Here is a 57,671-nt window from a genome sequence, read left to right as displayed (position 1 = left end):
TGGATCGCGAAGGCGAGCCCTTCACGCTCGACGCCGACGGCCTGCTCGCCGTGTGCATTCAACACGAGATCGATCATCTCGACGGCAAGCTCTTCGTCGACCATATCTCGATGCTCAAGCGTCAACGCATTCGCCGCAAGCTCGAAAAGGAGCAGCGCCAAGCCGCGAGCGAGCCCGAGCAACGTCGAGGTGTGCTGTGACCCTACCGGCTAAGGCCGCCGGCCCTCACGGCGATCGGCCGCGATGAATCCCCTGAGGATCATCTTCGCAGGGACGCCCGACTTCGCCGTTCCGAGCCTTGCCGCACTCCTCGATGCGCCGGACGGGCGCGCGGGAATGCCGCCGCTGCAGGTCGTCGCCGTCTACACCCAGCCGGACCGACCGGCCGGGCGCGGCCGACAGCTCCAGGCGAGCCCGGTGAAGGCGCTCGCCCTGACCCGCGGCCTGCCGGTCATCCAGCCCGAGAGTCTGAAGAAGGACCCGGACGCCGTCGCGCGGCTGGCCGCCTTCCAGGCCGACCTGATGGTGGTCGTGGCCTACGGGCTGCTCCTGCCGGTCGCCGTACTGGAAGCACCCCGCCTGGGCTGCGTGAACGTCCATGCCTCTCTGCTGCCGCGTTGGCGCGGTGCGGCGCCGATCCAGCGCGCCTTGCTCGCCGGCGATACCGAGACCGGTGTCTGTATCATGCGCATGGAGGCCGGGCTGGATACCGGACCCGTCTATCATCGCGTGGCCACACCGATCGGCTCGCGCGACACGGGTGCCGATCTGCACGACCGACTCGCCGTACTGGGCGCAGGTGCGCTGATCGATGCCTTGCCCGGCATCGCCGACGGATCGGTGGTTCCCGAGCCGCAAGCCGAGGATCAGGTCACCTACGCACACAAACTGACAAAGGACGAGGCCATCATCGACTGGCACCAGCCCGCCGAGATCATCGGACGCATGATCCGCGCCTACAACCCCTGGCCCGTCGCTCAGACCTGCCTCGACGCCGAGACCCTGCGGATCTGGGACGCCGAGATCGACACCGACCGTGCGACGCAGGCCGCACCCGGGAGCGTGATCGGTGCCGGCAAATCGGGTATCGATGTCGCCGCCGGCCGAGGGAGCGTGCGCATCGTCCGTCTCCAACCGCCCGGCAAGCGGGCGATGGCGGCCGCGGATTTCCTCAATGCCCGTTCGATGGACGGCGTTCGGCTTGGCTGAGCGCCGGCCGCAGGCCCCCGCCGGCCCGGCAGGCCCGGCAAGGCATCCCGTCGGCGCCGAATCACGTGCGGCCGCGGCACTGGCACTCTTCGGCGTGCGCGGTCGCGGCCAATCGCTCACGCGCGTGCTCGAGAACACCCGCCTCGCCTCGCAGGCACCCGCCGAGCGCGCCCTCACGCAAGAGATGGTCTACGGCTCGCTGCGTACCCTGCCGCGCCTCGAGGCGCTGGTCGCGCGTCTGCTCAATCACCCGGTCAAGCCCGCGGACAAGGATCTCGAATCGTTGATCCTGATCGGCCTGTACCAGCTCATCGCGATGGACACGCCCGACCATGCCGCGGTCGCCGCCACGGTCGAGGCCAGCCGACTCATCGGCAAGCCCGACAAGGCGGCCTTGGTGAACGCACTGCTGCGCCGGTTTCTGCGCGAGCGCGAAACACTCCTGGCCGAGGTCGATCGAGAGCCTGCCGTGCGCTGGCTCTTTCCCGAATGGCTGCTCGATCGCCTGCGCGAGAACTGGCCGGAGGATTGGGAGCAGATCGTGCAGACCAGCAACGCCCGCGCACCCATGACTCTGCGCGTCAACCGCACGCGGACCGACCGGCGTACCTACCTCGGAACGCTCGCCGCCGCCGGCATCACGGCGCGACCCATTCCCGGCTGCGACATGGGCCTGACGCTCGACCAGCCGCGCCCGACCCACGAGCTGCCCGGTTTCGAGGCCGGACTAGTTTCGGTGCAGGACGGCGGCGCCCAGCTGGCGGCCGATCTGCTGGATGCGCACCCCGGACAGCGCGTCCTCGACGCCTGCGCGGCACCCGGCGGAAAGACTGCGGGCATCCTGGAGCGTGCCGAGAACCGGCTTGATCTGCTGGCGATCGACAACGCCCCGACTCGGCTCAAATCGATCCGCGACACACTCGCGCGACTGGGTCTGAGCGCCGAGGTCGCACTCGGCGACGCGGCCGAGCCGAGAGGCAGCTGGACCGCGAAACCCTTCGATCGCATCCTGCTCGACGTCCCCTGCTCAGCCACCGGCGTAATCCGTCGCCATCCCGACATCAAATGGCTGCGCCGCAACGCGGACATCCCGGCGCTGTGCGCCTTGCAGGATCGGATCCTCGACGCGGCCTGGCCGCTGCTCGCCCCGGGCGGGCGGATGCTGTATGCAACCTGCTCCTTGATCGCGGACGAGAACCAGCACCGAATCGCCGCCTTCCTGGGGCGCCATCCGGATGCGCGCGAGTGCCCGATCGCAGTGACCCGGGGCCGCGTGCTCTCGCACGGCATCCAACTGCTGCCGCAGGACGGGGCGAACGACGGCTTTTTCTTCGCGTTGATCGAACGGCCCGTGTCATGACCGGGCGGCCCGCGCACCAAACACGGTGGCTCCTTCCGGCTGCACTGCTGCTCGCACCTCTGTTCTTGTTGGCGAGCGTCGCATTCGGCGCGGCCAAGGACGGACTGCGGGTCGAGCAGGTTGAGACGCGACTCGTCGACGACATGTTCTTCATGAACGCCTTGCTGGACTACCGTTTCAGCACCGAGGCGCTCGAAGCGCTCGAGAACGGCGTGCCGCTGACCATCCTGGTGCAGATTCAGATCCGTCGGGTCGGAGCCTGGCTCTGGGAGGACAGCCAATTGGATCTTCAGCTGCGCTACGCCATTCGCTACAAGCCTCTCTCGGAGCGCTACGAGGTGTATCGACTTCCGGGCACCGAGGGCCGCAGCTTCGTCAGCCGCGATGCCGCGATTCGCGCGCTCGGCGAGATCGTCGATCTGTCGCTGATCGGCGCTTCGAGTCTCGACGACGACACGGACTACGAGGTCCAGATCCGGGCCTCGCTCGATATCGAAGAGCTGCCGCTTCCGCTGCGTCCGATGGCTTACCTGAAACCGTCCTGGAAACTCTCCAGCGGGTGGAGCAAGTGGCCTTTAACGCCTTAGCACGTCTGCGCGGACTCGGCGCCTTGCCGGTTGCGGCTTTGATCCTCGCGCTCTTCGTCGTTCTGGTGCTGATGCGCGATGCGGTCGAGAACTCCGAGACCCTGAGCCGTGCCTTCGTGCCGCTGCTCTCGGTGGTGTTGGCGGGCTTGGGCGCGCTCGCCATTCTCGTCATCGTCAATATCGTGAAGCTGGTCCGCCGCTATCGCCAGCAGGCCGCCGGCTCACGCCTGACCGGGCGTATCCTGGTGCTCTTCGTGCTGGTGTCGCTGCTGCCGGTGGGCGTGGTCTATTACTTCTCCCTCGGATTCCTGCTGCGCGGGATCGACAGTTGGTTCGACGTGGAGATCGGACAAGCCATGCAGGACGCGCTGGTGCTCAACCAGGCATCCCTCGATCTCAACCAACGGGTGCTCGCCCGTTACACCGAGCAGCTCATCGCCGGGATCGAGGATCGCTCCTCGACGGCCATCGCGCTCAGCCTGAACAATCTGCGGCGTCAGGCCGGCGCCATCGAGCTGACGGTCTACGCCACCGGCGGTCAGGTGCTCGGCAACGCCAACGAGGACCCGACCCAGCTGGTACCGAATCAGGCCGAGCGCGAGATCCAGCAAAGCGTGCGCGCCGGCAACAACTATGTCGGCCTGGAAAGCGACCTCGGCGGGGAGCTGATCGTGCGGGTGTTGGTACAGGATCCGCTCGGGCGGGACATGCAGATGCAGGCGATCTTCCCGACCTCGGCGCGCATCACCGAGCTGTCCGAGCGCCTGGAGGGTGCCTACAATCGCTACACCGAGCTGGCATATCTGCGCCAGTCATTGAAGCTGAGCTTCTCCCTGACCCTTTCGTTGGTGCTCCTGTTCGGCGTCATGGCCGCGGTGATCGCCGCCTTTCATATCGCACGGCGTCTCGTCGCGCCGGTCGCGGACATCGCCCGCGGTACCCGCGCGATCGCCGAGGGCGACTACGAGCAACAGCTCCCGTTGCCCAAGCACGACGACGAGCTCGCCTTCCTGGTCGCCTCCTTCAACGCGATGACGCGCCGGATCGCCCGGGCACGGGATGCCGCGAACCGCAGCCAGCAGGCGGTGGAGACCCAGCGCAACTATCTGGAAACGGTCCTGGGGCGTCTGTCGTCCGGGGTCATTGCCTTCGATGCCGATCAGCGGCTGCGGACATCCAACCCGGCGGCGCGTCAGATCCTGTCGCTCGCCTTCGCCGAGGACGAGCAACCGGAGCTCTCGCGTGTGGAGCGCGAGCTGCCCTGGCTCACACCCTGGACCGAGACCGTGCGCGGCCATATCCTCGCCGGGGAGGATTGGCGTGCGGAGGTCGAGCTCGATCGCGGCGAGACCCGTCAGACCCTGATGTGCCGCGGCAGCCCGCTGCCGCTCTCGGACAACGAGCAGCGGGGGCACGTGGTGGTCTTCGACGACATCACCTCCCTGATCACCGCACAGCGCAATGCGGCCTGGGGCGAGGTCGCCCGGCGCCTGGCCCACGAGATCAAGAACCCCTTGACGCCGATCCAGCTTTCGGCGGAGCGCCTGCGCCATAAGCTGCTGGCCAAGGCCGACGAGGCGGACGCAAAGATCATCGATCGCTCGACTCGGACCATCGTCCAGCAGGTCGAGGCGATGAAGGCCATGGTGAACGACTTCTCCGACTATGCCCGCACCCCGCATATACGCGCCGAGCCCCTGGAGCTCGACCGGCTCGCCCAAGAGGTGCTGGACCTGTATCGCAGCGCCGGCACGAGCGCGCTCGAGGTCTCTCTGGGTGCGCCCGGGGTCCAGGTACGCGGCGATCCGTTGCGCTTGCGTCAAGTGGTTCATAATCTGATCAAGAACGCGCAGGAGGCGATGGACGGACGCCCCGACGCACGCATCGCCGTGACGACGCGCGTCGTGCGCGAGAGCGGCACACCGCTCGTCGAGCTGGAGGTGGCCGACAACGGGCCCGGGTTCGAGGAGCGCCTCTTCGAACGTCTCTTCGAGCCCTACGTCACCACCAAATCAAAAGGGACCGGTCTTGGCTTGGCGATCGTCAAGAAGATCGTCGAGGAGCACCGCGGTATCATCAAGGTCGAGAATACGGGTCATGGCGCGCTGATTCGGATCCGCCTGCCGATCCGGCAGGGGACCAGGTACGCGACCCACGACCGAGAACAGGACGAAAAGCTATGAGTGCAACGCACGTCTTGGTCGTCGACGACGAACCCGACATCCGAGGTCTCGTGCAGGAGATCCTGGAGGACGAGGGCTATGCGGTGGCGAGCGCGGATAACGGCGAGTCCGCGCGTCACGCGCTGCGCGAGCGCCGACCGGATCTGATCCTGCTCGACATCTGGATGCCCGATCTGGACGGCATCACGCTCCTGCGCGAATGGTCGGAGGAGGAAGACGGTCTGCCCTGCCCGGTCATCATGATGTCCGGCCACGGCACCGTGGAGACGGCCGTGGAGGCGACGCGGCTCGGCGCCTACGACTTTCTCGAAAAACCGCTCTCGATGGCCAAGCTGCTGCTCACGGTCGAGCGCGCACTCGAGGCCGACAAGCTTCAGAAGGAGAACATCGGTCTCAAACGCCGCGCACCCCAGGTGCACGAGCCGGTCGGGCGCAGCGCGACCCTGCAACGGCTGCGCGAGCAGGTCAAACGCATCGCCCAACACGACACCTGGGTGCTGATTACCGGGGACGCGGGCAGCGGCCGGGAGACGTTCGCGCGTTACCTGCATTCACAGAGCGCGCGCCGCGAGCGCCCCTTCGTCGATCTGAGCGTCTCCACGCTCGCCGGGGGCAACGCCGCGCGCGAGCTCTTCGGGACCGAAGACGGCGAGCACACCCACTACGGGAATCTGGAAAAGGCCGCCGGCGGGACCCTGCTCCTCGACGAGGTTGCCGACATGGAGCTGGATGCCCAGGCCAAGCTGCTCGGCGCGCTGGATACCGGATCCTTCATCCGGGTCGGGGGCACCGAGCCGGTGCGCATCGATGTGCGGATCATCGCCGCGACCCAGCGTAATCTCGAGGAGGAGGTGCGTGCCGGGCGTTTCCGCGAGGATCTCTTCTATCACCTGAACGTCGTCCCGCTGAACATCCCGCCGCTGCGCGACCACGCCGAGGATGTCACCGATCTGCTGAACTTCTATCTCGACTACTTCGCGACCCACGAGAAGCTGCCCTACCGCCGCTTCAGCGTGGGTGCCCAGAACTATCTGCGCAACTACACCTGGCCCGGCAACGTGCGCGAGCTCAAGAACCTGGTGCAACGGGTCCTGATCTTGGGTACCGGCGACGAGATCAGCCAGAAGGAGGTCGAATCCGCACTCGGTGCGCCGCCGCCCTCGCAGGGGCAGGCACTGGAAGGCTTGGTCTCGTTCGATCAGCCGCTGCGTCAGGCGCGCGAGCAGTTCGAAAAGGCCTACCTCGACTATCAGCTCGAAAAGCACGCGGGCAACGTCAGCAAGATGGCGAAGGAGGCCGGAATGGAGCGCACGCATCTTTACCGCAAGCTCCGCTCGCTGGGGATCGAGATCAAGGAGCGGCGTTGAAGTGCGCCTCCCGGGCCCCTGCCCGAGCTGGTCGCTGCAACAACGCTCCCGCATCTCTGCAGACCTTGGCGCCGGCGCACTTCAAGTATTTTATTTTTAGTATCTTAAACCGCGTCATGCCGATCGCAGCGAGGAGCGACGAGGCCGAAAGGCGCCACGCCACAAAACGAAAACTCCGGACGCGGTTTAATCAATGAAGATCATTATTCTCGGTGCCGGCCAAGTCGGCACCTCGGTGGCCGCCAATCTGGTCAGCGAGGCGAACGACATCACGGTCGTCGATCACAACCCGGATCTGCTCAGGGAGCTGCAGGACCGTTTCGATCTGCGCACCATCCTGGGCCACGGCGCGCACCCGGACGTGCTTCGCCGTGCGGGCGCGGAAGACGCCGACATGATTATCGCGGTCACCAACAGCGACGAGACCAATATGGTCGCCTGTCAGGTCGCCTACACGCTCTTCCATACCCCGACCAAGATCGCCCGGGTGCGGGCACAGAGCTTTCTCGATCAACCCAAGCTGTTCGGTACCGATGCCCTGCCGATCGATTTTCCGATCAGTCCGGAGGCATTGGTCACCGAGTACATCCTGCGTCTGGTCGAAAACCCCGGGACCCTGCAGGTGCTCGACTTCGCCGGCGGGCGGATCCGGCTGGTCGCGGTCAAGGCCTATTACGGCGGGCCCTTGGTCGGGCACGAGCTGCGCACCCTGCACGAGCACATGCCCAAGGTCGAGGCCCGGGTCGCGGCCATCTACCGCCAGGATCGCGCCATCGAGCCCCAAGGCGATACCGTCATCGAGGCCGACGACGAGATCTTCTTCGTCGCCGCCCCCAAGCACATCCGCTCGGTGATGAGCGAGCTGCGGCGTCTGGATCGTCCCTACAAGCGCCTCATCATCGCCGGCGGCGGCAATATCGGCACCCGGCTCGCCGGGGCGCTGGAGATCAACTATCGGGTCAAGATCATCGAGCGCGATCTGAAACGCTGCAAGCGCATCGCGGAGAGTCTCGAGAAGACGATCGTGCTGCACGGCGACGCGGCCGATCGCGATCTGCTCTTGGAAGAGAATATCGAGAACACGGACGTCTTCTGCGCCGTCACCGACGACGACGAGGCGAATATCCTCTCGGCAATGCTCGCGAAGCGGTTGGGCGCCCGCAAGGTCATGGCCCTGATCAACCGTCCGTCCTATGTGGAGCTGGTGCAATCCGGGGCCATCGATATCGCCATCTCGCCGCAGCAGGCGACGATCGGAAGCCTGCTCAAGCATATCCGGCGCGGCGACGTCGTCGTCGTGCATTCTCTACGGCGCGGCGCGGCGGAGGCGATCGAGGCCATCGCCCACGGCGACGAGACCTCGAGCAAGGTGATCGGGCGCAGCATCGAGAACATCAGGCTCCCGCGCGGTACCAGTATCGGCGCCATCGTCCGCGGCGACGAGGTCCTGATGGCGCACCACGACACCGTCATCGCCTCGGAAGACCACGTCATCCTCTTCCTTCAGGACAAAGCGCGGATCCCGGAGGTCGAACGGCTCTTCCAGGTCGGGGTCACCTTTCTCTGAGGCGGCGCCGATGATCTGCCGTCCATGTCGAACATCGGCAGGATCTCCGAGTCCGTGCCTCGGTTGCCGATTCGCATTGGCCGACCGAGTCCGGGTCCGGACAATAGCCGGTCATGAACATCCTCATCCGTATCCTCGCCCTCGTTGCGATCGCGATCCTCGTCGCCTTCGCCGCCTTTCATCAATCGGACTCGCCCCCGGACGCAGGTAGCGCGGCACTGCTCGACCTTGCCGAGCAAGGTGATCTCTCCGCCTTGAACGCGCTCCTGAAGCCGTCGACGAAGGTCGACGTGCGCGACAGCTGCGACTGGACACCACTCATGAAAGCCGCGCTCTACGGACACATCGATGTCGTGGAGCGCCTCCTCGAGGCCGGCGCCGACATCGACGCCCAAGACAAGGGCGGCTATACGGCCATGATGCTCGCGGCCTCGAACAATCACGCATCGATCGTCGATCTGCTCTTGCGCAAAGGCGCCATGATCGATCACCAGGAGCAGACCGAAGGCTGGACGGCGTTGATCTGGACCGCCGGTAAAGGCCACGCCGAGACCGTCGAGACCCTGCTGCGCCACGGTGCCGATCGCACCCTCGAGGACTTCGCGGGGCGCTCGGCGGCGGACCATGCACGCGAAGCCGGTGATCAAGCCATCGTCGATCGCCTGTCGGAACAACAAGGTTAGACTTCGGAATCCGGTCGGGTCGGCTGCGGACACATCACCGGCATCGACGCTTGTGTCGGCGTAGAACGGGCCATAAGTGATGGCGATATGCCCGAACGGGCAATCCGAGCCGGAGCCCAGATGAACAGAAAATCACGCATCGAAGACACCTTGAAGAACACCTTCGACCCCATGCATCTCGAGGTCGTCGACGAAAGCCACATGCACTCGGTGCCCGCCGGTGCCGAATCCCACTTCAAGATCCTGTTGGTCAGCGAGACCTTCGCCGACAAGACCTTGGTCGCCCGCCACCGTCTCCTCAATCGCGCCCTGAGCGGCGAGCTCGAAGGCGGACTCCACGCCATCGCCCTGCATACCTGGACCCCGGAGGAATGGTTCGCCAAAGGCGGGACAGTCCCCGAGTCACCTCCCTGCCAAGGTGGATCGAAAACCGGTTGACCAGCGAATCAGGTGTCCGACCTTCGACACTCTCATTACCCGATAAAAAAAGTGCCATATTCACACGCGGGGTGTGAGCTACTGTGCCATGCTTAAGGCAAGTCGGAAGGGCTGAGGTCGGTCGGTTCATGTTTGCAGCATCAGCTAGGATGTTGCTGATTTCCGGCTTCGGGGCGAGCGCCCACAGGCAAAAAAACGATAAGAATCAATGTCGTAAGCGCCCGCATTGGCTCAGGCACCCTATCGCAGCGTCTCACCGCGAAGCGGCCTGTGGAACCAATGAGAGTCAATCGACATGAAGACGTCAAACCTCTTCAACGCGCGAGCGCTGATCCATCCATTGCTCGTCGCTCTTTCGTCCGTGACTGCCGCTGCTGCGGCTGCGGATGTTTCGGACATCGAGCTGCGGCGCCTGTTCGAGCCGAGCAGCAGCGAACGGGCCGCCGAGGCCAACGGCGAGATCTATATCTACGAAGGGCTGCGCGACATCGATATCCAGCGGGCGATGGACGAAGAATTCGGTCGCGTCGAAAACATGATGTTCATTCGTACGATCAAGACCGACGAAACGGGCAAGACAGCGCGTGACCCGGAGACAGGCGTAGCCGTAACCTCGGATGACGGCTGCTGAACCTGAGCGCAGTCCCGCGCTGTCTCATCCGTGAGGCGACGTACGGATGTGCGCCGGGGTGTCTCCGAGGAGCCTGACCGCGCACGACGGGGCGCCGACCCGGAACGGCGCCCCGAGCGGGTACTCAGGTCACCACGCGCCGATTGATCGGATCCGCGAAGTATTCGCGCGTCATCCGAAAGACCACCGGGCTGAGCAAGAGCAAAGCGACTAGATTGGGAATCGCCATCAGGGCGTTGAGTGTATCGGCGACCAGCCAGATGAACTCGAGCTCGAGCGTCGCCCCGATCGGAATGACCGCCACCCAGACCAACCGAAATGGAACGATCGCATGGATGCCGAACAGGTATTCCATGCAGCGCTCGCCGTAGACGCTCCAGCCCAGGATGGTCGTGAAGGCGAAGAGGGCCAGCCCGAAGGTGACGATATAGCCGCCGATCGACGGCAGGCCGGCGCTGAAGGCCGCGGACGACAGGCTCGCGCCGGTCTCCCCGCTCATCCACTCGCCCGTCACCATGATGACCAAGCCCGTGATGGTGCAGATGATGATGGTGTCGATGAAGGTTCCGAGCATGGCGACCGTGCCCTGCTGGATCGGATCGTTGCTCTGGGCCGCCGCATGCGCGATCGGGGCGCTGCCGAGGCCCGCCTCGTTGGAGAAGATGCCCCGCGCCACGCCCATCTGGATGCCCAGCATCAGGGTTGCACCGGCGAATCCGCCGGCGGCGGCCGTCGGCGAGAAGGCGTGCTGCACGATCTGATAGATGGCTTGCGGAATCTGATCGATGTTGAAGGCCAAGACCACCAGGCCGCCGACCACATAGGCGATTGCCATGAAGGGAACCAGCTTCCCGGCGACTTGGGCGATCCAGCGAATACCGCCGATCAGAACCAAGCCGACCATCACGGCCATCGCGATACCGGACCAAAGCTCCGGGATCGCGAACTTGCCGCTTAGTGCGTGGGACACCGAATTGGCCTGGACCATGTTGCCGATCCCGAACCCCGCGAGCGCACCGAAGATCGCGAAGGCGGTACCGAGCCAGAGCCAGCGACGACCCAGTCCGTTCTTGATGTAGTACATGGGGCCGCCGACATAGTTGCCCTTCTCGTCCACCTCGCGGTATTTCACCGCCAGAACGCCCTCGGCATATTTGGTGGCCATTCCGACGAGCGCCGTGCACCACATCCAGAAGAGCGCGCCGGGTCCGCCGATCGCGATCGCCGTGGCGACGCCGGCGATGTTGCCCGTTCCGATGGTTGCCGCGAGCGACGTCATCAAGGCGTTGAAAGGCGTAATGTTGCCCTGTCCCTGGGCGTGCCGGCCGGCCCACAGCATGCGGAAACCGAACCCGAGCTTCAGCAGCGGCATCAAGCGCAAGCCGATCATCAGGAAGAGGCCGGTTCCCAGGATGAGAACCAGCATGGGAGGACCCCAGACGAGCCCGTTGATCGTGCCGACCCAGCTCTCGATCGTCTCCACGTGACGCATCCCCTTTCAAATGAGATCAGAAACCGGACGCAACTATACACGTCAACCCGACCAAACGCCTTTGCCCTGGTCGCCCGATCCCCGTATCCTATCCTCTACGACTGCGGGATCGAGCTCTGCCTCCGTCACGGCGACCGTCCCCCCGGAGACGGCGTTGAAACCGCCGCCGCTTCACGCTGTCGAACCGCCCGGTTCCCGCCCGGACGCATCATCCCGAATCACCACGCATGCCACATCGGCGACCCCGGCCTCATGAAATTCCTTGTCGACTTCTTTCCGATTCTCCTGTTCTTCGCCGCCTACAAGCTCGAAGGCATCTACGTCGCGACCGGTGTGGCCATCCTCGCCTCGGCCATCTTAGTCGGCTGGTCGTGGATAAGGCGACGGCATGTCGAGACCATGCCGTTGGTCACGCTCGGGTTGCTGGTGCTGTTCGGAGGACTCACGCTCGCCCTGCACGACCCGATCTTCGTCATGTGGAAACCGACGATCGTCAATTGGCTGTTCGGCGCCGTCTTTCTCGGCAGTCAATTCATCGGGAAGCAAACCCTGATCGAGCGGATGATGGGCAAGGCCATCGAGATTCCCTCCGCCGTTTGGACGCGCTTGAATATGATGTGGATCGGGTTCTTCTTCGTCACCGGGCTCGTCAATCTCTTCGTGGTCTATATCGGCAGCGGGTTCTTCGGTGCCCAGCAGGCGCTGATCCTCGCCTCGGGCCTGCAGGATATCGACCTCTCGGCCTGCGCAGAGCGCTTCGGCGGCGACCTGCTCTCGCTCTGCAACGATGCGCAGGCACGCGAGGACATTTGGGTGAATTTCAAGCTCTTCGGTATGATGGGGATGACGCTTGTGTTCGTCGTCGCACAGGCATTCTACCTGTCCCGCCACATGAAAGATGAACCCCGGACCCTGGAGGCCGACTGACGTGCTGTACGCCATCATCGCCGTCGATCACGACAAGAGTCTCGCGGCACGCCTGAGCGCGCGGCCGGACCATCTGGCGCGCCTGGATGCCCTGCAGGACGAGGGGCGCCTGATCCTCGCAGGGCCACACCCAGCGATCGACAGCCCGGATCCCGGGGACGCCGGTTTCTCCGGATCCCTCATCGTCGCCGAATTCCCCGATCTGGCCTCAGCCGAGCAATGGGCGGCTGCGGATCCGTACAACGCGGCCGGCGTCTACCGAGAGGTGCTGGTCAAACCCTTCAAGCGGGTATTTCCGAGCTGAAACCCGATCCGGACGCCGCTCGCAACGGGCGGGCGAGCCCCCTCGCCTGCCGTCTCTCCCCATTGCCATCGCCGGCATCCTCGGATGCCAATGAATCCCACATACGGAAACCATCATCATGAAGACGACTCGCATTCCCCTCCTCCTGTGTGCCCTGCTGGCCGCCGGTGCCGCCGTGGCGGAGGACGCCAAGGACGCGGAGGCCCAACCGCAGGGCGACGACGTCCTGATTGCAACGGTCAACGGCACACCCTACGGTCTCGACCTCTTCCGTCTCTTCTTCCTGGAGCGCCTGCAGCAAAGTCAGGGACAGAATTCGCCCGAGCTCCAAGAGCAGGCCTTCAACGACTTCATGAGTCTGGTGGTTGCCTCCCAGGAGGCTGCTCGGCGTAGTCTGGAGCAAGACCCCGACGTCGGTGTCGCCATCGAGCTGCAGCGCATGAAGATCCTCTCCAATGCGGCACTGGCCTCGATGGCCGAGGAGATCGAGCCGACCGAAGACGAGCTGAAGAAGGCTTACGAGGAGGTCAAGGAAAACGCCAGCCAGACCGAGTACAAGGCACGCCACATCCTCGTCAAGGACGAGGAAGAGGCGAAAAAGATGATCGAGGAGCTCGAAGGCGGTGCCGATTTCGGCGATCTGGCCCGGGAGCACTCGCTCGGACCGACCGGCAAGAACGGCGGCGAGCTCGAGTGGTTCGACGCCAACCAGATGGTGGCGCCCTTCTCCGAGGCCGTCGCCGCGATGGAGGTCGGCAGCTACACGAAAACACCCGTACAGACCCAGTTCGGGTGGCATGTCATCGAGCTGCAGGACTCCCGCAAGGCCGAGCCCCCGAGCTTCGAGGATGCCAAGCAGCAGCTCATGGCGCTGCTCAAGCGCCAAAAGCTTTCGGCGAAGCTGGCCGAGATGCGTGACGGCGCCATGGTGGAGCTCAACGAGGAGGTCGTGAAGCTCAAGCCGACCGACGACGCTGCTGCGAAAGGATCCGAGTAAGGCATTAGGCGATTTCCGGCCACAAGCCTCTCGACTGCGCATGCCAGTAGGGGCGAATTGATTCGCCCCTACTGGTCGTTCGACTTCTTCGGGGAAATCATCTCAGGTCGCCCCCGACACCCATCGCCAGTGACCTTCCGCCGGCCCGAGCGTCGGCGCACACGCGAGATTGACCGGATGCGACCGGATTCACGGTTCGACGGCATCTAGGGCGTTGCGTCTCCCGGCTTTTGTATTAGAATTTAATTATGTTATGAATGACGGAGAGATCCTATGATCTCCTGTACCACGCTACGCTCGACCGTTGTCTTGTCCGCCGGCTTACTCCTGTCCGGCATCCTGCTGCTCCTGATCGCGGAGAGCGCCGCTCTACCGGTGCCGACCGCCCACATCGCCCTCCTCGCGGTACTCGGCGGGGCCGTGGCGCTTGGCCTCGGCTTTGCCCTCGCGATCTCGCCTTGGTCACGGCACTACTTCGACAACTGCGAGCACTGACCGAGCATTTTCGCGGACTCAGTGCGCACTCATCAGCCGCTCGGCCGTGCCCGGCTCCAGCCCGAACTCCTCTTCGACCATCCGATTCCATGCCTCGCGCTTGAAGGTGCTCTCGTCGGGCACCTTGCGATGCACCAGATTGTAGTGGCAGTCGATACAGGACTTGCCGTCCGTCTCCTCGCGATGGATCGCCGCGGTGTCGGCACGTTTACCCTGGATCGCCTCCAGAGTGTGACAGCGCATGCAGGTTGCCGAGTCGCGCGCTTGAAACCATTTGCGCGCGGCGAAGGCGGCCTCGGGCAGGTGCAGGGCGTTGATCACGGGGTCGTCGTAATCCGGTCCGAAGAGCTGCTTGAAGAGGTCCTTCGATCCGACTGCATGGTCCCAAGTCGCCGCGAAGACACCTTCGGAGACGTGACAGTCGCCACAGGATGCGCGCACCCCGGATGCGGAGTCGTAATGGACCGTTTGCCGATAGGTTTCATCGGCATAGGTCATTGAATGGCAGGTGGTACAGAACGCGTTGCTGCTGGTGTAGTGATCGAACTCGAGCAGAAAGGTCATGAAGAGCACCCCGCCGACGCCGCCGACCACGAGCGCGATCAACACGTGGCGGGTGATGAACAAAGGTGCAAGCAGCCGGCCCATCACTCGGCCTCCTGCGGTGCGAAGCCGAGGATGGTGCTCATCTGGTCGGGCTGATCCAGCCACTCATGCTGCCCGTTTGCACGCAGCACGGCCTCAACCAGCTCGTCCGCGTGCTCGCCGGCCGCCGCGCGTGCCTCCGGGAGAAAGCGCGCATAGAAATTGCGGCCGACCAGATACATGCCCTCCCACCACGCATGATTCGGGCTCATCATGGATGCGCCGTGACGACCGCGCGCACCTTCGTCGTGCCACAGCTCCCAGTAGGTGAACTCGATCGGCTCGTCGAACGCGGTCGGGGTGAGGAGACCGCGCTCATAGAGCCCGGCGATGATCGTCCGCGCCGGCTCGCCGAATTTCGTGTTGTAGAGCTCGACAACCGCGTCGAACTGGCGCATGAAGCTCTCGGTGAAGCCCTTGCCGTGACACTCGACACAGACCAGTGACATGGCCTGACGGCGCCGCTCGGGTGTCGCGACCGCCTTGACGATCCCGATCGTACCGTCCGCGCGGGCCATCTCGGTCCCGCGGCGCGGCGCGGGCTGATCCGAGGGCAGCTCCATCTTGCGACCATCCTCGAAGATGACGAGGAGCTGACGTTTGGAAACCGGCGTGTTGAGGCTCCAGACGTTGCGCAGACCGACATCATGGGTCGAGGGCAGCTTGCCGGCGGCTCCCATATGGCAGGTCACGCAGGTCGGTGCGGCCGTATAGTCGCGTCCCGCAACCCACTCGGTCGCCTCAAGATTCATCTCGTCGCGATGAGCCGCATAGACCATCCCGTGCTTGGACGCCTCGAAGATCTCCTTGTCCGGCGAGTCGGGGCCGGAGTGGCAACGCACGCATGCCTCGGGCTCGCGCGCCTGGGCCTTGGAGAAGCGGTGCCGGCCGTGACAGGATGAGCATGACCCCTTGGACCCGTCCGGATTGATCCGGCCGATGCCCGAGTTGGGCCAGGTCGCGGGATCCAAGGTGCCGTCCCCGCGCACCTTCACCCGCGAGCCGTGGCATTGATCGCAGGAGGCGGCCTGCATGGCGGCGCCGCCGACGTTGTGCGCCAACGCCGGCACACGCTCCTCGATGATGGAGTAGGCCTCGGCATGGACCGAGCCCTGCTGCTCTTCGAACTCCTTCGTGTGACAGCGCCCGCAATCCTTCGGCGAGACGATGGTCGCGATGACCTGCCCCTCGTGCTCGATGGCGTCCACATCGGCACGCTCGGCCCGATGGCAATCCATGCAGTTCACACCTGCGGCCGCATGGGCGCTGTCCTGCCACTGCTGCGCGAGGCCGCTCGATGCCTTGGTGTGGCAACTGACGCAGGCGCTGCCCGCGTCGTGACCCCAGTTGCTCGGATCGAGCTTGACCTTGTCGGCGACGGCGGGCACCGCGATCGACAGGGTTAGAGCGCAAAGAATAATGAATTTTAATGGGGCCGAGACTGGAATTGCACACATCTGAACGACCTCTCGAGCCTGCTTGAAAGAGGAACGCATCCGATTATAGGGCGGCCGGGCCGAGCAATCTAATTCAGCACCCATCGATATTCTTTAACGAGCCAACCAACCATCAAGCGCATTAATATATTCAAATTCCATTAAATACTATAGGTTTCGAGTAGATCGAGAGAGGAACGGCATTTCATTGACCGTACGCACTTTTACCCATGGCATCGATGAAGAACAATTCACGACGCTCGGACACGCGTCCGTATCACAGCGTCCATATCACAAGAAAAAGGAAGGAGCGACACCCCATGCAAGGCATACTCGCGGGACTCTCGATCACATTCGGTCTGGCACTCGGCCTCGGAGGTATCGCCGCTCCGGCGGTGGCCGAAGACACCTCCGAGCCGATCCACCTGATTTCGGCAGAGGTTTGTCAAACCTGTCACGAAGAGATCTACCGACAGTGGAAGGGCTCCATGCACGCCCAGAGCACCGCGCTCTCGGACCCGATCCACGGGACCTTCTACGAAATGGAAGTCGGCGACCCGAAGGCCGAGGGGCAGGTCCACAAGAAGTCCGGCACCTTCCCGGTATGCCTGCAGTGTCATGCACCGAACGCGGCCCGCGACAAGACCACCAAGCTCGATGCCCACGTCGCCTACAGCGAAGGGGTCAATTGCGTCGCCTGTCATACCCTTCAGAGCTACAAGGGCATCCTGGGCGAGGACGGCAAGATGCGCCTCGGGCTGAAGGCCTACGAGGTGTCGGACAAGCTCCAAGGTCCCGCAGCTTTCCCGCGCGGGGTTCAGCAACTGACCGCGGCCGGTGACGACCTGTTCGGTGGTGCCGTCGACGACGCCGCGGGGTCGCAGAAGCCGAACCCGCATCTAGGCGAGCCCGTGGAGATGGACGGGATCGAGATCCCTGCATTGACCATGGAGGCCAGCCCCTTCCTGATGAAGACCTCGGATGCCTGCATGGGCTGTCACGATCAGCGCAATAATCCGCAGGATGTTCCCTTGTGCGCGACGGGCAACGAGTTCATCGCCAGCGGCAGCAAGGTGGCCTGCCAATCCTGTCACATGCCGGTCTCCAACGGCCTCGTCGATCACTCCATGGGCGGCGGACACGATCACGGCATGCTCAAGCGGGCCGTCGTATTCAACGTACGCAGCACGCTCGACGGCGATGTGCTCAAGACGACCGTCATGATGCAAAATTCGCAACCCCATTCGGTACCGACCGGGGCGCCCTTCCGCAACATGTACATGAAGCTCACGGCCTATAACGATCAAGGCGAGGTGGTCTGGCAGAACGCGGAGGGACATCCCTCCAAGGACGATCCCAAAGGCTACTTTTTCTACGGGCTCGCGGACGACAAGGGGATGCCCGCACCGCCGCCGACCGCCACGCAGCTCGGAGACGACACCCGGCTCAAGCCCCATGAGACGCGCGAAATCCTATACGACATCCCTGCGGAAGGGGTCGTCCTGGTGCGCGGCGAGCTTTACTACAACCTCTTGTGGCCGTCGCTGGTGGAGAAGTTCACGCAGCTGCCGAGCGAGCTGACCGCTCCGGTGCTGATGGCTGCCGTGGAGCAAAACATCGTCGCACCCTAGATCGCGGCTGATGCTAAAGGCGTGGTTTCGCGGCCGGATGCCCTTGCCGCGAGCCACGCCCTCGGTGGACACGAGGCTGCAGGGCTCTAAACCGCCTCGAGAACGAGATGCTCATTTTCGGCTGAGCGGGGACGCAGTTTAAAATGATATATTTTTTAATATCTTAAACCGCGCCGAATCCAACGGTCGTCACGTCCGCCGGGGCCGACCCCATCCAAAAACATCGCATATCGCGCCGGGCGCGGTTTAATAGCGGAAGAGCGAAAAAACCGGACGGCCGTTCAATGGCTGGATGGGTCGAGCGTTCGTCCCCGTGGCCCGGGCGATGCGCTGGATCTGATCGGCGCTCACCTCGAGCGGCTCGCGAAAGACGAACCAAAGCACCGGCTCGGTGCAGGGCGGGGTCACGAGCGAGCCGGTATATCTGTAGTAGCTGCGATCTACCGGCAGCAGGAAGAGCGGGTTGATCCCCACCTGACGTTGCCGCACCCGCTCTCCGGGCTGTGTCGGCAGATACTCGAGGATCCGATCGAGGATTCGATTCTCGCGCTCTCCGGCCCGCAGCGGCACGGCGACGACGGCATAACCGCCCTGCCCGTCGCGATGCGTCATGTGGATCTCCGCCTCTGCGGCAACACCCTCGAAACCATGCAGACCGGGGACGTGGAAGCTGAACTCGACGAGGTCGTAGGCCTGACCCCGGACCACGAGCGCACTGCCGGGCGGAGAGATCAGGCGGACTCCGCGGCCGGTATTCTCGGCCTCGAGGAGCTGCGAGCGATAGCGAAAGAGCAAGGGCGTGTAGGTCACGCGCTGGGTCTCGACGATATCGATCGGCGATTGAAGCTCGCCCCGCGCGCACGTCTCGTACGCCCCGCCTAGGTCGCCCCACTGGTCCGGACCCGCAACCCCCGAGTAGGACCACTCGGGTAGCCGCATCGTCGCCGAATCACGCGCGACGGCATCGCTGCAGATACCGGCCGCGAGCAGACACAGGGTCAAATGCACGAGACGCCGCCGTCGGACGGCAGCGGGGTTCTGCGGGCGGGCGCATGTCATGGCATCACTCCTTGCGCTTTTTGATGCCGGCAATCGGCACGACGCGGGTATCCGGGGGCTCGTCGACATAATAGGGGCGCTCGCCGCCGCGACCCTGCCCGTCCGCCAGCTCCTTCTCGCGGGCGGCGATCAGCCCGAGACACTGGCGCACGTCCTCGATCGTCGGCTCGGACAGCGGATGACGCATCCCGGGCGGCGGGGTGACGTCTCGGATGATCGCGGACAGGGTCTTGCGCATAGCGATCAGGATCTGTTGCTCTTTGCTCAGTTCATGCATTGCGGGGTCCGTAGAGTCTGGAGAGACGTGGTTCGATCGCGGGAAGCAGGCGATCGCTCTGGACGCGGTTTAGTTTGAATCGGCAATATTGGGGCGACGAGGGAAGAATCCGGCGTCGCACGGATCAGGGGCGATCGAGCAACGCGTTCAGCATGGCCTCGTCGAGAATCGCAACACCGAGTGATTGCGCCTTCTCGAGCTTCGAGCCCGCCGCTTCGCCCGCAATCAGATAATCCGTCTTCTTCGAGACGCTGTTTGTCACCTTCGCACCGGCGTCCTGCAACCGGGCGGCGATCTCCTCGCGCGGCCGGCCGAGTGTGCCGGTGATCACGATCGTCTTGCCCGTGAGGGGCAGCGCATGCGAGGTCTGCGCAGGAGCGGGCGAGTCGGGCCAGTGGATCCCGGCCTCGAGCAGCCGCTCGATCGCCTCCCGATTGTGCCCTTGTGCGAAGAAGCCCGCAATCTCCGCCGCCACCACGGGGCCGACCCCTTCCACCATGCGCGTGCTGTTGAGATAGAGGTCTTCGAGCTCGGCCGCGCGAAGTGCGGCGAGATCCTCGAAGCGCCCCGCCAAGGCCTGTGCACGCGCAGCGGTCAGACCGGGGAGCTTGAGTCCCGCCAGCCACTCCGCAAGATCGCCTTGCGCCTCGATCCCCGGATGCTCGACCAGGAAGCGATGCAGTGCGGTCGCGGTGTCCCGACCCACACCCTTTACGCCTCGATCGCGGACGAAATCCGCTTCACGCGTCCGCGCGAGCTCGGCGATCCCGCCGAACCTCGCGGCCAACGCCTGCGCGGTCGTCTCGCCGACATCCGGAATCCCGAGTGCGAAGATAAAGCGCGCAAAGCTCGTGGACTTGCTGTGCTCCAGGGCGTCGATCAGGTTGGCCGCGGACTTCTCGCCCATACGCTCGAGGCCGACGAGCTGCTCCGCGGTCAGCCGATACAGATCGGCGGGCTCGCGAACCAACCCCAAATCGACGAGCTGCTCGATCAGCCGCTCCCCGAGACCCTCGATATCCATGGCGCGACGCGAGGCGAAATGCCGGATCGCCTGCTTGCGCTGCGCCGGACAGTAGAGACCGCCGGTGCAGCGTGCCACCACCTCGCCCGGCGGGCGCAGCACGTCGGACCCGCACACGGGACACTGGGCCGGCATCTCGACCGGCACCGCACCCGGTGGGCGGCGATCCACCAGGACGCTCACGACCTCGGGAATCACGTCGCCGGCACGTCGGACAATAACGGTATCGCCGGCTCGGACATCCTTGCGGATCACCTCGTCCATGTTGTGCAAGGTAGCGTTGGCGACGATGACGCCGCCGACCTGCACGGGTCGCAGCCGAGCGACCGGGGTGACGGCACCCGTGCGCCCCACCTGAAACTCGACCGCCTCGACGAGCGTCAGCTCCTCTTGGGCGGGGAACTTGCGTGCGATGGCCCAACGCGGATGATGGCTGGTCGCGCCCAAGCCGATCTGATCGGCAATCCGGTCGACCTTGAACACCACGCCGTCGATCTCGTAGGGCAGCGCGTCGCGGCGGCGACCCAAGTCGTCGAAGTAGGCACGACAGCCATCCGCTCCCTCGACCTGCTGCAGCTCCTTCGAGATGGGGATGCCCCAGCCGGCGAGCCGTTGCAGCATTGCGTAATGGCTCTCTTCGGGATCGATCGAGAGCTCGCCCCATCCGTAGCAGCAGAAGCGCAAGGGGCGCGTGGCGGTCACCCGTGGATCGAGCTGACGCAGGCTCCCTGCGGCCGCATTGCGTGGATTGGCGAAGACGCGCTCGCCCCGCTCCGCAGCGTCTCGGTTGAGCCGCGCGAATCCCTCGCGGGTCATATAAACCTCGCCGCGCACCTCGAGCACGGCGGGACAGTCCTCGCCGACAAGGCGCAGCGGCACGCTCTTGACGGTGCGCACGTTCGCGGTGACATCCTCGCCGGTCGAGCCGTCGCCGCGGGTCGCGGCCTGCACCAACAGACCTGCCTCGTAGCGGATACTCATGGCCAGCCCGTCGAGCTTGGGCTCGGCGGTGTAGAGGACCGGATCGGTACCCGGCAAGGCGGCGGCGACGCGACGGTCGAACTCGACCAGCTCCCCATCGCTCATGGCGTTGGCGAGCGAGATCATGGGTAGACGGTGGCGAACCGAGGCGAAGGCGGAGAGCGGTGCGGCGCCGACCCGCTGGGTCGGCGAATCCGGCGTCTTCAGATCCGGATAGTCGGACTCGAGGGATTGAAGCTCGGCGAAGAGACGATCGTATTCGGCGTCCGGGATTTCCGGATCGTCGAGGACGTAATAGCGGACATTGTGGCGGGCGATCTCCGTGCGCAGCCATTCGGCGCGCTCGGCGGCGGCATCCGCGCCGATCAACGCTCCGCCGTGCGTGCCCATCGGCGCTCGTTGTCGAGCACGGCTTGACGCAAATCCTCTTCCTTCCTCACCGTGAGCGGACGGCGAGTCTCGTCGAGCACCTCGCCGTCGAGCTCGCTGGCGAGCTTGCGGGCCGTGGCGATCATCTCTTCGAGGATAGTGATATCCTCCGGGCGCCCGTCGAGCTGGGCGAACAGCATCAGACCGGGTGTCGAGAAGTCTTCCATGCGCTCGAAGGGAAAGGTCCCCGGCTTGACCATATTGGCCATGCTGAAATAGATCCGCGTGTCGTGGTCGAACTCGTCAAGACAGTGGAAGATGTCCATGCGACCGGGACGCAGACCGCAGAGGTCGGCGGCATCCATCAGCTCCGGGCCGGCGAAGGGCTCGCGGCGCGCGCTGACGCTGAGCTGAATCAGCAGCGGCTCCAAGTCGGCGGGCATATCCGAATCGAGGTCGTCGTCCTGATCCGACTCGGACTCGGGCTCAAATTCGGCCTCGGGATCGCGCCGACGCGACTCCGCGGCGGGCGATCGGCCGGGCCGCGCACGATCGGGGTCATCCCCGCGCTCGTCGTCGGAGACCCGCCCGAGCCGCGGCTCGCGCTTGCCGGTCGAAAGACCGTAAGGTGCGTCGGCCTCCTCGTAGTCATCGTCCTCGTCCGCGTCACCGGCACGGCGGCTGCGCTCCCATAGGAAGAGGGCGAGGACGAGCAGGGCGCCCACGACGATGAGGATGAGACGGATGGTATTGGCGTCCATTCAAGCGTTGGTGTCGGTCTGACGTTCAGGACTGGGTGGAGTATATCAATGCGCGAGCAACCTGTATCCCCGCGTGGACGGGTTTCACACACGACGGCAACGGCGGCCCGAACCTCCGACCACGCCCGTTCGCGCACTCAGGACACGGCCGCGAGCCGAACCGCCTCTTCGACATCCACCGAAACGAGCCGCGACACGCCGGGCTCGTGCATGGTCACGCCGAGCAGATGATCGGCAATCTCCATCGTCACCTTGTTGTGGCTGATGAAGACGAACTGGACCCGGTCCGACATGGAGCGCACCTGCTCGCAGAAGCGCCCGACGTTGGCGTCGTCGAGCGGCGCGTCGACCTCGTCGAGCATACAGAAGGGTGCCGGGTTGAGCTCGAAGATGGCGAAGACCAAGGCGACCGCGGTGAGTGCCTTCTCCCCGCCCGAAAGCAGGTGGATGCTCGAATTGCGCTTGCCGGGCGGTCGCGCCATGACGGTCACGCCGGTTTCCAGCAGATCCTCGTCGGTGAGATCCAGGCTCGCGTGACCGCCGCCGAAGAGACGCGGAAACAGGAGCTGAAACCCCTGATTGACCTGATCGTAGGTCTCGCGGAAACGGTTGCGCGTCTCGCGATCGATCTTGCGGATCGCCTGCTCCAGGGTCTCGAGCGAACGACTGATGTCCTCGTGCTGGGCGTCCAGATAGACCTTGCGCTCGGCCTGCTGCCTGAATTCGTCCACCGCGGCCAGGTTGACCGGACCGAGCCGCTGTAGACGTGCCCCGGTCTTGGCGAGCGCCTCTTGCCACTGTGATTCGTTCGCCGCGGGGTCCGTCGCAGCCAGGACGTCGAGCGGCGTCTGCCCGGCCTCGGCGATCTGCTCGGCGAGGGTCTGGCGACGGACCAGACGCTCCTGTTGCTCCAAACGCTGCCGATCGAGCTCGCCGCGACCGAGCCGGCTCTCCTGCTCCAGGCGCTGACGCGCCTGCTCCAGCTCGCGGACCTCGCCGTCCAGCGCCTCGAGCCGGTTGCGCGCCGCGGCCAATGCCTGCTCGACCTCCACCCGCAACACCAGTTGCTCGTCGAGCCGCGCCCGCTGCTCGGCCAAGGGCTCGACACTCTCTTCGAGCGCATCCAACAGCTCGGCGCGACGCTCGTGCAGCACCGAGCGGCGCTCCTGGATGCGCGCAAGACTCTGCTGGGTCGCCGCGCGCGCGGCGCGGTTGGACCCGACGCTGACGCGTAAGCCTTGGGTCCGCTCCCGGCAACCACGCTCCTCGTCGCGTGCCGCGGCAAGCCCGCTGCGCAGCACCTCGCGCTCGGCCTGCATCGCCTCGCGACGCTCCGCCAGGGTCTCGACCAGGGACAGATGCGCGTGCAGACGCTCGCGCGCCTCCTCCATCTCCTCCAAGGCATCGGCCATCTGCTCCTGCAGCTCGTCGCGCTCGGCACCCAACGCCTGGAGCCGATCCTGTCGATGCTCGCGCTTGGCGCGCAGGCTCGCGAGCTCGGCCTTGAGCTGCGCGAGCTCGCGACCCAGCGCGGACAGTTGTCGTCCGGCGTCGGCGCGCTCCTCCTGAGCCCGTGTCCGGGCCGTGCGCAAACGCTCCTGCTCGGCGCACAGCTCGGACTCGCGGACCTGATGATCCGCGATCTCCGCCCCGAGCGCCTTGATCGCCTCCGCCCGCGCGATGACGCCCCCCTGCGCCTGCACCGGCGGCGTGCTCAGCCAGTCGCGACCGACTTGGGCACCCTCGGGCGTCACCCATTGCTCGGCCGAGCCCAAGGCGTCGCGCATCGCGACGGCGTCGGCGAGCCGATCGACGGTCCGGACCCGGCCGAGCAGGCCATCGAGCGCCCAGGGTGCGCGAACATGCGCAAGGATCGCCCGAGCCGTCGGTCCGCCGTCCGAGTCCCGTGCGGCGTCGGCCTGACCCTCCGACCGACCCTCGGCAGCTTCGCGGGTCTCCAAGAGCACCAGACCCGGAGGCGGATCGCCGCCGGCGAGCGCACGATCGAGATTCGGGATGCCGATCGCGCGCACCGCATCCCCGAGCAGCACCTCGACGGCACGCTGCCAATCCGAATCGACCTCGATCCGATCGATGAGACGGGAGGCGTCCGCGAGTCCCGCGGCGGCAAGCCAGTCGGACCGGCCGTCGTCGGTATCGGCCAGGGCCTCGTCCTGCAAGGCGACGAGCGAGGCCAGCCGACCTCGGGATTGCTGCAACAGGGTGCGGACCCGATCGATCTGCGAGGCGAGCGTACCGATCGCCCCGTCGCGTTCGGCCAGATCGGCGCCGTACGCCTCGTGACGCTCCTCCATGTCCGCGAGCGCGGTCTCCAATCGGCTCTCGCGCTCGACGAGCTGGACAAACCGACCCTCGAGCTCCAAGCCCTGCAGACGTGCGAGATCCTCGTCCAAGCGCCGCAGTCGGTCGCGGTCACGGTCGCTGCGCTGCTCGAGTGCGTTGATCCGGGCACGCTCGGCCTGCGCCTGCTCCGACGGCCCGGCGGCCTCCCGACTGAAGTCGTCCCAGAGGCGCTCCCACTGCTTGAGCCGATCCTCGGCGCCAGCCACGCTCAGCACGGCTGCAGACAATGCCTGATCCGCGCCCGCCAGCTCGGGCTCGTCGCGTGCGAGGTTGCGGTCGATTTCTGCAAGACGGCCCCGGTCGCGCTCCAAGTGGTCCTCGGCCTCGCCGATCTCCTGGTCGAGGCGCACCAGCTCGCCCTCGCGCCGACCACGGGCCTCGTTGGCGAACTGGATCGCCTGCTCGGCCCGCGCGATCTCCGAGCCGACGGCGTAGAAGCGGCCCTGCACCCCGTTGAAGGTCTCCGAGGCGCTCTGATAGTCGGCACGCCGCGCCTCGATGTCGGCCTCGATCCGGCGCTGCTGCGCGAGCCCCGCTTCGGTCCGGGTCTCGGTCTCGGCCAGGCGCTGCTCGCGGGTGCGGATCTCCTCGTCGAGCGCCTGCCAGCGCAGCGCTTTGAGCTCCAGATCCAGACGCCGCTCCTCGGCCTTGAGCTGGGTATAACGCTCCGCGGACGCGGCTTGGCGCTCCAGGTGCTGAATCTGTTTGTTGACCTCGTCGCGCAGATCGTCGAGCCGGTCCAGGTTCTCGCGGGTCTGACGCATGCGGCTTTCGGTCTCGCGGCGACGCTCCTTGTACTTGGAGATCCCGGCCGCCTCCTCCAGAAAGATCCGCAGATCCTCGGGCCGCGCCTCGATGATGCGCGAGATCATCCCCTGCTCGATGATGGCGTAGGAGCGCGGCCCGAGACCCGTGCCGAGGAAGAGATCCTGGATATCGCGCCGTCGGCAGCGCGTCCCGTTCAGGGAGTAAGCCGACTGACCGTCGCGCGAGACCTGACGCTTGACCGAGATCTGATTGAAGGCGGCATAGGCGCCGCCCGCCCCGCCGTCGGCATTGTCGAACACCAGCTCGATGCTGGCCGTTCCGACTGGTTTGCGCCCGGTACTGCCGTTGAAGATGACGTCCGCCATCGACTCGCCGCGCAGCATCTTCGCGGAGCTCTCGCCCATAACCCAACGCACCGCGTCGATGACGTTGGACTTGCCGCAGCCATTGGGACCGACGACACCGACCAGATTGCCTGGAAAGAGCACCGTCGTGGGATCCACGAAGGATTTGAAGCCGGCAAGTCGGATCTTTTCAAGACGCATCCAAGAACCATACCGGAAGGAGATTCGGCGGCACAAGCGGGCCGAACGTGTCGCATGGCACGGAAGGTTCGGGCTGGTAGACTTGGGGATCCGGATACGGCGGGACGCAGCGACGACTTCGACAACGCCTGCGACAACGACAACGACAACGACAACGACAACGACAACGACAACGATTGGACTTGGTGCTCGACTTCTTTATTTCCGATACGTGACTCAATCGCCGGTGATCGACATCATGACATCTCCCCGACAGCTTCCCTCGGTCCCCCTGCCCCGGCCACGCTTACCGGGGCGCATTCTTCTTTGGCTCACTCTTCCGTGCCTTGCGATGTCCGTATCGGCCGCGGAGAACGCCTTCGTGAACGACGCCGAGCCACCCGTGCCCTCGAGCGTTCGACCGGGCACGCCCTGGCAGGAATCGGACACCGCGCTCCCGCCTTGGCCGCAGGATGCGGATCTGGTCGAGCTGGTCCCGGATGGGCCCGATGCAGGTTTGCGGTATTTCATCGACACCCGCAACCTGCAGGTCGGCGCCGACGACGTGGTGCGCTACACGCTCGTCGCGGAGGGCAGCAACGGGACCCGCAACCTCTCGGTGGAGGGCATCCGCTGCACGCCGCGGGGCGCTTACAAGACGTACGCCTACGGTGCGGGCAATCGGTTCGCTCCGGTCGAAGCGGAGGAATGGCTGGGGATCTCCGCGGACGGCGGGGAGCGCTGGCGCCACGACCTGTGGCGGTTTCACTTCTGCATCCCGCAGGCCTTTGCACCGCGTCCGAAGATCGACATGGTCCGCTCGCTCAAAGGCCGGATCTCGCCGCGCCAGAACATGGGTTTCCTGCCGGACTGACGACGCCGAGTGCATCGAGGCCCGCGGTCACTTGCCCCGACCCGATCGATCCACTGGAAACTCCGGCGTCCAGCCCGCATGATCCGGCGATCGCCGAGGCTGCGCCCGGTCCGACCCGCCAATTGTCCCGGCGCCACGGTCCGAGCCACCGCCGGGCGCAACCCTTGTCCTCTTTGATCCGCGAACCCGACCAAGCCACAACAATGACAAATCCATTGCTCGAGACCACCGGCCTCCCGGCCTTCTCCCGGATCCTCCCCGAACATGTCGAGCCCGCGGTCGACGTCTGTCTCGCCGACTGTCGCGCGGAGATCGAGCGCCTGACCCGCGAGGTCCCGGTGCCGACCTGGGAGAGCTTCGTCGAGCCGCTGGACGAGATCGACGACCGTTTGAGTCGCGCCTGGTCGCCGGTCGGACATCTCAACGGCGTGCTCAACAGCGATGAGCTGCGCGCGGCCTACAACGCCTGCCTGCCGAAGCTCAGCGATTACGGCACCGAGGTCGGACAGAACGAGGCCCTCTTCCGCGGCTACCAGGCGGTCGCCGCGCAAGAGCACCTGAACCCGGCCCAGCGCAAGCAGTTGGAGAACGCGCTGCGTGACTTCCACCTCTCGGGCGTCGACCTGCCCGCCGAGAAGAAGGCCCGCTACAAGGCCATCAGTCAGGAGCTCTCGCAGCTCACCACCAAGTATTCCGAGAACGTGCTCGACGCCACCAACGCCTGGAGCAGGCTCGTCGAAGACGAGACGCAGCTCGCCGGCCTGCCCGAATCCGCGCTGGGACTGGCCCGGCAGAACGCCGAGCAACGGGGCCAGACGGGCTGGCTCTTCACGCTCGACCTGCCGTCCTACATGCCGGTCATGACCTATGCGGACAACCGGGAGCTGCGCTTCGAGCTGTATCAGGCCTACGGGACACGCGCCTCGGATCAAGGGCCGCATGCCGGACAGTGGGACAACGGCGAGATCATGGAGCGCATCCTCGCGCTGCGTCACGAGCTGGCCGGGCTGCTTGGATTTGCGAGCTACGCCGAGCGCTCTCTCGCGACCAAGATGGCCCGCTCGCCGGACGATGTGCTCGCCTTTCTCAATGACCTGGCCGACCGCTCGGTCGGTCAAGCACGCAAAGAGCTTGCGGAGCTGGAAGCGTTCGCGCGCGAGCAGCACGGGGTCGAGAAGCTGGAGCCGTGGGATGTCGGCTACTATGCCGAGAAGCTGCGCCTGCATCGGTATCAGATCAGTCAGGAAGAGCTGCGGCCCTATTTCCCGATCTCGCGGGTCCTGTCGGGTCTCTTCGGCGTCGTCGAGCGCCTGTTCGGGGTCAAGATCCAAGAGGCGGAGGCGTTCGACACCTACCACCCGGACGTGCGTTTCTTCGAGATCCGCGACGGCGCATCCGGGGCGCTGCGCGGCCAGTTCTATCTCGACCCCTTCACACGCCAGAACAAGCGCGGCGGGGCCTGGATGGACGTCTGCACCAACCGGATGCACACCAGTCGTTGCGACCAACTCCCGGTCGCCTACCTGGTCTGCAACTTCACCCCGCCGGTCGGCGACAAGCCCTCGCTGCTGACCCACAACGAGGTCGAGACACTCTTCCACGAGTTCGGCCACGGCCTGCACCACATGCTGACCAAGGTCGACTATCCGGGTGTCGCCGGGATCAACGGGGTACCTTGGGACGCGGTCGAGCTGCCCAGCCAGTTCATGGAAAACTGGTGCTGGGAGCGTGAATCGCTCGACCTCTTCGCCGCCCATTGGGAGACCGGCGCATCCATTCCGCAGGATCTCTACGAGCGCATGACCGCAGCGAAGAACTTCCAGTCGGCCATGCAGATGGTGCGGCAACTGGAATTCGCACTGTTTGATTTCCGCCTGCATCTGGAGTACGACCCGGCGCGCGGCGGCCGCGTCTACGAGATCATCGAGGAGGTCCGCGAACGGGTGGCCGTGATCCGCCCGCCCGCCTTCAACCGCTTCGCTCACGCCTTCTCGCACATCTTCGCGGGCGGCTACGCGGCGGGCTATTACAGCTACAAATGGGCCGAGGTCCTGTCGGCGGACGCCTTCTCGTTATTCGAGGAAAAGGGTGTCTTCGACGCGGACACCGGCCGATCCTTCCGCGAGAACATCCTGGAGAAGGGCGGATCGGAGGACGCCATGATCCTCTATGTGCGGTTCCGGGGGCGCGAGCCGAATACGGATGCCTTGCTGCGGCATTCCGGTATCGCCGCCTAAGCCGACAGACAAATCTCCATGAGGATCAGCGCCACATGGCAATGATGGATGCGTAATCGAGAGGAAAGGATATGACCGCGCTCATGATGAAGCAGCAGTGGCAACAGATGGCCGAGACGAATCCCTTTTTCGGCATCACCAGCTGGCCGGAATTCGAGGATCCGACACATCTTGACCTGGAGTTCTTTTGGGATATCGGCAGGACCCACGCGCGGAACCTTCTGCAAAAAGTCCCGTTGCGTCGTTCCGAGCAACTCTCGATGGTCGAGATCGGTTGCGGTGTCGGGCGCATGACGCACTATTTCGCCGAGCGCTTTGCCCGAGTCACGGCGATGGACATCTCCGGCGAGATGGTAAGCCGAGCGCAACGCTACTGGCGCCATCTCGACAACGTCCGCTTCATCGAGGGCAGCGGAGCCGACTTGATGCCGGTTGCCGACGCAGAGGTCGATTTCGTGCTCTCGTTCTACGTCCTCAACCATGTGACCGACCCCGAGACCGTGCTCGGCTATGTTCACGAGACCGGGCGCGTCCTGAAGAACGGGGGCCACGCCTTGCTGCATATGCGGGTCCGCGACCTGGATGCCTGGTCGCCGGTCAGGCTGAGAAGCCGGCTCAGGCGGATCGGGCGTCCGGCGTCCAAGCAGCTCTGGTGGAATCAGGGCGTGACGCGCAGAGAGCGCGAGATGAAAACGGACTTGATCGGGCAGTTCTCAAAACACGACGCATGGCATGGTTGCGAGGTACCCTGGCCAGCGCTCGTCGATGCACTCGCAAGGGCGCGGCTGGAAGCCGTCTGGACGGATGTCGCAGAGCTGGGCCCCACGGAGTTCGCCTTTCTCGTCCTCAGGAAACAGGCTCCATAGGCGGCCCCATCGAATGAAATATAACGACCTACGTGACTTCATCGACCAGCTCGAGCAGCGCGGCGAGCTCAAACGCATCCGGGTCGAGGTCGACCCCTATCTCGAGATCACCGAGATCTGCGACCGGACGCTGCGTGCAGGTGGGCCGGCGCTGCTGTTCGAGCGACCGAAGGGGTCGAAGATTCCCCTGCTGGGCAACCTGTTCGGAACGACCCGCCGCGTGGCACTCGGCATGGGCGAGGAGTCGGTAGAGGCGCTGCGCGAGGTCGGCAAGCTGCTCGCCTTCCTCAAGGAGCCGGATCCGCCGAAGGGGATGAAGGAGGCGTGGCAGTCGCTGCCGATCTTCAAGAAGGTGCTGGACATGGCCCCGAAGGTTCGGCGCAACGCGCCCTGTCAGGAGGTCGAATTCAGCGCAGATCAAGTCGACCTGGGGCGCCTGCCCATTCAACATTGTTGGCCAGGCGATGCCGCGCGGCTCATCACCTGGGGACTGGTCATCACCAAGGGGCCGGAGAAGGCGCGCCACAACCTCGGCATCTATCGGATGCAGGTGCTCGGACGCAACCGGGTCATCATGCGCTGGCTCGCCCACCGCGGCGGGGCGCTCGATTTTCGCGACTGGCAACGCGCCCATCCAGGCAAGCCCTTCCCGGTGACCGTCGCGCTCGGCGCCGATCCCGCAACGATTCTCGGCGCGGTCACGCCGGTGCCGGATACGCTGTCCGAATACGCCTTCGCGGGGCTGCTGCGCGGCAGCCGCACCGAGCTGGCGGTCTGCAAGGAGTCTGATCTCCAAGTCCCGGCCAGCGCCGAGATCGTTCTCGAAGGCCATATCTATTCGGATGACATGGCACCGGAAGGGCCTTTCGGCGACCACACGGGTTACTACAACGAGGTCGGCGAGTTTCCGGTCTTCACCATCGAGCGCATCACCCAGCGCCGCGAGCCCATCTATCACAGCACCTACACGGGGCGTCCGCCCGACGAGCCGGCGATCTTGGGCGTGGCCTTGAACGAAGTCTTCGTGCCGATCCTCCAGAAACAGTTTCCCGAGATCCGCGACTTCTACCTGCCGCCGGAGGGGTGCTCGTATCGCCTGGCGGTGGTCAGCATCAAGAAGCAATATCCTGGACACGCCAAGCGGGTCATGATGGGTGTCTGGTCGTTCCTGCGTCAGTTCATGTATACCAAGTTCGTCATCATCGTGGATGAGGACGTCTGCACCCGCGACTGGAAGGACGTGATCTGGGCGATGACGACCCGGATGGATCCGGCGCGCGACACGGTGATGATCGAGAATACGCCAATCGATTATCTGGATTTCGCCTCTCCCGTCTCGGGACTGGGGTCCAAGATCGGCTTCGATGCCACGAACAAGTGGCCCGGGGAGACGACGCGCGAATGGGGCAGCCCGATCCTGATGGACGAGACGGTACGCGAACGGGTCGACGGGATCTGGGACAGTCTCGGGATCGGTCCTCGGGGCGGAGCGACCGACGGCGAGGCAGGCAAACGACATCGGGGGTAGGAATCGACGCCGGCGGCGCAAAGCGCCCCGACGACGATCTTGTCTAGGTCATGAGACGAGCAACAGGATCAGTAGCGACCCCCACCCCCGCCGCCGCGCGGACGTTCGGCACGCGGACGTGCCTCGTTGACAGTGAGCTTGCGTCCTTTGAAGTCGGTTTCGTTCAACGCCTTGATGGCCGCATCCGCCTCCGAGTTGTTGGGCATATCGACGAATCCGAAGCCTTTGGACTGACCGGAAAACTTATCCTTGATCACCTCCGCTGCCGCGAGATCACCGAACTCTCCGAAGACGTCCCGCAGGTCGTCGTCGGTCACGCTATAGGTCAAGTTTCCTACGTAGATCCTCATCGCTGTCTCTCATGCTGGTGTGCGTTGGTCGAGCCAAGACTGCCGAGCTGCCAACACACAAGCCGACTCGACAGCGGGTAGCACAAACCCGCACCCGCGCGGAGATCGACGGCACGGGGGATGGGTACGGGAAAGGGGATTTGGGCATTCAAACTGGATCCGAGGCTGGCCTCATTACGGACGGACGCCCGACACGCCCTCGCCGTGACTCTGGTGCGCCAGGCTGATTTCCCGCGTCGTTTCCTGCACCATGTCGTGCACCGGAACCCCGGAAGCGCGGCGATTCATTCCTGATGAAAGCTAGTGGATCGTGTGCGAAGCGTCAACTCCGTTTCATTGAAAAAAATGTGACGATTCGTCGAGCGGAAACCCGATTCGCGGGGAGGAGCAACCTGCAAGCCGGCCTGCCCGATCGCGGCGACAAGCCTTGTCGCATCAAGTCGATCGCTCCGGATAAGCACCGAGCCCGACGCCGAATCCCGCAGCGCCCGCCGAAGGCCGGTGGCACCCGGTCGGCACCTCATCGGCTGCACACGCAGGGTGAGGCCGACAGGCGACCGACCGAGCCGACGAACGGCTCGGTCGGTCGTGCGTCCGGATCAATTGTTGCTGAAGCTGCCGCGCTGATGCTCGTCCACGAGCACCCCGCCCAAGGCACCCACGCCGGCACCGATGAGCGCGCCGCGACCGGCGTTGCCGCTCAATGACCCGATGACCGCGCCGCTCGCCGCGCCCATGCCGGTGCCCGTGGCAACGCGCGAGGTGGTTGTGCTGCCGCATCCGACGAGCAGAAGGATGCTGGCCAGAGCTGCCGTAACTGTCGTGATTTTCATCGTTCGAATCTCCGGGACTTCGAGGGCGCCGAGCCGGCGGCCGACGCCCGATGGACCGAGGAACTATTTCTTACCCGTGCAAGGATATTTGCTTGCAAGCGCACGCACCACGCCCTTCACGGGCTGCTCGGCCATCAACTCCTTGTTCCCCGCATTGACCTGCGCCCAAGCGACGAACGCCTCGCGGGCATCCTCGATCGTGGCGCCTTGGGGGTAACAGACGAGGCGCTTCAACCCGTTGCGGGCCGTGACACCGTCGTGATACTGAACAGTCGCCTCGAGGAAGGCGCGGCAGGCCAGCGAGGCGATCAGATGTCCGTCGGCATCCGGTGCGACCGAGCAGATTCGATACAGATTTTCGGTCGAGTCGTATTGGAAGTCCGCTTCCTGAATCGCACTGGCGGGGGATGCGAAGACAGCGGTTGCGAGCAGTGCAGCGAGCATTGCGGGCGCTTGTCGGTAAGAACGCGTCATCGATGGCTCCTTATGGATTGTCGGGTCCGATCAGGCCCGAGCTCGAGGTCGCATCGAGCACCGAGCCTTTCGAGCAGGCAGCTCGGCCGTGGATGACCGAAGCGTCCCGCGTGACCGGGTGCAACGCCGCCGCGGCAAGCGCTGCACGGCCGAATCATATCCGCCAACAGCGTCCGAGGATACGCACACGCCGATCCTCTAGAAGATCCCGCGCAGACCCTCGGCCAGCGACGGGTAACGGAACACGACACCCAATTCTTCGCGCAGCCGATCGTTGCGCAGACGACGCGACTCGCTCAGGTAGGAGAGCATGCCCTCGGAGAGGCGATCGGCGGCCTCCTCGAGGCCGATCAAGGGCGGGCTCGGCAGCCCGGCCACCGCAGCCACGTCGAGAAAGTAGTCCGTCATGGTGCTCGGATGACCGTCGCAGGCGTTGTAAACCGCGCCCGACGGCGCCCGCTCCATCGCCGCGCTACAGGCCGCGACCAGGTCATCGACATGGATCCGATTGGTGTAGGGCGAATCCTCCGGCCTGACCATGGGGGCACCCGCGCGGAGGCGCTCCAAGGGCAATCGGTCGGGGCCGTAAATCCCCGCGACGCGCAGGATCACCAGATCCCGGCCGCTCGCCGCGCTCCAACGGCGCAGCGTCTCCTCGGCATCCAGACGCCGTTGCGAGCGGGCCGCGACAGGTGCGACCGGATGTGTCTCGTCGATCCAGGCACCCCCGCAATCGCCGTAGACGCCCGTCGTGCTGATATAGACGACACGCCGCGGATGACCGTAGCGCTCGAAGACATCGACGAGATGCCGGGTGTGCGGGTCTTGAACACCGCTCCCCGGTGGCGGCGCGAAATGAAAGAGCCGCGCATCGGCAAGCCCGAGATCGCCGGGATCCTCGGCCGCGAGATCGCAGCGTAAGCCCTTGATACCGAGGTGCTCCAACCGAGCAACCCCGTCATCGGAACGCACGATGCCGGTGACGGCCTCGCCCTGCTCCCGAATTTGGAGCGCGAGCCGCGTGCCCACATATCCGCACCCGACGATGACGTGCTCGTTGATCATCCGACCTGCCTCATGTTTGCGAAAGCGGCATAAGATGCCTCAAGATTGTTGAATCGCGTCCGCGGTGCAAACCCGCGTTACACACCGTCACACCCGGCACCATGGCATCGAGAACACCCGATGCGCCGGCGAAGACGGCACTCAAGCCATTGAAAAATGATCATTAAACCGCGTCCCTCCGGCGGCCGCAGGTAAAAATGAGGCCGAGCCAAACCAAAACCATCGCCCAATCACTCCGGACGCGGTTTAATCACCACATGAGCTTCACGATTCGAACCCTTCCCGCGGAACATCGCTTCGATGTCGAGCCGGACGAAACCATCCTCGCCGCCGCGCTGCGCCAGGGCGTCGGCCTGCCTTACGGGTGTCGCGACGGCAAGTGCGGATCCTGTGCGGTCCACCTGCTCGAAGGCCGGGTCGACTACCCGAGCGGCCGAACGGATGCGCTCGAAGGCCAACCCGAGGACACCTGCCTCACCTGCCAGGCCGTGCCGGCCTCCGACCTGATCGTGCGTGTGCGTGAGGTCCCCTCGGTCGCACACATCGAGGTCCGCACGCTGCCCTGCCGGGTCTCGCGCAAGGAGCGTCTCAATCACGACGTGATGCGCCTCTTCCTGAAGCTGCCGGAGAACCAACGGCTGCAATTCCTCGCCGGCCAGTATCTGGACTTCATCCTCCGCGACGGCCGCCGGCGGGCCTTCTCCATCGCCAATGCGCCCCACGACGACGCAGAGATCGAGCTACATGTCCGTCATGTCCCCGGCGGCGAGTTCACCGCCTACGTCTTCGACAGCATGCCCGAGAAGAGCATCCTTCGCATCCAGGGACCGTTGGGGACCTTCGTGCTTCGCGAGGACTCGGATCGCCCGATCATCCTGATGGGCGGAGGCACCGGGTTCGCGCCGCTGAAAGGGATGATCGAGCACGCAATCCATATCGGGCTCGACCGCCCGATCGAGCTCTACTGGGGGGTGCGTGCACAGCGCGACCTCTACCTGACCGATCTGCCGACAGCCTGGGCAAGGCAACTGCCCTCCTTCCGCTTCGTCCCCGTACTCTCGGAGCCGGATCCGGATTGGCAGGGACGCACCGGATTCGTTCACATGGCGGTCCTCGAGGATCACCCGGATCCGAGCGGGTTCGATCTCTACATGAGCGGACCGCCCGTCATGGTCGAGGCCGGGCGTGTCGCATTCGAGGCCGCAGGGCTTGACCGGGATCGCATGTTTTCGGACGCCTTCGAATACGCCACCGACACCAAGGCGCCCAAGTCGAAGGAAGGCGGGGCGGCCTGAGCTTGTCCTGCCGCCCGGAGCGGGGCACACTCCCGCGCCCGACGGACCTTTTCGCGATCTCGGAGCTACCGCTTATGCGCCCTATCCGGCTTGCCGTCGCAATCGGCCTTGCCGCCCTGCTGACGGTCGGTTGTGCGCCCGGCCCATTGAGTACGACTTGGATCGCGCCCGGGACACCCCCGACCCCGTATCGTGACCTGATCGTCTTCGGCGTCTCCACCAACCCGATCGTGCGCCGCGCCTACGAGGACAATTTCGTCGAAGCGCTCGAAGGCGCCGGAGTCCAAGCGCGTGCGGCGCACACCTTGCTGTCGGACCGCGATGTCGGCCGGGCGCGGGCGGTGCAGGAGGCCGTCGGGCGATCCGGGGCCGACGGGGTCATCGTCACCTACCTTGCAGGCGAAAACCCGGACGCCTCACCGAGCGGCGCAGGCACGCACGTGGTTCCGAGCCTTTACGGCCGCCTCTACCCGTATTATGGTCACATCCTGAGCGAAGTGACCGCACCCGGTTATTACGCCAATTATCGCGCGCTTCGACTCGAAACCAATCTCTACGACGCCGCACGCGCAACGCTGGTTTGGTCCGGTCGCTCCGACACACTGGATCCGAGCTCCGAGCAGACCATGATCAGCGAGGTCATCGCAGCCGTGATCGGTAAACTCAAGGCGGACGGCTTTCTGCCGACGACGTAAACCGCGTCCGGAGTGACATGCATCGTTTTCATGTTGTGTCGGGCTCAAGGATTTTTCCGACCTTTTTGGAGACGCGGTTTAAAATTTAATCGTTTTGAATACTTTAAACCGCGCCAGCTCCGACAGTCGTCGGAGCTGGCGCGGTTTAGGGCTGCCCCGGTCGAACTGGTCCGCCGCGGTCAGGAGCAGGCGACACCGGGGGCAAGGACGCTCGCACTGCGACGAACCTTGCCGATGCCGAACGTGTCGGTTGCATCAACGGAATGGCGCTCGCGCCGAGGGCTCGGAGGCCTGGCTGTTTTGCCGTCCACAACGTCATCACTATCCGTCGCGCCGCACGGTCTCGCCGTATGGATGCTGATCATGATCCTCGCCGCGGGCGAAGCGCTCGGCACGCAACCATCGCCCGAGCCCGACGACGCACCGCTCGGCGACCTGCTGAGTCTCCTCGACCAGGAGACCGAGCTGGCGACCCGCAGTGGAATGAACGCGGACTTCGTCCCCGGTATGGCGACGATCCTGTCCGGATCCGACATGCTCGCCCGCGGAGCGCGCACGGTCTGGGAGGCGCTCTCGCTGGTCCCCGGCATCAGCCAAGGGCTCGAGATGACGGGCGAGCGCCAGGTCCTCAGCCGCGGGGTGGGTTTCGGCTATGCCTCGGGGAACATCAAGTTCCTGCTCGACGGTGTATCGATGAACTCGACACTGCTCGCCACCGCGAACCCGGTCCTGAACATCCCCATCGAGCAGATCGAGCGCATCGAGGTCATCCGCGGACCCGGCTCCTCGGTGCATGGCGAGTACGCCTTCGCCGGAGTGGTGAACGTCATCACCCGGCAGAGCGACCGCACCATCCATGCTCAGGCCAACGAGCGCGCAGCTGCCGGCGGGGGCGGGATCTGGCACTGGAGCGACCCGCAGCGCGATCTGACGGCCTCGATCAATCTGACCGGACTTGCCGGCAACGGCGGCGTGTCCGTCTCCGAGGATGCACTCTTCGCAATCGGCGAGCCCGAGCTTTCCAGCGCACCCGGCCCGTCGAACGAAGCGAGCCGCTATCTCGGGGCCTTCGCCGATCTGCGCTGGCGCAATACCTTTGTCGCGATCAAGATCCTGGACGATGACTACGGAGATCATTTCGGGATCAATCACTTCCTGCCGCCGTCCGGCGACCGACTCGTCTCCGGGCAACGTTATGTCTCGGCTCAAGTCGGCCAAGACCTGGTCCTTTCGGATTCTCTGGATACGCGGATTCGGCTCGAGTCGCTGCAACACGAGCGCACCCGCGATCGGCTCTACGTCTTTCCGCCGAGCTACTTCGACGAGCAACCCGTCTACATGGATCAGGACTACCGCGAAACACGCTACCTCGGAGCCGCGGATCTGCACTGGCACGGTTGGGAGCGGCACTTGGTCCTGCTGGGATTCGAGGTAAGTCAGGTGCAGGTCGACCGAGCGAGCTGGAGCTGGCTCAACCTCCCGTTCGAGATCCCGGAGAGCTGGCTGGATACCGGACTCGACCGACGGATTCTCAGTCTGATCGCCCAGGACGAGATCCGCGCGAGCGAGCACCTCACCGTCACGGCCGCGCTTCGCCTGGACGACTACAGCGACCTCGGCGCCTTCCTGACCCCGCGTTTGGCTACCGTCTGGCGCATCGACGAGGCCAACATCCTCAAGCTCCAATACGCCCAGGCGTTTCGACCGCCGACCTTCTACGAGCGTGAGTATCCGGGCCGCGAATCCATCGGCGCAGGGGAGATCGCGACCTACGAGCTCGGCTACATCCTCAAACAACCCCGCTGGGAAGGACGCTTGATCCTGTTTCAGTCCGACCTCGTCGATCCGATCGTCTTCGGGGACGACGACGGATTCATCAACAGCGCCGATACGCGGCTGCGCGGTGTCGAGCTGGAATACGAGGTCCGCATCGGACCCCGCGTGAAGGTCGATGCGAATCTCTCCTACGTGGATACCGTCTCGCGCGACACCGACGGACCGCTGCCCGGCGGCACCGACACACTGGCCAATCTGGCCGTCATTTGGCGCCCGCTCGATCCCTGGACCGCGGCGCTGCAACTGCGCTACGTCGGCGATCGAAGCCGCCCCGAATCCGACCCGCGCGATTCGGTCTCGGGCTACGCGATGGCGGATTTCACCCTGAGCTATCAGCGCACCGGGCCGGGCGTTTTCGCGCATCTCGGGGTCAAGAATCTGACCGACGAGGATGTGCGCTACCCCGACCTTCCGACCGGCTTCGGCGGGGTGGACCTGCCCTACCCGGACGGCTATCCCCGACCGGGGCGACGCTGGTGGTTGTCCGTCGGTTACCGCTTCTGACAGGCGCCGACGTGATGCCGCCGAGCGCAGGAATCAAACGCCGGTGTCTCGTCGCTGCACTGCTTCTGTGTCTCGGGCTCGTCGCCACGCACGCCTGGACCCAGTCGCTCTGGCAGGAGGAGGAGCAACGGTTTCGCGTGGGGCTCAAGCTCTTCCCCGCCGTCCTCGGCGCCGTAGAAGACCTTGAAGACAGGCGCGCGACCGACGGAAAGCTCGAGATCCGCGTCGTCTACGAAGGGTCCGACACGGTCGCCCGAGAGGCCGCCTCGGCGCTGCGCGGCATCGGCCGGATCCGCGAGATCCCCTTGAATGTGCAGATCCTGAGCGCAGAGGCGTTGGACGCGGACGATTCGCTGCTGGGCGGAATCTTCGTCGCCAGCGTCGATCTCGGGGGCAAGCGGCTGCGCCTCTGGTCGGAGCGTCATCGCGTCCTGGTCTTCTCGCCCTTCGCGGGCGATGTGGAGGCCGGCGCCGTGGCGGGAATCCATGTCGCAGACCACATCCTCCCCTTCGTCAACCTGCCCCTGGCGCAGCGCGCCGAGGTCCGATTCAAGCCGTTTTTTCTCAAGGTCGCACGCCGCTATGAGTAACCCGGCATGAACGACAGGGCCTTGGCCACGCGCCGTCGGTTCTCGCTGACACTCGAGCGCAACCTCGCCGTGATCTTTGCGCTGCTCGGGATCCTGCTCACCACGCTGATCGCGGTGCACTGGGTGTTGGTCATCGAGCCAACCCTGCGTGCGGACGCCGAAAGCCGCTCTCGTGCATTCGCCCAGGCCCAGACCAGCGGAATCGAAACGCTGCTGCGCAACGAGCACCGGCCCGACCAATTCGCCAACGAGATCCGGACCGAGCTCGACGCCGTGCTGCTGCTCAAGGATGAGTCGACCGACACACCGTTCGTTCGACGGATCACCTTGGTCCTGGACGAGGATCTTGTCGCGCTTCCGTCCGACAGCCGCGATCTCGCGCGGGGGGTCGACCGGTGCCCGGATTGTTTCGTGACGGAGGTCCCGCTTTACGATCCGGACGGTCACCTTCTGGTCGGGATCGCCACCTTTTACTCCAGTCCGCAGTTCCTGAACGATCTGGTAGGCAGCGTGCGCGGCAAGCTCCTGTGGGTCGGCGGCGCAATGCTTCTGGTCATCGGACTCGCCTGGTTCGGCGCTAGCCGGGTATTGCGCAGGCTCGGGGAGAGCGAGTCCAACCTGCGCACTCTGTTCGAGGCTGCACCCTTCCCGATGATCTTGGCCGAGCGCGGCCTCACGGGGGTCGCTCAGGCCAACCAGGCGGCCAAGGTCTATCTCGCGCTGGAGCCCGACAGCACCGGACGACTGAACAGCACGGCCTGGGAAGCCCTCGCCGCCGACGGACTCCCCGCCGGGATCGGCGAGCAGCGCGAAACCCAGATCTTGACCAGAGACCGAAGTCGACGCTGGGCCGTGGTCTCGGCAATGCCGATTCGATTTTCGGGCGTCTCCAGCCGACTCATCTCCTTGGTCGACATCTCGGAGCTGAAGGCGATCCAGGATAACCTGCGCCTGGCGTCCTTGACGGATGGACTGACCGGGGCCTACAACCGACGCTATCTACTTCAGAAGCTCGCCGAGGAGATCGAGCGCGCCAAACGCTACGGCGAAGACCTCTCGGTCATCCTGCTCGACCTGGATTTTTTCAAGGCGATCAACGATACCTTCGGGCATCGTGTGGGCGACGAGGTCCTGGTCAAGGTCGCCACGACCTTGCGTGCATGCACGCGCGACGTCGATATCAGCGGCCGTTACGGGGGCGAGGAGTTCCTCGTGATCCTGCCGCACACCTCTGCCGCCTTGGCGACGGAGGTCGCCGAGCGCATCCGACGCGCCGTCAAGGCGCTGACCTGGACCCAACGCGGGCTTCGGGTCACCGCCAGCAGCGGCGTGTGCGAATATGCGGGAATGGATGTCGACAGCCTCGTCGAGATCGCGGATCAACGGCTCTATCGGGCCAAAGAGGGAGGCAGGGATCGTGTCGTGGGTGCGTCCTGATCGGAAGGACATGAATCGGCAGGCGATAGGGCGCACCCTAGCTGTCTGTGCGCCCGATCGGCGATCGCCGGAGCGGCCTGTCCGGAATCCGACCCGCGCAATTGCGACGCCGCGCCGGCACATGACCCGAGCCGGACCGAGACACTCTTGACCCGCAAAGCGCTCCGCCGAGTCATCGGCGCCCCCGGCTCGGGGGCGCGGCGCCTCTTGATGCGCGCGGCGATTGCCTTGGCGCTAGCGGTACTGATCCTTGGTTCGCTCGGAGCCTGGTGGTCGGTCGAGCTGGCGGATCGCGAGATGAAGGACCGCTTGCTCCTGGAGACCCGGCTCTTGGCGCAATCGCTGAACGTCGAGCGCATCACAACCCTCTCGGGCGACCTCGCCGACCTCGAAAAACCGGAATATCAGCGTCTCAAGAAGCAGCTCTCCGACATCGCGCGGACCGATCCGCGCTACCGATTCGTCTATCTGATGGGCCGTCGGCCGGATGGGCAGCTGTTCATCTTCGTCGACAACGAGACACCCGATTCCGAGGATTATTCGCCGCCCGGCGACATCTACGACGAAGCGTCGGACGGCGAGCGAAGTGTCTTCGCCACCGGCGACGAGCATGTGGAAGGACCGCTCGTCGACCGGTGGGGGACCTGGATCTCGGCGCAGGTACCGATCTTCGAGCCGAGCAAGGCCGTCCAAGGCAGCGCACTCCCGGCCGAGGCCCACGCGCTCGTACAGAGCGCGGCGGACTATGCGCGTGAGCATGGCCGGGAGGCCCTGCTGGAGGCATTGCGCGAGCCGAACGGGCCCTTCCATCGGGGCGATCTCTACGCCTTTGCCTACGATCTCGACATGACCTTCCTGGCGCATTCGGTCCGACCCGAGTTGGTGGGCCGGAATTGGATCGACAAGCCCGACCGCAAAGGCGGCACGCTGTTCCGCAGGGAGATTCAGCGCATCGCCCTGTCCGAAGGCAGCGGCTGGGTGGCCTACGAATACGAGAACCCGATCAACCGCCGGGTCGAGCCCAAGACCACCTTCGTCCAGCGCGTCGGCGACATCATCGTCTGCGCCGGGGCCTATCGTGTCCAGGGTGGCGTCGTCGCCGTGCTCGGCATCGACGTAAATGCCCGCAACTGGCGGCTCGAGCTCGCGAAGGCCGCCGTGCCGGCCATCGCATTGACCCTCGCGCTGATCCTGATCGTGCTGACGGGCACGACCTTGCTGCTCAGGCGCGCTCGGCTCGACGAGCGTGCCGCGCGCCGGTTACGCCATGTGGAGCCGGCGCTGGCCCTGGCCTTGGGACTCTCCTTGACCCTCTTCGCCGCATGGACGACCCATCAGCGCGAGCGCCATGCTCGCGACTGGTCATTCGCCCAATTGGCGAGCGCGCGTACCGAGTCGATCGCCGCAGCCTTGCGCAACCTACGCGACACCGAGTTGGAGGGGTTGGCGAGCTTCATCGAAGGGTCGGAGGATGTCACCGCAGAGGAGTTCGCCCGCTACACGACCTATCTCACCCGCAATCCGGCCGTGCGTGCGTGGGGATGGGCGCCGGCGTTGTATACGGCGGATCAGGGCGACTTAGGCGCACTGGCCAAGGCAGCGGGCATCGAGGACGCGCGGATGTGGCAGGAGGACGCAATGCGGGGTCGCGTGCCGGTCGCGACGCGCACCATCCACTATCCGCTCCTCTTCGTGGTGCCGCCGACGAACGCCAACGTGCAGGCGGTGGGCTTCGACCTTGCCTCGGATCCGCAACGCAGCGCAGCCATCGAGACGGCGACACGCAGCGGCATGCCCACGGCGACCGAACCCATCACCTTCGTGCTGGAGCCGGGGAGCCCGAAGGGTATCCGTGTCTTCCAACCGGTCTTCGGCGAATCGGGCGATGTACGGGGTGTCGCCGCCGCCGCGCTGCGCATGGATACCCTTCTGCTGAGCGACGGACCGGACAAGGCCACGCGCCTGCAGATTGCTTATCTTCACCGCTCCGGAGACTTCGAGCCGCTCGCATCGAATTGGAATCCGAATGGCCGGCTGCCCGTCGGGCCGGCGCTGACCCGCCTCATCCCGATCTTCGGCGAAGTCTTTGCGGTGACGGCCTACGCGGGTCCGGAGTTCCTGAGCAGGCATCCCGTAAGGGCAGGATGGATCACGGCGCTCACGGGGCTCGCCCTGACCGCCGCATTCGCGCTCATGGTCGCTCTACTGGTGCGTCGCCATGCGGGATTGGTCGGTCTGGTCAACGCACGTACCGAGGAGCTCAACCGGTTCTTCACGACCGGACTCGACATGTTCTGCATCGTGAACGCCGAGGGCGTCTTTTTGCGCGTCAATCCCGAATGGGAGCGCGCCCTCGGCTACCCGCCCGAGGAATTGGAAGGGCATCGCTTCCTGGATTTCGTGCATCCCGAGGATCGCGAGGCGACGCTCGCGGCGACCGGGCACCTCGACGCACAAGTACCGATCCTGGATTTCGAGAACCGTTACCGCAGCCGGGATGGCGGCTACCGCTGGATCGAGTGGCGCTCCTTCCCCAGCGGGGAGTTGATCTATGCCGCTGCACGCGACGTGACCGAGCGCAAGCAAGCGCAGGCCGAGACCGCGCGACGCTTGGCACTGGAAAGCGCCGCCGCGGCGATCTCCGCCCGTTTCGCGAGGGCCCGCCCGGACAACTTCGACGCCATTCTCGATCGGGCTCTCGAAAGGCTGGGCGAGCTCCTCGAGGTCGAGCGGGCCTACCTGTTCCGTTTCTCGGAGGACGGCTCGCGCATGAGCAACACCCACGAGTGGTGCGCCCCGGGGATCGCATCCCAGATGGGGCGTGCGCAAGACCGGCCGGTCGCGGGGATGTCTTGGTGGGGGACCCGGATGGCAACCGGCGAGCCAGTCCTGATCCCCGACGTGGCCGTCCTGCCGGACGTGGCGGCAGCCGAGAAAGCAGAGTTTCTTGCTCAGGGCATCCAGTCGCTGCTGTGCCTGCCCATGGTGGACAGCGGCGGCCGGCTCGGCGGCTTTGTCGGCTTCGACGCCCTGCGCCCCGAACATGCGTGGGCGGAAAGCGACCTCGGTCTCCTGCAGCTCCTCGTGCAGGTCATCGGCAGCACCATCAAGCGCTTGGACACCTTCGCCCGCCTTCAGGACAGCGAAAAGGCGCTGCAGAGAGAGACACGCCTACAAGATCTCCTGATGGAGATCTCCGCGACCTATATCAGCCTGCCGTTGGACCGGGTGGACTTGGTCATCGAGACTTCGTTGGGGCATCTGGGCGACTTCGTCGGTGCGGACCGGGCCTACCTCTTCGACTACGATTTCGAGCGGCTGATCGCCACCAACACCCACGAATGGTGCGCGCAGGGGATCGAGCCGCAGATCGACACCCTGCAGGCCGTTCCGACCGCCATGATCGCCGATTGGGTCACGACCCATCGGCGCGGAGGCACCGTCTACGTCCCGGATGTGCTCTCGCTTGCGCCCGAGAGCAGCGTCAGGCAGGTGCTTGAGCCCCAAGGTATCAAGAGCGCAATCGCCGTGCCGATGATTGACGGAGCGCGCTGCCGAGGGTTCGTCGGCTTCGATTCGGTGCGCAGGCACCATCGCTATTCCGACACCGAGCAGCGGCTGCTGACGGTCTTTGCGCAGATGCTCGTGAACGTCCAGAAACGGCGCGAGACGGAGGACTCGCTGCGACTCAGCCGCGAGCAAGCCGAGGCCGCCAGCCGCTCCAAGAGCGAGTTCCTGGCCAACATGAGTCACGAGATCCGCACGCCCATGAACGCGGTGATCGGGCTGAGCCAGATTCTCTTGGACACCGACCTGAACGACGAGCAGCGCGACTATCTGGGCAAGATTCACGGCTCCTCGCGTCTGCTGCTCGGCATCATCAACGACATCCTGGACTACTCCAAGATCGAGGCGGGCAAGCTGGAGCTGGAGTCCCGTCCATTTCGAATAGACCAACTCCTCGACCAGATGGCCACACTCTTCGGCTCTGCGGCCGGCGAGAAGGGCCTCGAGCTCGTCTTTCGCGTGTCCCCCGATGTCCCTCGGACACTGCTCGGCGATGCGCTGCGCCTGGGCCAGGTCTTGACCAACCTGCTCGCCAATGCCCTCAAGTTCACCGAGCAGGGGACCGTCGAGGTTCGGATCACCCGACTCGGCGGGGACACCGATCAGGCACGCCTGCGCTTCCAGGTGTCGGACACCGGGATCGGCATGGACGCAGGACAGATCGATCGCCTGTTCCGGGCCTTCTCGCAAGCCGATAGCTCCACGACACGCAAATACGGCGGCACCGGGTTGGGACTGGTGATCAGCCGCAAGCTGGTCGAACGCATGGGCGGCAACCTCGAGGTCGCCTCCTCGCCCGGAGAGGGCAGTGTCTTTTCGTTCGACCTAGTCCTGCCGGTCTCGCGGGCGGACACCGACCCGCGCAACGTTCGAGAGATCGCCGGCGCCAGGATCCTGGTCGTCGACGACCACGCCGTCGCCAGAACCGTGCTCCGCGAGATCCTCGAGAGTTGGCGATGCCGGGTCGCGGAGGCCGCGAGCGGGGCCGCTGCCGTGCAGGCCGTCGTCGAGGCCGAACGGGCCGGCGTGCCCTTCGATGTCATCCTGATGGACTGGAATATGCCCGGTGAGCTCGACGGGCTGGAGGCCGTCCGGCAGCTGTTCCGGTTGCGCAAAGAGGGCTTCCTGACGGGTGCCGAAGCACCGGCGATCATTGTCAGCGGCTATAACCGCGACGACCTCCCGAAAGACCGCTCGGGGCTCAACGGTTTCCTGGGAAAACCGGTCACCGCCTCGACCCTGCTCGACACCCTGCTCGAAGCGCGTGGGGGAAAACCGCAACCCGACAAGCCCTCGCAACCGGCCCGGGCAGCGGCGCCCTCGTTTGCCGGTTCGGCGATTCTGCTGGTGGAGGACAATGCTCTGAACCAGGAGGTTTCAAAGCGCATGCTTCAGCGCACCGGCGCCGTCGTGACCCTGGCCGAAAACGGCGGCGAGGCGGTCGAGCTGGCGACGACGCGAGACTTCGACTTGGTCCTCATGGATCTGCAGATGCCGATCATGGACGGATTCGAGGCCACCCGGCGGATTCGTCCGGTGCGTCCCGATCTGCCGATCATTGCACTCTCGGCGGCGGTGATGGAGGCCGATCGGAACGACGCCCGGGAAGCGGGCATGAACGACCACCTGGCCAAGCCGATCGACACCGGCGAGCTTTACCGGACCCTCGCCCGCTGGCTGGGCTGTCATGACAAAGCCGAGCCGAAGGGAAGTGCTGCGCAGACAGTCGACCCCGCATCCGACTGACCGCGGCCTAGTGGAGCAGTGCAGAGATTCGGAGACCGTCCGAGATCATTTTCGTTGTCGTTGTCGTTGTCGTTTCGATGGTCGATTACGACAACGACAACGACAACGAAGGGTCTCAACCCGTCAGCCGTGCTGCATGTGGTTCAACCGGCGGCAGCCGGACCCAGCGCGCACAAGGCCCGGACGATCGCCGCATCCTCGGCGCGCTCGGCGACGGCGACCTGCACGAAACCCAACCCTCGGGCCTTCTCCGCCGTGCGTTCCGCCACGACCACCAAGGGCGTGGCGAGCAACGGAGCACGTCCCTCGGGGCCGAGCATCTCCATCAGATTCAGCATGACCTCGTCGCTGGTCGCAGTGACCGCGGCGACGGTCTCGGTCCAGCGCGACAGCAGCGGAGCGGGATCGAACGCCGGACGCAGGCGACAGTAGACCTCGGCAAAGCGCACCTCGGCACCGCGGGCGCGCAGGGTCTCGGCGAACAATGCACGCCCGCCTTCGCCGCGGACGATCAGCACCCGACGGCCGCGCATGTCGGCCAGCTCGGGCATCGCGAGCAGGGTCTCGCTGTCGAAGCGTTGCTCCGGAACCAGCTCCGGCGCACGCCCCGCGTCGGTCAGCGCCTGCGCGGTCGCCCGCCCGACGGCAGCGACCTTCTCGACCCCCGGCCAAGAGCCGTCCGGCACCAAGGCCAGCGCCTGCTCGACCGCGTTCGGGCTGACGAAATAGAGCATGTCCCAGGACTCCGCCAGCAGCGCGCCCGCCTCGCGCGGATCGGCGACCGGCGCGATCTCGATGCTGGGCACGCGGATCGCGCGACCGTTGGCCGCCTCGATCAGCCGGCAGAGTCCATCCGCTTGGGCCGCGGGCCGGGTCACCAAGACGCCGCGCCCGCCGAGATCACAGGGCGCGGGCATCAGGGCTCCTGCAATGCACTCAGGATTTCGCCGGCACCCTGCGCAAGCAGATCGTCGGCGACCCGCGTCCCGATCGCCTCCCAGTCCTCGCGTGGGCCTTCGGATTCGGCGCGTAGGATCCGGGATCCGTCCGGCGTCCCCACCAACCCCTTGAGGACGAGTCGGTCGCCCTCGATCAGGGCATGGCCGGCGATCGGCACCTGACAGCCGCCGTGCAAACGCGCGTTCATCGCCCGCTCGGCAAGCACCCGGTCCGCGGTGTCGCGGTGATGCAGGGGCGCGATCAGGTCATTGGTGCGCGGGTCCGCGCTGCGGCACTCGATGCCGATGGCGCCCTGCCCGATCGCGGGTAGGCTGTCCTCGGGCGTGATTCGGCTGCGGATGCGCGACTCGAAGCCCAGCCGCATCAGCCCGGCGGCGGCCAGGATGATGGCGTCGTATTCCCCTGCGTCGAGCTTGGCGAGACGAGTATTGACGTTGCCGCGCAAGGGCTCGATGCGCAGGTCGGGACGACGGTCGGCGAGCTGACACTGGCGGCGCAGGCTCGAGGTGCCGACACAGGCACCCTGAGGGAGATCGTCAAGACCCTCGAAGCGGTTCGACACGAAGGCATCGCGCGGGTCCTCGCGATCCATGATGACGGCAAGATGGAGACCCTCGGGAAAATCCACCGGGACGTCCTTCATGGAGTGCACGGCGATATCGGCCACGCCCTCCAACATGCCCTGCTCGAGCTCCTTCACGAAAAGGCCCTTTCCGCCCACCTTCGCCAGCGGCGCATCGAGGATCTTGTCGCCCTTGGTGGTCATGCCGACGATCTGGATTTCGAGCCCTGGATGGAGCTTGGTCAGCAGCGCGGACACATGCTCGGCCTGCCACATGGCCAAGGGAGATTTACGGGTGGCGATACGGATGATGTTCGACATGGTGGATCCTAAAGGGGCTCTCGTTCGGAGACTGATTCTGAAACAGGGACGTACGATCACGCCCGCGCGGACGAGACCACTGGACCACGAAGGCGGCGAAGGGGTGAGATTGTGTCACAGCCGACGCGGGGATTCGAACCGGCTAAACTGCGTCTCGCAGCGACATGGCTGCTCAAACCGTTTTTCAAGGCAGCAGACACCCACGAACGACGGAGCAGACGCAGTTTAAAGAATTGTTTTTAAATTCCTAAACTGCGTCCAGCGCGAATCCCGAGGTGTCCGCCCGGGGCCGCCGCAAACTGAAACCTCGCGCCCTGCACGGGACGCAGTTTAGCTGGGGACTTGGAGGAATTGGGCTTCATCCGGCCGCCCCTCCGCATGCATCCAGATCGGACCGCTTCCGTAACCGGGATACAGGGGTATCGCGATCAGTGCCCCCGATCGCGTACCGAACCCGTCCGGACGCTCGAACGTCATGGCGCCCTCGGGTCCAGCATCCGGGCGACACTGATTGGATGCCAGCAGATCCCGCCAGGCCGACCAGTCCTCGGCATCGGGATCCGGGATCTGCGCCGCGAGGAACCGCGGCAGATGCTCGGCGATGCGCGGGTGGTCGAGATCGTCGAGCTCGGTCGCGCTCAACATGTGCAGACCGGGGGCGACCGGGTGGACGCGGATGTCGCCGTCGCCTCCGTGACGCAGCCAATAGGCCGAGCGCGGATCGGCCAGCACCAGATTGAAAGGCCGATAGGCCGCCGGATCCAGATCGGCCAGCGCCCGGGCTGCCTCGGAGGCTTCGGCATGGTCGAGCGCCTCCAAGACCAGCTCGCCGCGACTGCGCTTGCCGGGCAGCGCTCCGAGCGTCCCCTGACGGTTCATGACCGCGGCGACGAGGCCATGATCGTTGACCCCGAGCCAGCTCCCGCCGGACTTCAGATCGAGCCCGGCACGCACCTCCGCGCGGTCCGGCCAATGCCGCCCCGGCGGGCGACTCGGCCGCGTGCGCATCTCGTCCCGATTGGCCGCGATCAGGACCGGCCAGGCGTGACCCGGACGCATCAGAATGACGAAGGTACACATGAATTGAAACCCCTCAAGCTGGAGATCGCCCTGCGGTGCACTGTCGTCATGCGCCGTCGTGATGCGGAATCGCTCATCTCATTGAACAACGGTCAAGGCGAGGTGCGCTTCGGATCGAATGAAACATCATTAAATTCTTACATTCGGATTCGGTCATTCGGAATGGGCTCGATCGTCGGTCTTGCGCGGTAAGACCAGCCCGCCGGGTGGACGAGCGAGGGGGGAAGTTTACCGACCCCTGCTCAACCCGGTCGCTCGCGCTGGACCTTCGCGACCTTGGTCGAGACCGTCTTGAGCAAGAGCACGAACGCCTTGCGCTGGGTCAGTTGATTCGCCGTCTTCGGCTCGCCGATCATCTCCAGGCGCGCCTGAAAATAGGCGATATCTGCCTCGAGCCGCGCCAAGCGGATACGACGACGCTTGCGCTCGGTCAGGTCCGCCGCGGAGTATTGCGTTTCCATGTGAGCGCCGGCCCCGTCGATCACGGCGGGGGAGACGACAGACCCGAAGATCGGCGATGATGCTTGCCCGGTCTTTGGCGCACGTCGCCGGCTGGCCTGAACCGGCTTGCCAAGCGCTTCGGGACTTGTGTTATAAACATCGATTATCCATCTATAAAGTCAACCCAGAGAAACAACACCGAGCATGAGCGCAATCCTCGAGCTGTTTCGCAGTTCCGGCGCCCTTTACGGCGGCAATGCAGCCTTTATTGAAGACCTCTATGAACGCTATTTAAAGGATCCGGAGAGCGTCGATTTAGCTTGGCGCGAGCGCTTCCATGTGATGCACCAGGAGGCGGCCAACGAGGTCGCGCACGGCCCGGTGCGCGAGAACTTCCTGCGACTCGCCCAAGAAAGCCGAACGCGCGCACGCACACGCTCGACCGAGCGGCTCGAGCCCGCCGCCGCGGAAAAACAGGCCGCGGTGCTCTCCCTGATCAACGGCTACCGCTACCGCGGCCATCAGGTCTCCAACCTCGACCCCATCAAGCTGCGCGACACGCCAAAGATCGCGGACCTGGATCCGGCGTTCCACAACCTGGCACCGGACGACATGGACCAGGTGTTCCATACGGGCTCTCTGTACGCCCCGGACCGCATGCCTTTGCGCGACATCATCGCGATGGTCGAGCAGATCTATTGCGGTACGGTCGGCTCCGAGTACATGCACATCACCGATACCCAGGAGAAGCGCTGGATTCAGAAGCGGCTCGAGGGGTATCGCGCAATACCCGAGCTCGACACCGCCGATCGGCGTTGGCTCTTGACCCTGCTGACTGCCGCCGAAGGCTTCGAGAAGTATCTCCACCAACGCTATGTCGGCCAAAAGCGCTTTTCGCTCGAAGGCAGCGACGCCCTCATCCCGATGCTGGACGAGCTGATCCAGCGCGCCGGACGCAAGGGCCAGAAGGAGATGGTCATCGGCATGGCGCATCGCGGGCGGCTCAGCGTGCTGACCAACATCTTCGGCAAGCCACCGCAGGACATCTTCGACGAGTTCGAGGGCCGGGTCCAGATGGATTGGCGTCAGATGGCCGGCGACGTGAAGTATCACATGGGCTTCGCCACCGACATCGACACCCCCGGCGGCATCGTCCATCTGGTGCTGGGCTTCAACCCGTCGCATCTCGAGATCATCAACCCGGTGATCGAAGGCTCGGTGCGCGCACGCCAGCGGCGGCGCCACGACCGCAGCGGCGATCAGGTCCTGCCCGTGCTCATCCACGGCGACGCCGCCTTCGCCGGCCAAGGCGTGGTCATGGAGACGTTCCAGCTCTCGCAGACGCGCAGCTATGCCACCGGCGGCACGGTCCACATCGTCATCAACAACCAGATCGGCTTCACGACCAGCAACCCTCTGGACACGCGCTCCACGCTCTACTGCACCGATGTCGCCAAGATGGTCCAAGCGCCGGTCTTTCATGTGAACGGCGACGACCCGGAGTCGGTCATCTTCGTCACGCGCATGGCGCTGGACTTCCGCAACCAGTTCCACAAGGACGTCATCATCGACTTGGTCTGCTATCGGCGTCTCGGTCACAACGAGGCCGACGAGCCCGCGGTCACCCAGCCGATGATGTACAAGAAGATCCGCCGGCATCCGACCCCGCGGGCCGTCTATGCCGATCGCCTCGTCGCCGACGGCCTCCTCTCCAAGGAGGAGGCCGATGCCATGGTTGCGGATTATCGCGACTCCATCGAGCAGGGTGTGGTGGTCGCGCGTCCGGTGCTGTGCGGACTGGACCACGCCTACCGCGTCGATTGGGGCTTCTGCCGCACCACGGACTGGGATCAAGACGTCGACACGGGCGTCCCGGTCGAGAAGCTTCGCGAGCTCAGCGAGGCCATGCTGCGCGTCCCCGAGGGCTTCGAGCTCCATCCCCGAGTCGAGAAGCTGTGGGAGGAGCGGCGCAAGATGGCCCAAGGTGATCAGCTCCTCAACTGGGGCTTCGCGGAGAATCTCGCCTACGCCACCCTCCTCGACGCGGGTACGCCGGTGCGCCTGTCCGGACAGGATGCCGGACGCGGGACCTTCTTCCATCGCCACGCCAAGATCCACGACCAAGTGACCGGCAACGCCTATACGCCGTTGCAGCACATCGGCGAGCATCAGGGTGCCTTTATCGCGATCGACTCGCTCCTGTCCGAGGAGGCGGTGCTGGCCTACGAATACGGCTTCGCGACCGCGGAGCCGAACGCGCTCACGCTCTGGGAGGCCCAGTTCGGGGACTTCGCCAACGGCGCACAGGTGGTGATCGATCAGTTCATCACCTCGGCCGGAACCAAGTGGGGTCTGTGCTGCGGGCTGGTGATGCTGCTTCCGCACGGACTCGAGGGCCAGGGCGCCGAGCATTCATCAGCCCGTCTGGAGCGTTTCCTGCAGCTCTGCGCCGAGCACAACATCCAGGTCTGCGTGCCGACCACGCCGGCTCAGATGTATCACCTGCTGCGCCGCCAGATCGTCCGCGACTACCGCAAACCGCTCATCGTCATGACACCGAAGAGCCTGCTGCGCCACCGTCTCGCGGTCTCCGCGCTCGACGAGCTGACCAGCGGTCATTTCCAGACGGTCATCCCGGAGATCGACCCGATCGACCCCGCGCAGACCGAGCGCGTGGTCTTCTGCTGCGGTAAGGTCTACTTCGATTTGCTCGAAGCGCGGCGCGCGCGTGGCCTGACGAATGTCGCCATCATCCGCATCGAGCAGCTTTATCCCTTCCCCAAGGACCAGTTCGACCGCGCGCTCGAGGCTTACGACGCCACCGAAGAGATCATCTGGTGCCAGGAGGAGCCGCAGAACCAAGGCGCCTGGGACCAGATCAAACATCGCTTCCACAACCTGATGCAGAACGGCAAGCGTCCCTATTACGTCGGCCGCCCATCCTCCGCCGCACCGGCCGTCGGCCACCGCGCCGCGCATGTCGAGCAGCAGGAGCGGTTGATCGACGAGGCCCTGACCGGGCATTTCAATCCCAGCATGAATAAAAGGATCCCGCCACAATGAGCAGCGAAGTCCGTGTCCCCGCCCTCCCCGAGTCGGTTGCCGACGCGACCGTCGCGACCTGGCACAAACGCCCGGGCGATCCGGTCAAGCGCGAGGAGAACCTGGTCGATCTGGAGACCGACAAGGTCGTGCTCGAGGTCCCCTCGCCGATCGACGGCATCCTCGGCGAGATCATGGCCAACGAGGGCGATCTGGTTCAGTCCGACGCAGTGCTGGCGCTGATCGAGGCGAGCGACGCCGGGGCGACGCCGCCGGCGCGCGAGGCATCTCCGCCGCCTGCCCAAGCCGCACCTGCCAAAGCCGCGTCGCCGAGCCCAACGGCGAAGACCTCACCTGCCGGCACCGTGCCGCAGGTCGCCCCCGCCGCACGCCGCCTGGTGAAGGAGCTGAATCTCGACCCCCATGCGATTCCCGGCACGGGCCGCGACGGGCGTATCCACAAGGCCGACGTCATCGCCTATCTCGACGAGCGCGAGCAGGCGGCCCCGGCCAAGGATCCCGAGCTGACCCCCGCGGCGCCACCGCCCAGCCCGAGCCTCACCGGCGAGGCCGGCCGCCCCGAGCAGCGGGTTGCCATGACCCGTCTGCGTGCCCGCGTCGCCGAGCGTCTGGTCCAGGCCCAGCAAAACGCCGCCATGTTGACCACCTTCAACGAGGTCGATCTCAAAGCCGTTCTCGCGCTGCGCAGTCGTTACAAAGACCAGTTCGAGAAGACCCACGGGGTCCGGCTCGGCTTCATGTCATTCTTCGTCAAGGCCGCAGTGGAGGCCCTGCAACGCTTCCCGGTGATCAACGCCTCGGTGGACGGGGACGACATCATCTACCACGGTTATTACGACATCGGAATCGCGGTGAGCTCCCCGCGCGGTCTGGTCGTGCCGATCCTTCGCAACTGCGATCAACTCAGCATGGCCGACGTCGAGCAGGGCATCGTCGCCTTCGGAGAAAAGGCGCAGACCGGAAACCTCAGCTACGAGGAGCTCACGGGCGGCACCTTCACGATCACCAACGGCGGCGTTTTCGGCTCGCTCCTCTCCACGCCCATCCTCAACCCGCCGCAGAGTGCCATCCTGGGGATGCACAAGATCCAGGAGCGACCGATTGCCGACAAGGGCGAGATCAAGATCGCACCCATGATGTATCTTGCCCTGACCTACGACCACCGAATCATCGACGGACGCGAGGCGGTGCAGTTCCTGGTCAGCATCAAGGAGACGCTGGAGGATCCAGCACGGTTGCTGCTGCGCATTTAGCGACTCAGGGGCGTCTCGTACGGCAGCTGGAGCCAAACCGCCAAGGCCCGGGGCAGGTTCCTCTGCCGCGGGCCGAACCGCCGTTCGAGCATCACCGATCGATCTATGTCAGGAAGACTCGCCCCAACGGGCCATCAGCCGATGCGGCACGCCCAGATGGTCCAGGATCCGCGCCACCATGAAATCGACGATCTGCTCGACGCGCGTGGGCTTGAAGTAGAACCCGGGATTGGCCGGCATGATGACCGCACCGGCGCGCGCGAGACGCAGCATGTTTTCGAGATGGATGGCCGTGAAGGGTGTCTCGCGGATCACCAGGATCAGCTTGCGTGACTCCTTCATGGTCACATCCGCCGCGCGGTCGATCAGCGACGTCGAGACACCCGCGGCGATGCTCGCGAGCGTACCTGTGGTGCAGGGGCAGATGACCATGGCATCCGGCGGATTGCTGCCGCTCGCGACCGGAGCGGTCCACTGCTGGCGACCGAAAACACGCAGCTGTCCCGGCTGCGCCTTGAAGTAATCCAGGAAAAAGGCCTCCGCCTCGGCAGGCCGCGCGGGCACCTCCAGATCGGCCTCCATCTTCAGCACGACCTGCCCGGCTTGGGAGATCAGTAGATAGACCCGCATCCCGGCGGCGAGCAGACACTCGACCAGGCGCAGCCCGTATTGGGATCCGGAGGCCCCGGTCAAGGCGACCGTGATCGTCTTGGGCCAGTCTCGAAGCGGCTCGGCCATGCGCGTCCCTCTTCCCTAGCGCGCTCGCGCCAGACCGTCCAAGAGCTTTTGGTGGATCCCGCCGAAGCCCCCATTGCTCATGACCAAGACCTGATCGCCCGCACGACACTCGGCCACCACTGCGGCGGCGAGGACGTCGAGATCTGTGTGCACCGCCGCACGCTGAGCAAGCCCCGCGAAGACGGCCGCTGCATCCCACCCCAGATCGGCAGGTGCGAAGACGAAGACCCGATCCGCCGCGTCGAGCGAGGCGGCAAGCTCGCGATTGTGCACGCCCAGACGCATGGTGTTGGAGCGCGGCTCGAGCACCGCAAGGATGCGCTGGTCGCCGACCCGGCGGCGCAAGCCTTCCAGCGTGGTCTCGATTGCTGTCGGGTGATGGGCGAAGTCGTCGTAGACACGCACGCCCGCGACCTCGCCGCGCAGCTCCATGCGACGCTTCACCCCCTTGAACCGACCCAAGGCGGCAATCCCGGCACCGACCGGGACACCCGCGTGTCGGGCGGCAGCCAAGACGGCGAGCGCATTGTGCACGTTGTGCAGACCGGTCTGACCCCAGTCGACCTCGCCCAGAGGGTGCTCATCGAGCATCACTTCAAAGCGGGAGCCATCCGGGACGAGCAACCGAGCGGTCCACCGCCCCGCCTCGCCGAATGACTCGCGCGGGGTCCAACAACCCATCGCCAGCACCTGATCGATCGCCGGCTCGGCGCCCGGATAGACGATCAGACCGCGACCCGGGACGGTGCGCACCAGATGATGGAACTGGCGCTGGATCTGGCCCAGATCGTCGAAGATGTCGGCGTGGTCGAACTCCAGGTTGTTGAGAATCAGGGTGCTGGGTCGATAGTGGACGAACTTGGAGCGCTTATCGAAAAAGGCGGTGTCGTACTCGTCCGCCTCGACCACGAAAAAGGGTGCGGAGCCCAACCGCGCGGACAGCCCGAAGTCCAGCGGCACGCCGCCGATCAGGAAGCCCGGTGCGAGACCGGCGTCCTCCAGGACCCAGGCGAGCATGCTCGCGGTCGTGGTCTTGCCGTGCGTGCCGGCCACGGCAAGCACCCAGCGATCGGCCAACAGATTTTCGCGCAGCCAATCCGGACCCGAGCAGTAGCGCAGACCGCGATCCAGCATCGCCTCCACGGCAGGGATGCCGCGTTTCATCGCATTGCCGACCACCACCACGTCGGGCGTCGGCTCGAGGTGACTCGGATCATAGCCCTCCATCAGCGTGATCCCGGCCGCTTCGAGCTGGGTGCTCATCGGAGGGTAGACGTTGGCGTCCGAGCCGGTGACACGGTGACCGAGCGACCGCGCCAGCAGGGCGATGCCGCCCATGAAGGTGCCGCAGATACCCAGGATATGCAGATGCATGGGTGTTCAAGCTCCTCAGGCGCCGCCGAAGGCGATGCCCATCAAAAGGACCACGCCGACCTTGAAGGCCACGGCGATCGCCGCGCCCTGACCGAGCGAGATCTGAAAGGTGTGGCGCAAGATATGGCCGGTCACCACCACGCTCCACACGAAGACCACCAGAAGCAGGAGCGCGCCGAGTGCGGCCAGATCGGTCTCTTGCGAGCCGGTGGGATTGAAGCTGAGCGGAATCAGCGCAATCGCACCGATCACGATCCCGCTGCCCAAGAGCGCCGTCCCGGACTGAATGAAACGCGCATCCAGACGCATGATGCGTAGGGCGACAAAGAGTGCCCCGAGCGTGATCGCAAGCTCGAAAAGGGTCTGACCGAGGCTCGCACCGATCGACAAATCGGCGACGAGACCGATCATCACCCCGACGAAGAGACTCGCAACCGCCACGACGCCGAGCAGGATCTCCGAGGCCGGAAGGTCCTGCGGGGTTCTGCGCAAGGCACACAGCTCAACGAAAAATAAGATCAAGGCCTGCACGGTCACATCCTTCGGCGAAACCTGACGCAATCATAACCGGCCGAGTCGCTGCTGCGGCAACCTTCAATCCGATCAAGCGTCGCTGGACCGCGAAGGCGCAAAGCGCACGAAGCCCACACCGAGCAGCACCATGCCCGCCGCGAGTCCGATCGCCGGCACGTTGCCGAGCCGCACATAGGGCGTCGCGCCGGCATAGGGCCGCACCTCTGTCGCGAAGTCCCCGCGCACGAAGGAGGGCACCGTCCCGAGCACACGTCCGCGCTGATCGATGATCGCCGAGATCCCGGTATTGGTCGCACGCAGCAGATAGCGCCCGTTCTCGAGCGCCCGCATCCGCGCCATCTCCAGATGCTGATGCGGCGCCAGCGAATCGCCGAACCAGGCGTCGTTGCTGACATTGATCAGGAACTCGGCCTCGGGCAAGGCTTGGGCAACCTCTGCGGGGAAGGCATCCTCGTAACAGATCGACACCCCCGCCACGCGGTCGCCGACAGTGAGCAGCGGACGCTCGGTGCTCCCCGGACTGAAGTCCGACATGGGAACCTCGAACAGGTCCACCAGAGGTCCGAGCCACGCCTTGAAGGGCATGAACTCGCCGAAGGGCACCAGATGACGCTTGGCGTAGAGGTCCTCGCGGCTGCCGAGACTCAGCAAGGCGTTGAAGTGGCGCCCGGTGTCCGTCTCCATCACAGGGATGCCGAGGACGATCTCGGTCCCCTCCTCCCGTGCGCGGGCGGCCATGGGCTCGATGAGGACATCGCGGACACGATGCAGAAAATCCGGGATCGCCGTCTCGGGCCAGACCACCAGATCCGCATCCAGGTTGCGCTCGGTCAGATCCCAGTAGATCTCCATGGTCGAGACGAGCTGATCCGGATCCCACTTCATCGACTGCGGGATACTCGCCTGCACCACCGCGGCTCGAAAGCCCGGCCCGGACGGCTCGGTCCAGGAAACCTCTTTCAAGAGCATCCCGCCGCCCCAGATCAGGAGCAGCGCCACGGCGGCCGCGACGCGACCGCGACGCAACCCGCGCAAAAGTCCCCAAAACAAACCCGTCGACAGCAGGATCAGAAGACCGACGCCGTAGACACCGGCGATCGGGGCAAAACCGCCGAGGGGTCCGTCGATCTGCGTATAGCCCAGGCTCAGCCAAGGAAAACCGGTGAACAACCAGCCGCGCAGCCATTCGACCAGGATATAGAGACCGGGGAACAAGAGGAGCGGACCAAGCCAGGTCGGTCCGCGATCCAGGCGTCGCATCAGCCAACCCAAGAGTCCGAAAAAGAGCGCGATCGTCGACACGAAGACCGCGGTCAGCAGATGCGCGACCCAGGTATCCATGTTGCCGAATTCGTTCAGACTGATCCGG

General features: G+C 65.1%; 47 protein-coding genes (2 of these 47 cut by a window edge). 27 read left to right on the top strand and 20 right to left on the bottom strand.

The annotated features are described in order from the left end of the window. From def to BLV04_RS00715, 10 genes are all read left to right on the top strand, one after another. A protein-coding gene (gene def / locus BLV04_RS00760) for a peptide deformylase (RefSeq protein WP_093027149.1) crosses the window boundary here: on the top strand, positions 1–200 show its 3' portion. Its footprint begins 334 nt before the window's first position; 200 of the gene's 534 nt are visible here — the last part of the coding sequence; its start codon lies off the left edge, out of view; the stop codon is at positions 198–200. Between the two features lie 43 nt (positions 201–243). After that, positions 244–1,209: a methionyl-tRNA formyltransferase gene (gene fmt, locus BLV04_RS00755; protein ID WP_093027147.1), complete on the top strand. Its 966-nt coding sequence runs from the start codon at positions 244–246 to the stop codon at positions 1,207–1,209. Further along, entirely contained in the window at positions 1,175–2,569 is a 1,395-nt protein-coding gene (rsmB, locus tag BLV04_RS00750) for a 16S rRNA (cytosine(967)-C(5))-methyltransferase RsmB (protein WP_093027145.1), read from the top strand. The genes fmt and rsmB overlap by 35 nt, the downstream gene beginning before the upstream one ends. Beyond that, the gene (locus BLV04_RS00745; RefSeq protein ID WP_093027143.1) at positions 2,566–3,156 is read left to right on the top strand and encodes a DUF4390 domain-containing protein; all 591 of its coding nucleotides are present in this window, start codon (positions 2,566–2,568) and stop codon (positions 3,154–3,156) included. Before rsmB ends, BLV04_RS00745 begins: the two co-directional genes overlap by 4 nt. After that, entirely contained in the window at positions 3,138–5,339 is a 2,202-nt protein-coding gene (locus BLV04_RS00740; RefSeq protein WP_093027142.1) for a sensor histidine kinase, read from the top strand. The genes BLV04_RS00745 and BLV04_RS00740 overlap by 19 nt, the downstream gene beginning before the upstream one ends. Next, positions 5,336–6,706, top strand: coding sequence for a sigma-54-dependent transcriptional regulator (locus BLV04_RS00735; RefSeq protein WP_093027140.1), 1,371 nt, complete (start codon positions 5,336–5,338; stop codon positions 6,704–6,706). The genes BLV04_RS00740 and BLV04_RS00735 overlap by 4 nt, the downstream gene beginning before the upstream one ends. 193 nt (positions 6,707–6,899) lie before the next feature. Beyond that, positions 6,900–8,273 (top strand): Trk system potassium transporter TrkA, encoded by a 1,374-nt coding sequence (gene trkA, locus BLV04_RS00730; protein ID WP_093027138.1) that lies wholly within the window; start codon positions 6,900–6,902, stop codon positions 8,271–8,273. 113 nt (positions 8,274–8,386) lie between these two features. After that, entirely contained in the window at positions 8,387–8,956 is a 570-nt protein-coding gene (locus tag BLV04_RS00725; RefSeq protein WP_093027136.1) for an ankyrin repeat domain-containing protein, read from the top strand. A gap of 120 nt (positions 8,957–9,076) precedes the next feature. Further along, on the top strand, positions 9,077–9,394 hold the full coding sequence (locus BLV04_RS00720) for a BolA family protein (protein ID WP_093027134.1): 318 nt from the start codon (positions 9,077–9,079) through the stop codon (positions 9,392–9,394). Between the two features lie 295 nt (positions 9,395–9,689). After that, the gene (locus BLV04_RS00715) at positions 9,690–10,025 is read left to right on the top strand and encodes a hypothetical protein (RefSeq protein ID WP_093027132.1); all 336 of its coding nucleotides are present in this window, start codon (positions 9,690–9,692) and stop codon (positions 10,023–10,025) included. Between the two features lie 124 nt (positions 10,026–10,149). Here BLV04_RS00715 and BLV04_RS00710 read toward each other — a convergent pair whose 3' ends face one another. Then, the gene (locus BLV04_RS00710) at positions 10,150–11,508 is read right to left on the bottom strand and encodes an alanine/glycine:cation symporter family protein (protein WP_093027130.1); all 1,359 of its coding nucleotides are present in this window, start codon (positions 11,506–11,508) and stop codon (positions 10,150–10,152) included. Between the two features lie 261 nt (positions 11,509–11,769). Between BLV04_RS00710 and BLV04_RS00705 the strand changes: the two genes are divergently transcribed. From BLV04_RS00705 to BLV04_RS00690, 4 genes are all read left to right on the top strand, one after another. Next, on the top strand, positions 11,770–12,444 hold the full coding sequence (locus BLV04_RS00705) for an inner membrane-spanning protein YciB (protein WP_093027128.1): 675 nt from the start codon (positions 11,770–11,772) through the stop codon (positions 12,442–12,444). Between the two features lies 1 nt (position 12,445). Next, a complete protein-coding gene (locus tag BLV04_RS00700) occupies positions 12,446–12,748 on the top strand; it encodes a YciI family protein (protein ID WP_093027126.1) in 303 nt (100 codons plus the stop codon). Between the two features lie 118 nt (positions 12,749–12,866). After that, entirely contained in the window at positions 12,867–13,745 is an 879-nt protein-coding gene (locus tag BLV04_RS00695; RefSeq protein WP_093027124.1) for a peptidylprolyl isomerase, read from the top strand. 273 nt (positions 13,746–14,018) lie between these two features. Continuing rightward, positions 14,019–14,240, top strand: a complete 222-nt coding sequence (locus tag BLV04_RS00690; protein ID WP_093027122.1) for a hypothetical protein — start codon at positions 14,019–14,021, stop codon at positions 14,238–14,240. Positions 14,241–14,258: 18 nt separating this feature from the next. On the opposite strand, the gene BLV04_RS00685 is transcribed toward BLV04_RS00690, so the two are convergent. Further along, complete coding sequence (locus BLV04_RS00685; protein ID WP_093027120.1) at positions 14,259–14,888, bottom strand: NapC/NirT family cytochrome c; 630 nt, start codon at positions 14,886–14,888, stop codon at positions 14,259–14,261. After that, positions 14,888–16,342, bottom strand: coding sequence for a multiheme c-type cytochrome (locus BLV04_RS00680; protein WP_093027118.1), 1,455 nt, complete (start codon positions 16,340–16,342; stop codon positions 14,888–14,890). The genes BLV04_RS00685 and BLV04_RS00680 overlap by 1 nt, the downstream gene beginning before the upstream one ends. A 299-nt stretch (positions 16,343–16,641) precedes the next feature. Here BLV04_RS00680 and BLV04_RS00675 point away from each other — a divergent pair, with 299 nt between their 5' ends. Beyond that, the gene (locus tag BLV04_RS00675) at positions 16,642–17,952 is read left to right on the top strand and encodes a cytochrome c family protein (protein ID WP_093027116.1); all 1,311 of its coding nucleotides are present in this window, start codon (positions 16,642–16,644) and stop codon (positions 17,950–17,952) included. Between the two features lie 246 nt (positions 17,953–18,198). On the opposite strand, the gene BLV04_RS00670 is transcribed toward BLV04_RS00675, so the two are convergent. The 5 genes from BLV04_RS00670 to smc form a co-directional block, all read right to left on the bottom strand. Beyond that, on the bottom strand, positions 18,199–19,011 hold the full coding sequence (locus BLV04_RS00670; protein ID WP_093027114.1) for a carbonic anhydrase: 813 nt from the start codon (positions 19,009–19,011) through the stop codon (positions 18,199–18,201). 4 nt (positions 19,012–19,015) lie between these two features. Then, on the bottom strand, positions 19,016–19,288 hold the full coding sequence (locus BLV04_RS00665; RefSeq protein ID WP_093027112.1) for a segregation and condensation protein A: 273 nt from the start codon (positions 19,286–19,288) through the stop codon (positions 19,016–19,018). Positions 19,289–19,412: 124 nt separating this feature from the next. After that, entirely contained in the window at positions 19,413–21,683 is a 2,271-nt protein-coding gene (gene ligA / locus BLV04_RS00660) for an NAD-dependent DNA ligase LigA (RefSeq protein WP_093027110.1), read from the bottom strand. After that, entirely contained in the window at positions 21,659–22,423 is a 765-nt protein-coding gene (locus tag BLV04_RS00655; RefSeq protein ID WP_093027108.1) for a cell division protein ZipA, read from the bottom strand. The genes ligA and BLV04_RS00655 overlap by 25 nt, the downstream gene beginning before the upstream one ends. A gap of 137 nt (positions 22,424–22,560) precedes the next feature. Next, a complete protein-coding gene (gene smc, locus BLV04_RS00650) occupies positions 22,561–26,100 on the bottom strand; it encodes a chromosome segregation protein SMC (protein ID WP_093027106.1) in 3,540 nt (1,179 codons plus the stop codon). A gap of 331 nt (positions 26,101–26,431) precedes the next feature. Between smc and BLV04_RS00645 the strand changes: the two genes are divergently transcribed. The 4 genes from BLV04_RS00645 to ubiD all read left to right on the top strand — a co-directional run bounded on the left by BLV04_RS00645 (position 26,432) and on the right by ubiD (position 31,584). Then, a complete protein-coding gene (locus tag BLV04_RS00645) occupies positions 26,432–26,953 on the top strand; it encodes a CNP1-like family protein (RefSeq protein ID WP_175534428.1) in 522 nt (173 codons plus the stop codon). Between the two features lie 203 nt (positions 26,954–27,156). Beyond that, on the top strand, positions 27,157–29,190 hold the full coding sequence (prlC, locus tag BLV04_RS00640; RefSeq protein WP_093027102.1) for an oligopeptidase A: 2,034 nt from the start codon (positions 27,157–27,159) through the stop codon (positions 29,188–29,190). A gap of 71 nt (positions 29,191–29,261) precedes the next feature. After that, the gene (locus tag BLV04_RS00635) at positions 29,262–30,056 is read left to right on the top strand and encodes a class I SAM-dependent methyltransferase (protein WP_093027100.1); all 795 of its coding nucleotides are present in this window, start codon (positions 29,262–29,264) and stop codon (positions 30,054–30,056) included. 13 nt (positions 30,057–30,069) lie between these two features. After that, complete coding sequence (gene ubiD, locus BLV04_RS00630) at positions 30,070–31,584, top strand: 4-hydroxy-3-polyprenylbenzoate decarboxylase (protein ID WP_093027098.1); 1,515 nt, start codon at positions 30,070–30,072, stop codon at positions 31,582–31,584. A 68-nt stretch (positions 31,585–31,652) separates the two neighbouring features. On the opposite strand, the gene rbp is transcribed toward ubiD, so the two are convergent. The 4 genes from rbp to BLV04_RS00610 form a co-directional block, all read right to left on the bottom strand. Next, complete coding sequence (rbp, locus tag BLV04_RS00625; RefSeq protein ID WP_093027096.1) at positions 31,653–31,934, bottom strand: RNA-binding regulator; 282 nt, start codon at positions 31,932–31,934, stop codon at positions 31,653–31,655. A gap of 599 nt (positions 31,935–32,533) precedes the next feature. Then, a complete protein-coding gene (locus tag BLV04_RS00620; RefSeq protein WP_093027094.1) occupies positions 32,534–32,767 on the bottom strand; it encodes a YMGG-like glycine zipper-containing protein in 234 nt (77 codons plus the stop codon). Between the two features lie 63 nt (positions 32,768–32,830). Then, positions 32,831–33,241, bottom strand: coding sequence for a Rap1a/Tai family immunity protein (locus BLV04_RS00615; protein ID WP_093027092.1), 411 nt, complete (start codon positions 33,239–33,241; stop codon positions 32,831–32,833). A 198-nt stretch (positions 33,242–33,439) separates the two neighbouring features. Continuing rightward, positions 33,440–34,306 carry an SDR family oxidoreductase gene (locus BLV04_RS00610; RefSeq protein WP_093027090.1) on the bottom strand — a complete coding sequence of 289 codons (867 nt, stop codon included), beginning with the start codon at positions 34,304–34,306 and terminating at the stop codon, positions 33,440–33,442. A gap of 257 nt (positions 34,307–34,563) precedes the next feature. Between BLV04_RS00610 and BLV04_RS00605 the strand changes: the two genes are divergently transcribed. The 6 genes from BLV04_RS00605 to BLV04_RS00580 all read left to right on the top strand — a co-directional run bounded on the left by BLV04_RS00605 (position 34,564) and on the right by BLV04_RS00580 (position 45,976). Further along, positions 34,564–35,601 carry a CDP-6-deoxy-delta-3,4-glucoseen reductase gene (locus BLV04_RS00605; protein ID WP_093027088.1) on the top strand — a complete coding sequence of 346 codons (1,038 nt, stop codon included), beginning with the start codon at positions 34,564–34,566 and terminating at the stop codon, positions 35,599–35,601. A 74-nt stretch (positions 35,602–35,675) separates the two neighbouring features. After that, the gene (locus BLV04_RS00600; RefSeq protein ID WP_093027086.1) at positions 35,676–36,296 is read left to right on the top strand and encodes a hypothetical protein; all 621 of its coding nucleotides are present in this window, start codon (positions 35,676–35,678) and stop codon (positions 36,294–36,296) included. A gap of 363 nt (positions 36,297–36,659) precedes the next feature. Further along, complete coding sequence (locus BLV04_RS00595) at positions 36,660–38,636, top strand: TonB-dependent receptor plug domain-containing protein (protein WP_175534427.1); 1,977 nt, start codon at positions 36,660–36,662, stop codon at positions 38,634–38,636. Positions 38,637–38,650: 14 nt separating this feature from the next. Continuing rightward, a complete protein-coding gene (locus BLV04_RS00590) occupies positions 38,651–39,226 on the top strand; it encodes a hypothetical protein (RefSeq protein ID WP_093027082.1) in 576 nt (191 codons plus the stop codon). Between the two features lie 6 nt (positions 39,227–39,232). After that, on the top strand, positions 39,233–40,663 hold the full coding sequence (locus tag BLV04_RS00585) for a GGDEF domain-containing protein (protein ID WP_093027080.1): 1,431 nt from the start codon (positions 39,233–39,235) through the stop codon (positions 40,661–40,663). Between the two features lie 147 nt (positions 40,664–40,810). Further along, entirely contained in the window at positions 40,811–45,976 is a 5,166-nt protein-coding gene (locus BLV04_RS00580; protein WP_093027078.1) for a response regulator, read from the top strand. A gap of 143 nt (positions 45,977–46,119) precedes the next feature. On the opposite strand, the gene BLV04_RS00575 is transcribed toward BLV04_RS00580, so the two are convergent. The 4 genes from BLV04_RS00575 to BLV04_RS00560 form a co-directional block, all read right to left on the bottom strand. Then, positions 46,120–46,893: a uroporphyrinogen-III synthase gene (locus BLV04_RS00575; RefSeq protein WP_093027076.1), complete on the bottom strand. Its 774-nt coding sequence runs from the start codon at positions 46,891–46,893 to the stop codon at positions 46,120–46,122. Then, complete coding sequence (gene hemC, locus BLV04_RS00570) at positions 46,893–47,819, bottom strand: hydroxymethylbilane synthase (protein ID WP_093027074.1); 927 nt, start codon at positions 47,817–47,819, stop codon at positions 46,893–46,895. Before hemC ends, BLV04_RS00575 begins: the two co-directional genes overlap by 1 nt. A gap of 330 nt (positions 47,820–48,149) precedes the next feature. Further along, entirely contained in the window at positions 48,150–48,899 is a 750-nt protein-coding gene (locus BLV04_RS00565) for an NRDE family protein (RefSeq protein WP_093027072.1), read from the bottom strand. A gap of 242 nt (positions 48,900–49,141) precedes the next feature. Further along, on the bottom strand, positions 49,142–49,360 hold the full coding sequence (locus tag BLV04_RS00560; RefSeq protein WP_093027831.1) for a hypothetical protein: 219 nt from the start codon (positions 49,358–49,360) through the stop codon (positions 49,142–49,144). A gap of 184 nt (positions 49,361–49,544) precedes the next feature. Between BLV04_RS00560 and BLV04_RS00555 the strand changes: the two genes are divergently transcribed. Both BLV04_RS00555 and odhB read left to right on the top strand, forming a co-directional pair. Continuing rightward, positions 49,545–52,403 carry a 2-oxoglutarate dehydrogenase E1 component gene (locus tag BLV04_RS00555; RefSeq protein WP_093027070.1) on the top strand — a complete coding sequence of 953 codons (2,859 nt, stop codon included), beginning with the start codon at positions 49,545–49,547 and terminating at the stop codon, positions 52,401–52,403. After that, positions 52,400–53,656 (top strand): 2-oxoglutarate dehydrogenase complex dihydrolipoyllysine-residue succinyltransferase, encoded by a 1,257-nt coding sequence (odhB, locus tag BLV04_RS00550; protein ID WP_093027068.1) that lies wholly within the window; start codon positions 52,400–52,402, stop codon positions 53,654–53,656. Before BLV04_RS00555 ends, odhB begins: the two co-directional genes overlap by 4 nt. A 108-nt stretch (positions 53,657–53,764) precedes the next feature. Here odhB and BLV04_RS00545 read toward each other — a convergent pair whose 3' ends face one another. The 4 genes from BLV04_RS00545 to lnt form a co-directional block, all read right to left on the bottom strand. Beyond that, on the bottom strand, positions 53,765–54,394 hold the full coding sequence (locus BLV04_RS00545; RefSeq protein ID WP_093027066.1) for a flavin prenyltransferase UbiX: 630 nt from the start codon (positions 54,392–54,394) through the stop codon (positions 53,765–53,767). 15 nt (positions 54,395–54,409) lie between these two features. Then, positions 54,410–55,768 carry a UDP-N-acetylmuramate:L-alanyl-gamma-D-glutamyl-meso-diaminopimelate ligase gene (mpl, locus tag BLV04_RS00540; protein WP_093027064.1) on the bottom strand — a complete coding sequence of 453 codons (1,359 nt, stop codon included), beginning with the start codon at positions 55,766–55,768 and terminating at the stop codon, positions 54,410–54,412. A 15-nt stretch (positions 55,769–55,783) separates the two neighbouring features. Next, positions 55,784–56,260, bottom strand: a complete 477-nt coding sequence (locus tag BLV04_RS00535; protein WP_342721880.1) for a hypothetical protein — start codon at positions 56,258–56,260, stop codon at positions 55,784–55,786. 111 nt (positions 56,261–56,371) lie between these two features. Then, positions 56,372–57,671: the 3' portion of an apolipoprotein N-acyltransferase gene (gene lnt / locus BLV04_RS00530; RefSeq protein ID WP_093027060.1), read on the bottom strand. 224 nt of this gene lie beyond the right edge of the window; the window shows 1,300 of its 1,524 coding nt (coding positions 225–1,524); its start codon lies beyond the right edge, outside the window; its stop codon occupies positions 56,372–56,374.

Source organism: Thiocapsa roseopersicina, from assembly GCF_900106925.1.
In the GTDB taxonomy this organism is placed as follows: domain Bacteria; phylum Pseudomonadota; class Gammaproteobacteria; order Chromatiales; family Chromatiaceae; genus Thiocapsa; species Thiocapsa roseopersicina.
This window is presented reverse-complemented; position numbering and strand designations above follow the sequence as displayed.

What these genes read in the sequence shown, in the direction of transcription:
- BLV04_RS00610 (WP_093027090.1), bottom strand. Translation starts at nt 34,306, where the DNA reads ATGATCAACGAGCACGTCATCGTCGGGTGCGGATATGTGGGCACGCGG.
- BLV04_RS00645 (WP_175534428.1), top strand. Translation starts at nt 26,432, where the DNA reads ATGTCCGTATCGGCCGCGGAGAACGCCTTCGTGAACGACGCCGAGCCA.
- smc (WP_093027106.1), bottom strand. Translation starts at nt 26,100, where the DNA reads ATGCGTCTTGAAAAGATCCGACTTGCCGGCTTCAAATCCTTCGTGGAT.
- prlC (WP_093027102.1), top strand. Translation starts at nt 27,157, where the DNA reads ATGACAAATCCATTGCTCGAGACCACCGGCCTCCCGGCCTTCTCCCGG.
- BLV04_RS00560 (WP_093027831.1), bottom strand. Translation starts at nt 49,360, where the DNA reads ATGGAAACGCAATACTCCGCGGCGGACCTGACCGAGCGCAAGCGTCGT.
- odhB (WP_093027068.1), top strand. Translation starts at nt 52,400, where the DNA reads ATGAGCAGCGAAGTCCGTGTCCCCGCCCTCCCCGAGTCGGTTGCCGAC.
- BLV04_RS00565 (WP_093027072.1), bottom strand. Translation starts at nt 48,899, where the DNA reads ATGTGTACCTTCGTCATTCTGATGCGTCCGGGTCACGCCTGGCCGGTC.
- BLV04_RS00590 (WP_093027082.1), top strand. Translation starts at nt 38,651, where the DNA reads ATGCCGCCGAGCGCAGGAATCAAACGCCGGTGTCTCGTCGCTGCACTG.
- ligA (WP_093027110.1), bottom strand. Translation starts at nt 21,683, where the DNA reads ATGGGCACGCACGGCGGAGCGTTGATCGGCGCGGATGCCGCCGCCGAG.
- BLV04_RS00665 (WP_093027112.1), bottom strand. Translation starts at nt 19,288, where the DNA reads ATGCATGAACTGAGCAAAGAGCAACAGATCCTGATCGCTATGCGCAAG.
- BLV04_RS00620 (WP_093027094.1), bottom strand. Translation starts at nt 32,767, where the DNA reads ATGAAAATCACGACAGTTACGGCAGCTCTGGCCAGCATCCTTCTGCTC.
- BLV04_RS00735 (WP_093027140.1), top strand. Translation starts at nt 5,336, where the DNA reads ATGAGTGCAACGCACGTCTTGGTCGTCGACGACGAACCCGACATCCGA.
- BLV04_RS00555 (WP_093027070.1), top strand. Translation starts at nt 49,545, where the DNA reads ATGAGCGCAATCCTCGAGCTGTTTCGCAGTTCCGGCGCCCTTTACGGC.
- BLV04_RS00595 (WP_175534427.1), top strand. Translation starts at nt 36,660, where the DNA reads ATGATCCTCGCCGCGGGCGAAGCGCTCGGCACGCAACCATCGCCCGAG.
- BLV04_RS00675 (WP_093027116.1), top strand. Translation starts at nt 16,642, where the DNA reads ATGCAAGGCATACTCGCGGGACTCTCGATCACATTCGGTCTGGCACTC.
- BLV04_RS00585 (WP_093027080.1), top strand. Translation starts at nt 39,233, where the DNA reads ATGAACGACAGGGCCTTGGCCACGCGCCGTCGGTTCTCGCTGACACTC.
- BLV04_RS00575 (WP_093027076.1), bottom strand. Translation starts at nt 46,893, where the DNA reads ATGCCCGCGCCCTGTGATCTCGGCGGGCGCGGCGTCTTGGTGACCCGG.
- rbp (WP_093027096.1), bottom strand. Translation starts at nt 31,934, where the DNA reads ATGAGGATCTACGTAGGAAACTTGACCTATAGCGTGACCGACGACGAC.
- BLV04_RS00655 (WP_093027108.1), bottom strand. Translation starts at nt 22,423, where the DNA reads ATGGACGCCAATACCATCCGTCTCATCCTCATCGTCGTGGGCGCCCTG.
- BLV04_RS00615 (WP_093027092.1), bottom strand. Translation starts at nt 33,241, where the DNA reads ATGACGCGTTCTTACCGACAAGCGCCCGCAATGCTCGCTGCACTGCTC.
- BLV04_RS00715 (WP_093027132.1), top strand. Translation starts at nt 9,690, where the DNA reads ATGAAGACGTCAAACCTCTTCAACGCGCGAGCGCTGATCCATCCATTG.
- trkA (WP_093027138.1), top strand. Translation starts at nt 6,900, where the DNA reads ATGAAGATCATTATTCTCGGTGCCGGCCAAGTCGGCACCTCGGTGGCC.
- BLV04_RS00635 (WP_093027100.1), top strand. Translation starts at nt 29,262, where the DNA reads ATGACCGCGCTCATGATGAAGCAGCAGTGGCAACAGATGGCCGAGACG.
- BLV04_RS00745 (WP_093027143.1), top strand. Translation starts at nt 2,566, where the DNA reads ATGACCGGGCGGCCCGCGCACCAAACACGGTGGCTCCTTCCGGCTGCA.
- BLV04_RS00695 (WP_093027124.1), top strand. Translation starts at nt 12,867, where the DNA reads ATGAAGACGACTCGCATTCCCCTCCTCCTGTGTGCCCTGCTGGCCGCC.
- rsmB (WP_093027145.1), top strand. Translation starts at nt 1,175, where the DNA reads ATGCCCGTTCGATGGACGGCGTTCGGCTTGGCTGAGCGCCGGCCGCAG.
- BLV04_RS00680 (WP_093027118.1), bottom strand. Translation starts at nt 16,342, where the DNA reads ATGTGTGCAATTCCAGTCTCGGCCCCATTAAAATTCATTATTCTTTGC.
- fmt (WP_093027147.1), top strand. Translation starts at nt 244, where the DNA reads ATGAATCCCCTGAGGATCATCTTCGCAGGGACGCCCGACTTCGCCGTT.
- mpl (WP_093027064.1), bottom strand. Translation starts at nt 55,768, where the DNA reads ATGCATCTGCATATCCTGGGTATCTGCGGCACCTTCATGGGCGGCATC.
- BLV04_RS00685 (WP_093027120.1), bottom strand. Translation starts at nt 14,888, where the DNA reads ATGGGCCGGCTGCTTGCACCTTTGTTCATCACCCGCCACGTGTTGATC.
- BLV04_RS00670 (WP_093027114.1), bottom strand. Translation starts at nt 19,011, where the DNA reads ATGACATGCGCCCGCCCGCAGAACCCCGCTGCCGTCCGACGGCGGCGT.
- BLV04_RS00720 (WP_093027134.1), top strand. Translation starts at nt 9,077, where the DNA reads ATGAACAGAAAATCACGCATCGAAGACACCTTGAAGAACACCTTCGAC.
- hemC (WP_093027074.1), bottom strand. Translation starts at nt 47,819, where the DNA reads ATGTCGAACATCATCCGTATCGCCACCCGTAAATCTCCCTTGGCCATG.
- BLV04_RS00600 (WP_093027086.1), top strand. Translation starts at nt 35,676, where the DNA reads ATGCGCCCTATCCGGCTTGCCGTCGCAATCGGCCTTGCCGCCCTGCTG.
- BLV04_RS00725 (WP_093027136.1), top strand. Translation starts at nt 8,387, where the DNA reads ATGAACATCCTCATCCGTATCCTCGCCCTCGTTGCGATCGCGATCCTC.
- ubiD (WP_093027098.1), top strand. Translation starts at nt 30,070, where the DNA reads ATGAAATATAACGACCTACGTGACTTCATCGACCAGCTCGAGCAGCGC.
- BLV04_RS00705 (WP_093027128.1), top strand. Translation starts at nt 11,770, where the DNA reads ATGAAATTCCTTGTCGACTTCTTTCCGATTCTCCTGTTCTTCGCCGCC.
- BLV04_RS00545 (WP_093027066.1), bottom strand. Translation starts at nt 54,394, where the DNA reads ATGGCCGAGCCGCTTCGAGACTGGCCCAAGACGATCACGGTCGCCTTG.
- BLV04_RS00690 (WP_093027122.1), top strand. Translation starts at nt 14,019, where the DNA reads ATGATCTCCTGTACCACGCTACGCTCGACCGTTGTCTTGTCCGCCGGC.
- BLV04_RS00605 (WP_093027088.1), top strand. Translation starts at nt 34,564, where the DNA reads ATGAGCTTCACGATTCGAACCCTTCCCGCGGAACATCGCTTCGATGTC.